This window comes from Cohaesibacter celericrescens, assembly GCF_002866925.1.
GTDB lineage: Bacteria > Pseudomonadota > Alphaproteobacteria > Rhizobiales > Cohaesibacteraceae > Cohaesibacter > Cohaesibacter celericrescens.
On sequence record NZ_PKUQ01000031.1, the window covers coordinates 401,570 to 457,834 of the forward strand.

At 50.5% G+C, this 56,265-nt stretch carries 47 protein-coding genes, 1 tRNA gene and 2 pseudogenes; 30 read left to right on the forward strand and 20 right to left on the reverse strand.

The window, feature by feature from the left end:
• Positions 1 to 127 precede the first annotated feature (127 nt).
• Together rpmA and C0081_RS16210 are read right to left on the reverse strand one after the other, a co-directional pair.
• A complete protein-coding gene (rpmA, locus tag C0081_RS16205) occupies positions 128 to 397 on the reverse strand; it encodes a 50S ribosomal protein L27 (protein WP_101534856.1) in 270 nt (89 codons plus the stop codon).
• A 114-nt stretch (positions 398 to 511) separates the two neighbouring features.
• Positions 512 to 1,156, reverse strand: a complete 645-nt coding sequence (locus C0081_RS16210) for a 50S ribosomal protein L21 (protein WP_101534857.1) — start codon at positions 1,154 to 1,156, stop codon at positions 512 to 514.
• 424 nt (positions 1,157 to 1,580) lie between these two features.
• Here C0081_RS16210 and C0081_RS16215 point away from each other — a divergent pair.
• Positions 1,581 to 1,670, forward strand: a tRNA-Ser gene (locus tag C0081_RS16215).
• A gap of 496 nt (positions 1,671 to 2,166) precedes the next feature.
• On the opposite strand, the pseudogene C0081_RS23785 reads toward C0081_RS16215, so the two are convergent.
• Both C0081_RS23785 and C0081_RS16225 read right to left on the reverse strand, forming a co-directional pair.
• Positions 2,167 to 3,222, reverse strand: a pseudogene (locus C0081_RS23785) (recombinase family protein); the annotation flags it as partial.
• Positions 3,194 to 3,472 carry a hypothetical protein gene (locus C0081_RS16225; protein ID WP_101534858.1) on the reverse strand — a complete coding sequence of 93 codons (279 nt, stop codon included), beginning with the start codon at positions 3,470 to 3,472 and terminating at the stop codon, positions 3,194 to 3,196. The pseudogene C0081_RS23785 and the gene C0081_RS16225, both read right to left, overlap by 29 nt.
• A 199-nt stretch (positions 3,473 to 3,671) precedes the next feature.
• Between C0081_RS16225 and C0081_RS16230 the strand changes: the two genes are divergently transcribed.
• The 9 genes from C0081_RS16230 (at position 3,672) to C0081_RS16270 (ending at position 18,446) form a co-directional block, all read left to right on the forward strand.
• A complete protein-coding gene (locus C0081_RS16230) occupies positions 3,672 to 4,604 on the forward strand; it encodes a hypothetical protein (RefSeq protein ID WP_101534859.1) in 933 nt (310 codons plus the stop codon).
• Between the two features lie 471 nt (positions 4,605 to 5,075).
• Positions 5,076 to 5,264: a hypothetical protein gene (locus C0081_RS16235; protein ID WP_101534860.1), complete on the forward strand. Its 189-nt coding sequence runs from the start codon at positions 5,076 to 5,078 to the stop codon at positions 5,262 to 5,264.
• The gene (locus C0081_RS16240) at positions 5,261 to 7,273 is read left to right on the forward strand and encodes a type I restriction-modification system subunit M (RefSeq protein WP_101534861.1); all 2,013 of its coding nucleotides are present in this window, start codon (positions 5,261 to 5,263) and stop codon (positions 7,271 to 7,273) included. The genes C0081_RS16235 and C0081_RS16240 overlap by 4 nt, the downstream gene beginning before the upstream one ends.
• Positions 7,270 to 8,640 carry a restriction endonuclease subunit S gene (locus C0081_RS16245; RefSeq protein WP_101534862.1) on the forward strand — a complete coding sequence of 457 codons (1,371 nt, stop codon included), beginning with the start codon at positions 7,270 to 7,272 and terminating at the stop codon, positions 8,638 to 8,640. The genes C0081_RS16240 and C0081_RS16245 overlap by 4 nt, the downstream gene beginning before the upstream one ends.
• Entirely contained in the window at positions 8,637 to 10,484 is a 1,848-nt protein-coding gene (locus C0081_RS16250; RefSeq protein ID WP_101534863.1) for a DUF262 domain-containing protein, read from the forward strand. Before C0081_RS16245 ends, C0081_RS16250 begins: the two co-directional genes overlap by 4 nt.
• The gene (locus C0081_RS16255) at positions 10,481 to 13,492 is read left to right on the forward strand and encodes a type I restriction endonuclease subunit R (protein WP_101534864.1); all 3,012 of its coding nucleotides are present in this window, start codon (positions 10,481 to 10,483) and stop codon (positions 13,490 to 13,492) included. Before C0081_RS16250 ends, C0081_RS16255 begins: the two co-directional genes overlap by 4 nt.
• A complete protein-coding gene (locus tag C0081_RS16260) occupies positions 13,492 to 14,379 on the forward strand; it encodes a hypothetical protein (protein ID WP_210200530.1) in 888 nt (295 codons plus the stop codon). Before C0081_RS16255 ends, C0081_RS16260 begins: the two co-directional genes overlap by 1 nt.
• Positions 14,372 to 17,611: a DEAD/DEAH box helicase gene (locus C0081_RS16265; RefSeq protein WP_101534865.1), complete on the forward strand. Its 3,240-nt coding sequence runs from the start codon at positions 14,372 to 14,374 to the stop codon at positions 17,609 to 17,611. Before C0081_RS16260 ends, C0081_RS16265 begins: the two co-directional genes overlap by 8 nt.
• Before the next feature lie 328 nt (positions 17,612 to 17,939).
• Positions 17,940 to 18,446 (forward strand): antirestriction protein ArdA, encoded by a 507-nt coding sequence (locus tag C0081_RS16270; protein ID WP_101534866.1) that lies wholly within the window; start codon positions 17,940 to 17,942, stop codon positions 18,444 to 18,446.
• Positions 18,447 to 18,449: 3 nt separating this feature from the next.
• On the opposite strand, the gene C0081_RS16275 is transcribed toward C0081_RS16270, so the two are convergent.
• The gene (locus C0081_RS16275) at positions 18,450 to 18,998 is read right to left on the reverse strand and encodes a recombinase family protein (RefSeq protein WP_101534867.1); all 549 of its coding nucleotides are present in this window, start codon (positions 18,996 to 18,998) and stop codon (positions 18,450 to 18,452) included.
• A 588-nt stretch (positions 18,999 to 19,586) separates the two neighbouring features.
• On the opposite strand from C0081_RS16275, the gene C0081_RS16285 reads away from it, so the two are divergent.
• A complete protein-coding gene (locus C0081_RS16285) occupies positions 19,587 to 20,264 on the forward strand; it encodes a zincin-like metallopeptidase domain-containing protein (RefSeq protein ID WP_101534869.1) in 678 nt (225 codons plus the stop codon).
• 39 nt (positions 20,265 to 20,303) lie between these two features.
• Entirely contained in the window at positions 20,304 to 20,627 is a 324-nt protein-coding gene (locus C0081_RS16290) for a hypothetical protein (RefSeq protein WP_101534870.1), read from the forward strand.
• Positions 20,628 to 20,665: 38 nt separating this feature from the next.
• Here C0081_RS16290 and C0081_RS16295 read toward each other — a convergent pair whose 3' ends face one another.
• The 11 genes from C0081_RS16295 to C0081_RS16345 all read right to left on the reverse strand — a co-directional run bounded on the left by C0081_RS16295 (position 20,666) and on the right by C0081_RS16345 (position 34,693).
• Entirely contained in the window at positions 20,666 to 22,834 is a 2,169-nt protein-coding gene (locus C0081_RS16295) for a type IV secretory system conjugative DNA transfer family protein (protein WP_180966928.1), read from the reverse strand.
• A gap of 16 nt (positions 22,835 to 22,850) precedes the next feature.
• On the reverse strand, positions 22,851 to 24,134 hold the full coding sequence (locus tag C0081_RS16300) for a relaxase/mobilization nuclease domain-containing protein (protein WP_101534872.1): 1,284 nt from the start codon (positions 24,132 to 24,134) through the stop codon (positions 22,851 to 22,853).
• A 3-nt stretch (positions 24,135 to 24,137) separates the two neighbouring features.
• A complete protein-coding gene (locus C0081_RS16305; protein WP_101534873.1) occupies positions 24,138 to 24,518 on the reverse strand; it encodes a hypothetical protein in 381 nt (126 codons plus the stop codon).
• Positions 24,519 to 24,844: 326 nt separating this feature from the next.
• On the reverse strand, positions 24,845 to 25,666 hold the full coding sequence (locus C0081_RS16310) for a sugar phosphate isomerase/epimerase family protein (protein ID WP_101534874.1): 822 nt from the start codon (positions 25,664 to 25,666) through the stop codon (positions 24,845 to 24,847).
• A 66-nt stretch (positions 25,667 to 25,732) separates the two neighbouring features.
• A complete protein-coding gene (locus C0081_RS16315) occupies positions 25,733 to 26,566 on the reverse strand; it encodes a carbohydrate ABC transporter permease (RefSeq protein ID WP_101534875.1) in 834 nt (277 codons plus the stop codon).
• Positions 26,563 to 27,432, reverse strand: coding sequence for a carbohydrate ABC transporter permease (locus tag C0081_RS16320; RefSeq protein ID WP_101534876.1), 870 nt, complete (start codon positions 27,430 to 27,432; stop codon positions 26,563 to 26,565). The genes C0081_RS16315 and C0081_RS16320 overlap by 4 nt, the downstream gene beginning before the upstream one ends.
• Before the next feature lie 112 nt (positions 27,433 to 27,544).
• A complete protein-coding gene (locus tag C0081_RS16325) occupies positions 27,545 to 28,825 on the reverse strand; it encodes an ABC transporter substrate-binding protein (RefSeq protein WP_101534877.1) in 1,281 nt (426 codons plus the stop codon).
• 53 nt (positions 28,826 to 28,878) lie between these two features.
• Positions 28,879 to 29,964: an ABC transporter ATP-binding protein gene (locus C0081_RS16330; RefSeq protein ID WP_101534878.1), complete on the reverse strand. Its 1,086-nt coding sequence runs from the start codon at positions 29,962 to 29,964 to the stop codon at positions 28,879 to 28,881.
• Entirely contained in the window at positions 29,961 to 30,752 is a 792-nt protein-coding gene (locus tag C0081_RS16335) for a DeoR/GlpR family DNA-binding transcription regulator (protein ID WP_101534879.1), read from the reverse strand. The genes C0081_RS16330 and C0081_RS16335 overlap by 4 nt, the downstream gene beginning before the upstream one ends.
• A 420-nt stretch (positions 30,753 to 31,172) precedes the next feature.
• Complete coding sequence (locus C0081_RS16340; protein ID WP_101534880.1) at positions 31,173 to 32,174, reverse strand: class 1 fructose-bisphosphatase; 1,002 nt, start codon at positions 32,172 to 32,174, stop codon at positions 31,173 to 31,175.
• Between the two features lie 413 nt (positions 32,175 to 32,587).
• Positions 32,588 to 34,693 (reverse strand): methyl-accepting chemotaxis protein, encoded by a 2,106-nt coding sequence (locus C0081_RS16345; RefSeq protein WP_101534946.1) that lies wholly within the window; start codon positions 34,691 to 34,693, stop codon positions 32,588 to 32,590.
• 1,170 nt (positions 34,694 to 35,863) lie between these two features.
• Between C0081_RS16345 and C0081_RS16355 the strand changes: the two genes are divergently transcribed.
• From C0081_RS16355 to C0081_RS16410, 12 genes and pseudogenes are all read left to right on the forward strand, one after another.
• On the forward strand, positions 35,864 to 36,520 hold the full coding sequence (locus tag C0081_RS16355) for an RNA polymerase sigma factor (RefSeq protein WP_210200531.1): 657 nt from the start codon (positions 35,864 to 35,866) through the stop codon (positions 36,518 to 36,520).
• A 132-nt stretch (positions 36,521 to 36,652) separates the two neighbouring features.
• Positions 36,653 to 37,396, forward strand: a pseudogene (locus C0081_RS23895) (flagellin); the annotation flags it as partial.
• Positions 37,373 to 37,816 carry a flagellin gene (locus C0081_RS23900; RefSeq protein ID WP_373236954.1) on the forward strand — a complete coding sequence of 148 codons (444 nt, stop codon included), beginning with the start codon at positions 37,373 to 37,375 and terminating at the stop codon, positions 37,814 to 37,816. The pseudogene C0081_RS23895 and the gene C0081_RS23900, both read left to right, overlap by 24 nt.
• A 130-nt stretch (positions 37,817 to 37,946) precedes the next feature.
• Positions 37,947 to 39,650, forward strand: a complete 1,704-nt coding sequence (gene fliD / locus C0081_RS16370) for a flagellar filament capping protein FliD (protein WP_101534882.1) — start codon at positions 37,947 to 37,949, stop codon at positions 39,648 to 39,650.
• Complete coding sequence (locus tag C0081_RS16375; RefSeq protein ID WP_101534883.1) at positions 39,650 to 40,099, forward strand: flagellar protein FliS; 450 nt, start codon at positions 39,650 to 39,652, stop codon at positions 40,097 to 40,099. The genes fliD and C0081_RS16375 overlap by 1 nt, the downstream gene beginning before the upstream one ends.
• A 57-nt stretch (positions 40,100 to 40,156) precedes the next feature.
• Positions 40,157 to 40,408 carry a hypothetical protein gene (locus C0081_RS16380; protein WP_101534884.1) on the forward strand — a complete coding sequence of 84 codons (252 nt, stop codon included), beginning with the start codon at positions 40,157 to 40,159 and terminating at the stop codon, positions 40,406 to 40,408.
• Positions 40,409 to 40,711: 303 nt separating this feature from the next.
• On the forward strand, positions 40,712 to 41,377 hold the full coding sequence (locus C0081_RS16385) for a flagellar hook assembly protein FlgD (protein WP_101534885.1): 666 nt from the start codon (positions 40,712 to 40,714) through the stop codon (positions 41,375 to 41,377).
• A 12-nt stretch (positions 41,378 to 41,389) separates the two neighbouring features.
• On the forward strand, positions 41,390 to 42,634 hold the full coding sequence (flgE, locus tag C0081_RS16390) for a flagellar hook protein FlgE (protein WP_101534886.1): 1,245 nt from the start codon (positions 41,390 to 41,392) through the stop codon (positions 42,632 to 42,634).
• 5 nt (positions 42,635 to 42,639) lie between these two features.
• A complete protein-coding gene (locus C0081_RS16395; RefSeq protein WP_101534887.1) occupies positions 42,640 to 42,894 on the forward strand; it encodes a hypothetical protein in 255 nt (84 codons plus the stop codon).
• Between the two features lie 31 nt (positions 42,895 to 42,925).
• The gene (locus C0081_RS16400) at positions 42,926 to 43,384 is read left to right on the forward strand and encodes a flagellar export chaperone FlgN (RefSeq protein ID WP_180966929.1); all 459 of its coding nucleotides are present in this window, start codon (positions 42,926 to 42,928) and stop codon (positions 43,382 to 43,384) included.
• Positions 43,385 to 43,411: 27 nt separating this feature from the next.
• A complete protein-coding gene (gene flgK, locus C0081_RS16405) occupies positions 43,412 to 44,755 on the forward strand; it encodes a flagellar hook-associated protein FlgK (protein ID WP_101534889.1) in 1,344 nt (447 codons plus the stop codon).
• A gap of 8 nt (positions 44,756 to 44,763) precedes the next feature.
• Positions 44,764 to 45,663: a flagellin gene (locus C0081_RS16410; protein WP_101534890.1), complete on the forward strand. Its 900-nt coding sequence runs from the start codon at positions 44,764 to 44,766 to the stop codon at positions 45,661 to 45,663.
• Positions 45,664 to 45,785: 122 nt separating this feature from the next.
• On the opposite strand, the gene C0081_RS16415 is transcribed toward C0081_RS16410, so the two are convergent.
• The 4 genes from C0081_RS16415 to C0081_RS16430 all read right to left on the reverse strand — a co-directional run bounded on the left by C0081_RS16415 (position 45,786) and on the right by C0081_RS16430 (position 49,713).
• A complete protein-coding gene (locus C0081_RS16415) occupies positions 45,786 to 47,579 on the reverse strand; it encodes an FAD-dependent oxidoreductase (protein ID WP_101534891.1) in 1,794 nt (597 codons plus the stop codon).
• Positions 47,576 to 48,304 carry a ferric reductase-like transmembrane domain-containing protein gene (locus C0081_RS16420; RefSeq protein ID WP_101534892.1) on the reverse strand — a complete coding sequence of 243 codons (729 nt, stop codon included), beginning with the start codon at positions 48,302 to 48,304 and terminating at the stop codon, positions 47,576 to 47,578. The genes C0081_RS16415 and C0081_RS16420 overlap by 4 nt, the downstream gene beginning before the upstream one ends.
• Before the next feature lie 2 nt (positions 48,305 to 48,306).
• Complete coding sequence (locus C0081_RS16425; RefSeq protein WP_101534893.1) at positions 48,307 to 48,522, reverse strand: 4Fe-4S dicluster domain-containing protein; 216 nt, start codon at positions 48,520 to 48,522, stop codon at positions 48,307 to 48,309.
• A 474-nt stretch (positions 48,523 to 48,996) separates the two neighbouring features.
• Positions 48,997 to 49,713, reverse strand: a complete 717-nt coding sequence (locus C0081_RS16430; RefSeq protein ID WP_101534894.1) for a GntR family transcriptional regulator — start codon at positions 49,711 to 49,713, stop codon at positions 48,997 to 48,999.
• Between the two features lie 307 nt (positions 49,714 to 50,020).
• Here C0081_RS16430 and C0081_RS16435 point away from each other — a divergent pair, with 307 nt between their 5' ends.
• The 6 genes from C0081_RS16435 (at position 50,021) to C0081_RS16460 (ending at position 56,100) form a co-directional block, all read left to right on the forward strand.
• Positions 50,021 to 51,109 carry an ABC transporter ATP-binding protein gene (locus tag C0081_RS16435; RefSeq protein ID WP_101534895.1) on the forward strand — a complete coding sequence of 363 codons (1,089 nt, stop codon included), beginning with the start codon at positions 50,021 to 50,023 and terminating at the stop codon, positions 51,107 to 51,109.
• A gap of 35 nt (positions 51,110 to 51,144) precedes the next feature.
• Positions 51,145 to 52,434: an ABC transporter substrate-binding protein gene (locus C0081_RS16440; RefSeq protein WP_101534896.1), complete on the forward strand. Its 1,290-nt coding sequence runs from the start codon at positions 51,145 to 51,147 to the stop codon at positions 52,432 to 52,434.
• 153 nt (positions 52,435 to 52,587) lie between these two features.
• Positions 52,588 to 53,436 carry an ABC transporter permease gene (locus tag C0081_RS16445; protein ID WP_373236952.1) on the forward strand — a complete coding sequence of 283 codons (849 nt, stop codon included), beginning with the start codon at positions 52,588 to 52,590 and terminating at the stop codon, positions 53,434 to 53,436.
• A 2-nt stretch (positions 53,437 to 53,438) separates the two neighbouring features.
• A complete protein-coding gene (locus C0081_RS16450; RefSeq protein ID WP_101534949.1) occupies positions 53,439 to 54,257 on the forward strand; it encodes an ABC transporter permease in 819 nt (272 codons plus the stop codon).
• A 6-nt stretch (positions 54,258 to 54,263) separates the two neighbouring features.
• A complete protein-coding gene (locus tag C0081_RS16455) occupies positions 54,264 to 55,004 on the forward strand; it encodes an aspartate/glutamate racemase family protein (RefSeq protein ID WP_101534950.1) in 741 nt (246 codons plus the stop codon).
• Positions 55,005 to 55,335: 331 nt separating this feature from the next.
• Positions 55,336 to 56,100 carry a DeoR/GlpR family DNA-binding transcription regulator gene (locus tag C0081_RS16460; protein ID WP_101534898.1) on the forward strand — a complete coding sequence of 255 codons (765 nt, stop codon included), beginning with the start codon at positions 55,336 to 55,338 and terminating at the stop codon, positions 56,098 to 56,100.
• Positions 56,101 to 56,265 lie beyond the last annotated feature (165 nt).

Here is a 56,265-nt window from a genome sequence, read left to right on the forward strand (position 1 = left end):
AGGTCAAAAGAAAAGGGGAGATGGTGTCCCATCTCCCCTTTCAATCTTTTGGCCCCTATCAGGAGGGGTGCCTTATCGATTTTCCGGGGTCTGGGACACCGGCAAATCGTATAAAATCATGCCAGTGTTATTCTGCCGCTTCTGCCATCGGGGCCACGGACACGTAAGTTCGGCCGTTGGCTTTCTTGCGGAATTCGACATTGCCGTTGGAGGTCGCAAAGATGGTGTGATCTTTACCCATGCCAACATTGTCGCCCGGATGCCACTTTGTGCCGCGTTGACGAATAATGATGTTGCCTGAAACCACAGTCTCACCACCGAATTTTTTCACGCCTAGACGACGACCCGCTGTATCGCGACCGTTACGGGATGAACCGCCTGCTTTTTTATGTGCCATTTTGGTATCTCCTCGTCTAAAACATGGCGCTTATAAAGCGTGCGCATGTTTCAGTCTAAAAGTTGCGATCAACATATTTACCAAAGAAGTACCCTTGGTAGGTTGATCCAAAAACTATTTTTCAGCAGCGAAAGCAGCAGCCTGCTCGAGCCAGTTATCACGTTCGATGCGGCCTTTGAAGCTCAGCGCGTCATCAAGCTTGGCGATGTCATCAGCAGAGAAAGCTGCGACCTGAGCGAATTGGGTCACACCCAGAGCGTTCAGTTTACCTTCAAGAACCGGTCCGACACCAGAGATTTTTTTCAAATCATCTGCGTCACCTGCCGGTGCTGTGAAAAGCGCTGCACCTTCGGCCGGAGCTTTTTTGGCTGGAGCCTTCTCTTCGGCAGGGGCTGCTTCTTTTTTAGCTGGTGTTGCTTTTTTCGCAGCTTTGGAAGGAGCTTTGCCACCCGTCAGGATCTCGGTGATCTTGACTGAAGTGAAGTGTTGACGATGACCGTTGCGGCGGCGTGAGTTTTGACGACGGCGTTTTTTGAAAATGATGATCTTGCGGCCGCGGCCTTGATCAACAATTTCTGCAGCAACCGTTGCGCCGTCCACGAGAGGAGCGCCTACTTGTGCGTCGCCTTCGCCGCCAACCAGCAGAACGCTGTCAAACACAACAGTGTCGCCAGCTTCGCCGTCAAGCTTTTCGATTTTCAGAATGTCATCGGGGGAAACAGTATACTGCTTACCACCGGTTTTGATGACTGCGAACATTTTTATCTCCGTTCCGTCCGGGCTCCTAGACATAATGTCAATGGGTCCGTCTTTTATCAGTCAGTGAATGGGATGCCAGATTTCGCTTTTCAATCAAATGGTTGTCGATTTCAAAGCGAACAAGCAAATAGGCGCGGGTTGCTTCCCCACGCCATGACTTGAGCCGCACTATAATGAGACGTGATGCAGAGTCAAGAAAAAGCTGGGGCAAAAGGGCTATTTTCAGCCGTTCTCAACCGCAACTGGATGAGTGGATCTGGTTGCTTGCTTGGCGTTTGAAGTCGTCTACTCTGAATTTGAGCGTGCTATGTGCATTGGGCGGGGGATTTCTCTTCCTTGTGGCTTGAGCTTGCTGATGGGGCTGTGTATGGTCCGACCACCTTTTTGGGCCTATGGATCACCACGGTTCCGCCCAAAAATATGCGGAGAGGTGCCGGAGTGGTCGATCGGGGCGGTCTCGAAAACCGTTGAGCGTGCAAGCGTTCCGAGGGTTCGAATCCCTCTCTCTCCGCCATTTCTTTTTCAGATAGTGAAACACCCCCTAACACCTTGAATGGCAAGGTGGTTTTTGGGGTTCGAAAACCTTCGTTCCTGCAGAACTCTAATTTGTCCGCAAATGTGAGTCTCAAGACCAATTTTCTCACTCCCAATTGACCCGAAGCCCATAGTATTGCTGGGTTTTTTAGGAATTGCAGTGAGAGTTCGAAAATCTCCTCGAATGTACCCTGCGGCTTGCCTGCTTTTTGCGCCTTTTCTTCCAATACCAGTTTTTGATTATGGAGTGCGGTGACGCGGTCTTCATATTTAGCAATGAGCGGCTTTGAATCCGTTTCGACGATACGATCCATGAAGTTCTCAATCTGGACATCAAGGCGCTTCACCTGCGTGACAAGCTGCTTCTTGATCTCATGGGCTTGCGCTAGCCGTTGATCCCAAATGCTCTTGAGCATGGCTCTGGTGAGCTTCACGAGCGAAGGTCCGGGCGAAAGCTCGGCGAGCAATTCTTCAAATTGTCCCTCGATGACATCGCGTCGAATGGATTTGCGATACTCAGGGCACCCTTTTGAGAAACAAAAATAATAGGCGTGTTTCTTACCTGTCTTGCTGGTAGACCAGCAAGAGGTCATAAGCTTCCCGCAACAGCCACAGGAAACCGTCCCGCGAAGCGCAAAGTCGGCGCGGATATCAGGGCGTGCGGCGGTCTTTGCGCCGCCCAACAAGCGATCTTGAATGCGTTGGAAGGTCTGAAAATCAATCAGCCCTTCATGCTGCCCCTTGTGCAGAGGAATATCCCACTCAGCTTTTCCAACATATCCCGCATATATGGGCTTGGTCAGAATGTCGTTGACCCGCTGATTGCGAACCTCGCCCTTTTTGTTTTTTGGGAAATCAGGCTGGCTTTCAAAAAACCGTTTCACTTCTGCTTGGGTCTGGAAGCGTCCTGAAGCGTACCCTTCTAGAGCTTCCTGAATGATCGAAGCATAGGGTTCATCGCGTTTCAGCATTTTACCCCGACCGGGCACTAACTCAAACCTATAGCCAATGCAGTTGATAAATGGCCAATAGCCGTTGCTCAGCCTTGCCCGCATACGGCGCTCGGTTTGTTCACCGTTCTGCTCACGCTGATGCTGCATGATGGAAGCCATAAGGTTTTCGATAAGTTTGGCATTTGGGTCTTCTCCAAACTCCATCGTCGGACTTTCAAGCCGCCCTCCGGCCTTGCGGATAGCTTCATGTAGTTCGATATGTGTTTTTAGTTCACGCGCCAGTCGGGAGATGTGATCAATGATAATCACAACCTCACCGCCACGACTGTGTTTCTTGACAAAACGCAGCATATTTCTCACTTCGTGACGGTCTAGCAATTTGCCCGAAGTTGCCTTGTCTTCAAATGTGGCAATGACTTCATACCCATATAGGCGTGCATAGTCGTGGCAGGTTGTCTTTTGAGACTCAATGCCGTGCCCTTTTTTCATCTGGGCTGGGGTAGATACACGGGCGTAAATGACGGCTTTTTGCGGCTTTGGCGCTTTTTGTTCATTCATTGCTAGCTCCGTCCTCCTCATGTGCTTCAGCCATAGACAGCAATAGAATATCAAGAACTGAGGCTTTGTCGCCAGATGCTAATTGAAATGGATGTGTTCCGAAGCCAAAATCAGCGATTTGAACGAGGAGATTCCAGTAACATTCAAGAAATTCTGCTACTTCGTGATCGGATAACTGGAACTCATCCAGATAATGCGCAAAAGCTTCGGCGTTGAATGTGATGGGTTGGGCGGTCGGGGTCGTGATGGTTGGGTCTGGCGTCTGGTCCACTTGTTTTCTCCTCTATTTTTCGTTTCGGCTCCTTTTCTTAAAATGGAACATATAGAGAACAAGCTAACGGATTACCGCACCAAAATGCAAAGTATTTCTGTGAAATTATTCGCTATGTACCGAACAAAGGAGTCAGATAAACAGTAACTAAGGGCTGTAGAGCAGACGAAGGTAAAATAGGTAATCTGGGTAATTCGATATGACTGATTTTGAGAACTTAACGCCTGCGGAAAGGACTTTGTTGCACCAAGTCATCAAGCGCTTTCTCAGAACAGACAAGCGACTTATTCGGGGCAATCGCCATTGGCAGACACTGTTTGAAGCAGCCTATAACGGAAGAGTCGTCGGCCAGGATGACTTCAAGAACCTTGGCAAGGGCACGCTTAGCAAAGAAAAGGCCTGCCTCGTTTACGAGTGGTTGTTGGAGCACCGCCCCAAGGTAATTGGTGATTTCAACGCGGAGTTGATGAAGTTAGCCGACGAAAAGGACGATCAGGAAAGGCGCGCCTCTCGGCTTCATTCACTCACCAACAATCGGTCCAATGGGTTGCCTCCCATCACTTGGGATGGCCTTGTGCTGGACAAGGGCATTTTTGGCTCGGTTGATATCCGCTTGGTTCAACCGCAGGATATGGAACCAGAACAACTCGAAGAGGTTTTTCCGCTTCCTCTCAGAATGCCTGACCTATTGAGACCAGCGGAGTCAGCGGTTCCTTCCAAACTGGTAGATCACGACCCACTCTCTAAAACCGTGGTGCCTTTGAAGGAAGAGTTCTATTTCGAAATCAATTCTCCCGAGCCCTGTCATGTCATAGGCTTTCAGCGCATTACCCCACAATGGGAACCCTTGATACTGAATACCAACAACACCTTCATGTCGTTGTCACAAGGTTCCAATCTCGCTCCTGTAGATGATCAAGGATCGCTTGCGCCACTCATTGAGCGCGAACAAGCACGCCGCCATAAATTCGTGTTCGTCGTTTCAGCTGATGAGCTATTGTTCCGGTTTGGGCGGCAAGTTTCAGGAAAATGGCAGATTGACGACATGCTGATGGATGAGTTTGCGGTAGCATTGAACGAACTGCAATCGACATGGCAGATATTGCGGATCGACGTAATGTTTAAGGAATAGCCCCCGCCAACAATGTTGTCGGCCCTTTCACCCACCCGTGACGCTATTGCGTCAGGCAGGCCGGTGTAAAATTGAAGCATCAATCTGAATCGATGCTCGGCCTGCTAAAGGAATATGTGGAAAGTCCCGTTGCCGTGACTTGAATTTGGTATGTGCGGACAGGTTCATGAACCGTGGCTTGAACCGTGTCATAAAAGATCATTCTCAGCTTTTGATCAGCTTCGTGTGTTCTGCAAGATGTGTGTGGTAGTACCACACCTCTTGGCAAGGGGAACCCGCTGGCGCGTTCCCCGTTGCATCCCCTCCGGCCTCTTTGGTGTGACTATCGGCATTTAGCCTCACCCAGCCACACAATCGCATCGCCGATTGATTACTCACCAAGTGCGCATCCGTGGATATGAAAGCGTATTATGTACCGCTGGTGAAGGCTTTGGCCTTTCACTTTGTGGTCACATTGGATACACTGCCCTAATGACGGGAAAAGATGCTGGGTTTCGCATCCGAGTGGAGCGCGACCTTCGAGACAAGTTCATTGAAATGTGTCGGGCGAAAGACCGTCCTGCCGCTCAGGTTATTCGTGACTTCATGCGGCAATACATTGAAGAAAACACCGCTGCGAACGACACGGAGGCGGTCAATAAACAAAAGGGGCATTCGTGAGCGACATTAAGAATCTGAGCGGCTTTGTTTGGTCGATTGCCGAAATTCTACGCGGTGATCTCAAGCAGTCTGAATACGGTAAGGTCATCCTGCCGTTCGTCGTGCTTCGTCGCCTTGATTGCCTCCTAGAGAACAGTAAGCAGGCCGTTCTTGAGGCCGAAAAAACGCTTCCTGAGAATGCCGACGAAGCAACCCGCGATATGATCCTTTTTGGTGCGGTCGGAGGCAACGTGAAAGTCTATAACCTCTCGCGCTTCACCTTTGAAAGCCTGAAGGGGCAGGACCCCGGACAGCTCCACCAGAACCTTATCGACTACATCATCAAGTTCTCTCCGAATGTACGCGATATCTTTTTGGACAAGTTCCGATTCACCGATCAGCTCAAGCGCCTGAAAGACGGCGGCATACTCTGGAACGTATTCGAGCGTTTTTGCGAAGTAGATCTGCACCCTGAGATAATCTCGAATATTGAGATGGGGTATCTCTTCGAGGAGTTGATCCGTCGTTTTTCGGAAATCTCGAATGAGACAGCGGGGGAGCACTTCACCCCTCGCGAAGTCATTCGCCTGATTGTTGACCTGCTCATTGCCAACGACGACGCGAAGCTCACAGGGCGCGGCATCATTCGTCAGGTTTATGATCCTGCATGTGGAACAGGCGGCATGCTGGCACTTACTGAGGAGGCGCTGAAGGAATTCAACACCTCAATCCGCGTGGAACTGTTTGGTCAAGAGCTGAACGATGAATCCTTCGGCATCTGCAAATCTGACATGCTGGTGACAGGTCACGACCCCGAACAGATAGCCTTCGGCAATACGCTTACGCAGGATGCGCATGCGGGCAAGAAGTTTCACTACATGCTTTCCAATCCGCCCTACGGTGTGGATTGGAAGAAATATCAAGACCCGATCAAGGCGGAAGCCGAGAACATGGGAATGGAGGGGCGCTTCGGCGCGGGTACGCCGCGTATCTCGGACGGCCAGCTTCTGTTCCTTCAGCACATGATTTCCAAGATGCGCGACGACGAATACGGTTCGCGTATCGGCATCGTCATGAATGGCTCCCCACTCTTCACAGGCGGAGCACAATCAGGCGAGAGTGAAATCCGCCGCTGGATGCTGGAGAATGATTGGGTCGAGGCAATCGTCGCGCTGCCGACTGACCTTTTCTACAATACGGGAATACAAACCTATGTCTGGTTGTTGACCAATCTAAAGCCCAAGAACCGCCAAGGCAAAGTCCAGCTCATCGACGCATCTGGCGAGCGCTTCTGGAGGAGCATGCGCAAGTCCCTAGGCTCCAAACGTCGCGAAATTACTGACGAGGCGCGAGCGGAAATCGTCCGTCTCTACGCCGACTTCCTCAATGGTGAGAGCGGTCAGAATGATGTTTCAAAGATTTTTGAGACCACCGACTTCGGCTACCGAGAAATTCGCGTCGAGCGTCCATTGACGCTAAATTTTCAGGTGTCGAACGAACGGCTGGCACGCCTGAGTGACTTCAAGCCCTACACAAAGTTGAACGAGGTCGACCAGAACACCATTCAGGCTGCACTTAAAGCGATGGGCGACGAGCTATTCACCAATCGGAATGTCTTCGAGAAAGCTTTGACCAAAGCGTTAAAAACGACGGGAATGAAGATCGGCGCACCGATCAAGAAAGCGATCCTATCCGCGCTTTCGGAGCGTGACGAAGATGCCGACATTTGTACTGATAAGAAGGGTAATCCCGAACCTGACACCGATCTGCGGGATCACGAACTGGTACCTCTCGCGGAAGACTGGCGAGAGTACATGGAACGAGAGGTGAAGCCTTTCGTGCCGGATGCCTGGGTCGATGAAAGCTACAAGGATGCCCGCGACGGCGAGATTGGGCGCGTCGGCTATGGAATCAACTTCAACCGGTATTTCTACCAGTACATCCCGCCACGCCCGCTCGAACAAATCGACGCCGAACTGAAAGCGCTCGAAGCGGAGATCGCTGGGCTTTTGAAGGAGGTGGCAGCGTGATCACCCTTCAGGAACGTGTCCACTCGTCACCACCGCCCGCTGAATGGAGCCTGAACAAGCTGCACCGCGTTCTTCGGGTGCGGAAGGGTTTCAAGAACATTGGAATGCAGGAAGACAATCTGCTTTCGCTGAGCTACGGCAGGATTATCCCGAAAAGCATTGATGCGGCTGAAGGGCTCTTGCCTGAGAGTTTCGAGACCTACCAAATCGTTGAGCCGGGCAACATCGTCATGCGACTCACCGACCTTCAGAACGACAAGCGCAGCCTTCGACAAGGTTTGGTGAAAGAACGCGGGATCATTACGTCAGCATATGATGCTTTGGAGCTTGAGAAGGGACATGATCCTCGCTTCTGGGCCTACGCGTTTCTCGCTCTCGATCTGGCAAAATACTATTATTCTCTGGGCGGGGGCGTTCGGCAGTCGATCAAGTTTTCAGACTTTCCGAATGATTGGATTTCAACGCCAGAATCAGGCACCCAGAAAGCCATCGCGGATTTTCTCGACCGCGAAACTGCTCGCACCGACCAACTGATCAAGAAGAAGCAGAAATTGGTGGGGCTTTTAGCGGAGCAAAAGTCAGGAGTAATCTCCAAGGCTGTCACTGTTGGGTTGCCTGAACGATTCGACCTTGATCAGACCTCATCGCGCTTCCTGCCGCGCGTTCCTGTCGGCTGGAAAGTAACGCGGCTCAAGCATCTAGGAAGAATTAGAGGTGGGCTCACTCTAGGTCGGACTATACCCGAGGATACGCCAACGCAGGCGACACCTTATCTGCGCGTCGCAAACGTACAGGCAGGCTGGGTCGATCTTTCCGATGTAGCAGAGATTGAAGCAACGCAAAGTGAAGTTTCGCGCTATTCACTGTGCGCAGGTGATATTCTTATGAATGAGGGAGGTGACAACGACAAGCTTGGGCGGGGGGCTGTATGGCATGCACCTTTCAAACCCTGCCTTAATCAAAATCATGTCTTTGCGGTAGCGCCATTTGTCGCGAAACAGGCGGAATGGATTTCTTTGGCAACAAACGCAAAATACGCGAGAGACTTCTTTTATTTCTACAGCAATCAGAGCACGAACCTTGCGTCGATTTCAAAAACGAACCTTTCTGAGTTTCCGGTGGCAATGCCACCAGAAAGCGAAATGAATAAGATTCTTAAATGTACAAAAGAACGCCTTTCGAAACTTGAGCTGCTTACGGACACAACCACAAAGTCAATCAACGGTCTCCGTGAGTTCCGCACAGCCCTGGTCACCGCCGCCGTCACGGGCCAAATCGATATGGCGACCTGGGGTAAGCAAGGGCAGACCGACCGTCGCCTTGATCAGATCGAAGAAGAAATGTCTCTTCGGGAGGCGCGCGCATGAGAAAAATTCTCGGAAACGCGAAGACTGTTCGTGAGCTCTTGAAGGGCGTTAAATATTCGATTGATTATTATCAGCGAGAGTACAAATGGGGCGAGAAGCAAGCTGCTGAGCTTGTGAATGACGTCGTCACGAAATTCCTTGAAGAGTACGACGAGTCGCACGAACGAAAGAAAGTGGCCGACTATCCCCACTACTTCCTTGGTTCGATCATCATTAGCAAGAAAGAAAGCGCAAATTACATTGTTGATGGCCAGCAACGGCTAACGAGCCTTTCCCTGTTTCTAATCTTACTGCACAACCTCCAGCGTGGTCGTGAAGACAAAGTTCAGATCGACGAACTCATTTTTTCAGAACGCTTTGGCGAAAAGTCTTTCAATCTCGATGTTGCTGAGCGGTCGCCATGTATGGAGGCATTATTTGAAGGAGAGGCGTTCGACACCACCGACGCGCTGGAGTCTGTCCAGAATCTCTATGACCGGTATCAGGACATTGATGCGGCGTTCCCCGAAGAATTGCGCGACAAGGCGTTGCCTTATTTTATCGATTGGATGCTAGAGAACGTCCACTTGGTCGAGATCACCGCTTACTCCGATGACGATGCCTATACGATATTCGAGACAATGAATGATCGAGGGCTTTCTCTTAGCCCGACCGACATGCTGAAAGGTTACCTTCTGGCGAATATCGATGAAGATGCTCGTGTCGATGTGAATAGCCGCTGGAAGGCTCGCATTCGCGACCTTGTGGATTGGGACAAGGAGGGAGATGCCGATTTCTTTAAGGCATGGCTTCGCAGTCAATACGCAACGAAAATTCGCGAGCGCAAGAAGGGCGCAAGGCAGGAGGATTTCGACCGTATTGGTACAGAATATCACCGCTGGCTGAGGGATTCACGCCGTCAGGTAGGTTTAGAAAAGCCGTCTGACTTTCTGAAATTCGTGAATACTGATTTCGATTTCTACTCGAAACAGTATCTCCGCTTGTTGAATGCATCGGCCAAGATTACGTCAGGGCTTGAGCACGTTTGCTACAATGCTAGGAACGGCTTCACTCAGCAGTATCAGATTCTGCTGGCACCACTAAGACCGACCGATACGACAGCAGAGATTGATCGCAAAATCCGCATCACCGCGAAATTTCTCGATATTCTGCTCACTTGGCGACAGTGGAATTTCCGGAGCATTGCCTACTCGACAATGCAGTATGCAATGTTCCTCGTCATGCGCGATATTCGAGGGCTGAATTCAGCAGAGCTTGCTGAACTTCTTTACCAGAAGCTGCAAACCGAAGAAGAGAATTTTGACGTAAGTAGCGAATACCATCGCCAAGGGATTGGCCTCTATTTGCATCAACAGAACCGGAAGGTTCTCCACCGCATGCTTGCCAGAATGACCGACTACATCGAAGTGGAATCTGGCATGGCGTCACGTTTTGAAGAATATATCGGAGGTGGTGGGGTTACTTATGAAGTCGAGCATATCTGGGCCGACCATTTTGCGCGCCATACGGATGAGTTTGAACACCCCGCTGATTTTGCCGAACATCGGAACCGGATTGGCGGCCTGTTACTCCTGCCAAAGTCTTTTAATGCCAGCTACGGCGACAAAGCCTATGTAGACAAGCTGGGGCACTATTTTTCGCAGAACCTTTTGGCGAAATCACTTAATCCCAATTGCTATAAGCATAATCCCGGCTTTATGCGTTTTGTCGGCGAACGCGAACTACCGTTTGAACCAATAACTGAATTTAAGAAGACGAGCATTGATGCACGGGGGGAACTTTACCGCCAGATTGCAAAGTGTGTTTGGAACCCGGCCAGTTTGCTGGAGGAGGTGTCCCAATGATCCAACATACTGCATCGAACGTTCATAAAGAAGACGTACTTCAGGAGCATTTAATCGAATGCCTTGTTTCAACCCAAGGCTATCTTCGTCGCATCGGTTCCGAGAAAAGCCGTGGCTATGCAGGTGAAATCCACTTCGACAAGCCGCTGGCGATGGACCGTGAACTTGTCGTTCGATTTCTTAAAGAGACGCAGGCGGAATCATGGGAAAAGCTTGAGCAGCACTATTCGGGTTCAGCCGAAGATGTTCTGTTTAAACAGCTCGACAAGGCGCTCAAGGATCGGGGGCTGCTGGATGTACTACGTCAGGGCTTAAAGATTGTTCCAGGGATTCCCTTCGTGTTTTGCTATTTTCGTCCAGCGAGCGGATTGGAGCCCAAACGCATAGATGAGTATGAAGCGAATATTCTCAGTGTGATGGATGAGGTCGTCTATAGCCAGAGGCACGGCAACCGAATTGATGTCGTACTTTGCCTAAACGGGCTGCCCGTTGCAACGATTGAAGCCAAAAACCTTCTGACAGGCACGACGTTCAGGCATGCAGAAAAGCAATATCGCACTGATCGCTCGCCTGCGAATGAGCCGTTGCTGACGTTCAAGCGGGGCGCACTCGTTCACTTCGCTATCGATGAAGACAATGTGTCGATGACCACGCGTCTGCAAAACGGCAAAACTCGTTTTCTTCCGTTCAATCGGGGCCGTAACGGTGGCGCAGGCAATCCCGATGTCGAGGGAGAACACCGCATCGCCTATCTCTATACCGATGGCGATTGGGGGTCGGCCATCTACTCCCGCTCGGTCCTGATCGACATCATCGGCCAGTTCATAACGTTGGAGGTGAGCGGCAAGAACGAAGTGATGATCTTCCCGCGTTTTCAGCAGCTCGACGCGGTCAGGAAAATCATGGTTCGTGCCCGTGCGAACGGCGCAGGGCAGAACTATCTTGTTCAGCACTCGGCGGGTTCCGGTAAGTCCAACACGATTGGTTGGCTTGCTCACCATGCGATCAATCTGCACGATGTAGATGACGCTCAAGTGTTCCACACTGCGATCATCGTCACGGATCGCATCGTTCTCGACCGCCAGCTTCAAAGCACGGTTTCGCAGTTCGAACAGACGCAAGGCGTCGTGAAGAAGATCGACGGTACATCCCGTCAGCTTAAGGACGCTATCGCCAAAGGTGCGCGGATCATCGTCACGACCATCCAGAAGTTTTCGACCGATCACCTCAAGGCTCTCTCGGGTCAGAGCAAGCGAAACTTTGCTGTCATCATCGACGAAGCCCATTCAAGCCAGTCCGGCAAGGCTGCGCAGTCAATGACAGATGCGCTTACGCGCGAAGCTTCATCGAGCGACGATATCGAGGACTTGATTGCAGAATATCAGCAGTCTCGCGGGCCACAGTCCAATATCAGCTTCTTCGCTTTCACGGCTACGCCCCGCAACGTCACGCTTGAACGGTTCGGTGTGAAAGGCCCTGACGGACTGCCTCACCCGTTCCATCTGTATTCGATGCGGCAGGCTATCGAAGAGGACTTCATTCTGGACGTGCTCCAGAACTACATGACCTACAAAGCCTACTTTCAGCTTGAAAAGACCATCGAAGATGATCCCGAGCTGAGCGGGCGGCACGGCCAACGGAAAGTTGCGCGATACGCAAACCTTCACGCGACGGCCATTGGCCAGAAGGTCGAGATTATTGTTGAGCACTTCCGTCGCCATGTCTTGGGTATGCTTGGCGGTCAGGCCAAAGCCATGATTGTCACCCAAAGCCGCGAGCACGCATTACGCTATTATTTTGGGGTGAAGAAGTATATCCGCGAGCAGGGCTACGGAGAGCTGAAAGCACTCGTTGCATTCTCTGGCGATCTTGAACTCGACGGAGAGACTTACACGGAAGCTGATCTGAACGACTTCTCTGAAACTGAGCTTCCTGGACGCTTCAACGGGTTTAAGCCAGACGGCACGCCTTACCCCGAGACTTATCAAATCCTGATTGTCGCCGAGAAATATCAGACGGGATTCGATCAACCCAAGCTTTGCGCCATGTATGTAGATCGCAAGCTCGCGGGCCTACAGGCCGTGCAGACACTATCTCGGCTGAACCGCACCCGAGCAGACAAGGATCAGACATTCGTTCTCGATTTTCAGAATACGATTGAAGACATTCAGGCCGCATTCAAACCATTCTTCGAAGCGACAACCGTCGAGGCCATGTCCGATCCGAACATGGTATACGATCTCGAAGGGCGGCTCTATCGCTTTGGTTACCTTGATAAGGAAGAGATCGAGCGTTTCGCGCAGACCTACTTCAAAGGGCCGCTTAGTGGCATTGACCGCGCTCAACTCGAAGGCCTCGTCAAGCATGCTGTCGCGCGCTTCGAAGCAGATGACGATGAGGGGCGGCAAGAAGAGTTCCGCCAGCTCCTTAAGAGCTTTGGACGCTTCTACAGCTTCATCGCTCAGATCATGCGTTTGCAAGACACAAGTCTTGAGAAGCTTGCCAACTATGGCAATTGGCTGGCTCGACTTCTGCCCAACCGCGAGGTGCCGCCCGAGATCGAGATTACAGATGAGATGCTCCGACTTCAGGCTTTCAAAGTTGTAGAGAAAGAAGCAGGCAGTGCATCGCTCAGCGCGGGCGACACCGAGGCTTTGAAAGCCATCAGCGAGTTCGGAGCTAAGCCGTATACAGAAGACGAGAAGAAGGAACTGTCTGAAATCGTTCGGGCCTTCAACGACCGCCACGGCACAGATTTTTCAGAAGCTGACATGATCCGTTTCGAGCAGGTCAATCGCGATATCATGGACGAGGATATGACGGAAATGCTGCGAAACAATCCGCCTGATGTAGTTTATGCGGCGTTTCGAGACGCATTCTTTCAAGGCGCGATCCGCATGTTCCAGCGCGACAACGAGATGAAGAACATCGTGCTCACTGACGCTGAGGCGCGGGATAAGGCAACGCGGCACTTCTTTAATCGAGCCTTAAGAGAAGCGCGGTCCTGATGAAAATGGAAGTTGATGGAAGCGAAGTTGAACAGCCCCATCATGCATCAGTGCTTCCGCTCGCCACAGGGGCGTGCCCGATCAATAAAGATTGTACCGGCGAACGTTGGCGGGTTCTTGATGATGAACAACTCGCGCGATTGATCGCTATCATCGCAATGGGGCAAGCCGCACAAGCAAGCCACATTCTCTCCGAACTACTCCCAGCGACGCCAGCTTTCACCATTCCCGAACTAAGGGCTGAAGGCAAAATTAGGCTGACGGTCCAAGAAAAGAAGCAAGAGCCGCGAATTGGCTATCCCCGTTGGCAGCGGGATGGGTTCATGTTCGAAGCGATCTCGTGGGTTGCTGCGCGTCAGGTCTACGGAAAAGCGGCGTACATGAAAGATCCCCACGTGAGCGCCACCTCTCAGGGACTCGATGGACTAATGCTCGAATTGTCGATCGATAAGACTCAGATCGACAGAACCACAGTCTTCGAAGACAAGTGTAGCGATGATCCCGTTTCGACTTTCAAGAACAAGGTGATCCCCGCTTTTCGTGATCGTCATGAAAACAAAAGAAGCGCCGAGATCGTCGCCGCAGCGACCGTTTTGCTCGGCAAGGCAGGTATTGATGAGGGCGCGGCAGCCAAGCTTGCCGCAGCTGTCACAGATCGAACCAAGAGGCGTTACCGTGCCGCTTTTGCGATCACGAACGAACTTGATAGTGTCGATGGCCGAAACAAGTTGTTCGCTGGGTACGATGAAATTAGCGATATTGAGCAGGCCCAACGATTGGGCGCATGTCTAGTCGTTTCCCCTAAACTCAGAGGCTGGTTCGACCAGTTAGCGGAAAAGGCCGTCGCCTATCTCGAAGCTCTCAACGACGGAGACGCTAATGTTTGATGCAGCTACAGCCAATTTTCTGAGATCAGCACCAGAGCTGCCGGGCCTAAACCCCAATGAGCTGCCTGCCATTCTTACTAGGCACTATGCTGAACTGGCGTCGATGCGTCTCAGGGGTGCCGGAGTGGAAACCGGTCACGAAGAGGACGATTGGAGTCTCGAACGAATTGCTGATACCTATGAACTTGTCGCTTCGCTGCAGCCGGAAGATTCGGCACGCGCGGCGGCAGCGTTTGTTGCAGCTACGGCGCAACAAATCCTCGCCAGACGCCAATTGGTAACGAACGCCGAAGAGGAGTTGCCGTCCAATATTGATCGGGATCGGCTTGACCCTAGTCTGGCCGCAGCAATTTTGTTTCTCGCATCAGAGCAATATGCCGATGCCAATGAGGCCGCCGCCAATATCCAGACAGGTCGAGTAGGACAAATCTATGAGGCCACTATACTTTCGGAGCATATCGTAGACCTCGCAAAAGGACGTTTGACTCAAATCTTGGAACGTGCCGCACGATGGCGTCGGCCTATCACTTATGTCGATTTGGACTTCCGGGCACTTGCAGCGCTCCTTGAAGCACTCTCCACTGGAATTGAAATGCTGGCGGCGCAGATGCTTCGCGTGGCCACTCCCGAACAAACAGGTCTCCGGTTTGATACACCCCAGAACGCCTTCGAGCGTGTACTCGCGATTTCATCATCCGCCGACGGTATCGTCAGCGATGCCCCTGACGGGCTGATTATTTCATATGCGGGACCATATCATCTCGCCTCTCTGCTGCTAGCAGTGGCGAGGTCGGTACCTGAGGCAAGCCTACTCAACACGCCAGTCCCGTCCGGCTCTAATTCTGAGGTCTGGGAACAGTGGCTCCGGTTCCGAGCCGCGGAGTTCCCATACCTTTGGTCAAATCATCGCCAGGCTATCGACCAAGAATTCCATCAGACCGGAGTTTCTTCCGTTGTGATCCTCCCCACGGGCGCTGGTAAGACGACCGTCTCATCACTAAAAATTGCCGGTGTCCTGGCCAGAGGCAAGAAGGTTGCTTTCCTCGCTCCCACACATGCTCTCGTTGATCAACTAACCGAAGATTTGCAGGAAATGTTCCCCAGCGAACTACTCGGATCAGTAGTTTCAAGCGATTTCGATCTGCTGATGCAAGAGGACGCAGTATTTCGGGACATCGAGGTTATGACGCCCGAACGGTGTTTGGCCATGCTCTCGTTTGCCGCTGATGCGTTCAAGGATGTAGGCCTACTTGTATTTGACGAGTGCCATCTTCTCAGCCCCGAGACGGGAAAAATACGCCGCGCTCTCGATGCGATGCTGTGCGTTTTGGGATTTAGTCACGTCGCGCCGGACGCTGATATTCTCTTCCTGTCTGCCATGCTCAAGAATGGCGAAGAGTTAGCTCAATGGCTTGGAGAACTCACCGGACGCAAGGCAGTAGCCGTCGATCTGCTGTGGAAGCCGAGTCGCCAGGCACGCGGCGTTATTATATATGACGACAGTCAGCTTACTGAATCCCGCAATCGCGCACTTGAAGTTCAGGCTGCGGAAAACAAGAAAAAGAAGAAGGAGGCAAAAGATTTACGAGCACCCGCCAAAAGGCAGCTCACAGCAAACCCCTATGCCATTTGGGGACTTCAACATAATTGGTTGTCTCTGGAAGAATCGATAGCTCATTGCATAACGACACAGCTTCTTGAACGCCGAGTTACGCTCAGTGGTCATATTAAATATGGCTCACTCCAACTCACGCCTAACGCCAATCAGGTAGCTATCGATCTCGCGGCTGCTGCAGCCCAGCACAGTCTTAAGACAATCGTCTTCGTCAACACCAAGCGAGATGCGGTTTCTGTCGCAAATGAAGTGTCAGACCTGCTTTCCCAGAAAGTCGATATTAGCCTAGACGAGCAGGCCCGGTGGGATGCGCTTGAAGCCGAGCTTGGCAATCTGAAACATTCTCTTCTATCTGGACCAACGTCGGCAGTACCTCACAATTCGGCTATGCTCAGACTTGAGCGCGATATTGCAGAGCGTATGTTTAAGCGCCCTAACGGCGCGCAGGTAATTGTCGCAACACCAACTTTGGCGCAGGGGCTCAACTTGCCAGCACAACTCGCAATCTTGGCTGGCGATAAGCGTGCTGACACAGTCAAAGGTGGCCGCGAAGACCTCGAAGCCCATGAAATTCTGAATGCGGCGGCTAGGGCTGGCCGAGCAGGCCATCTCGCTAATGGACTGGTATTACTGATTCCCGAACCAATCATCTCCTTTAAGCAGGGAGAGCCCCTGGACGGTAACGTGGTCCAAAAGCTTCAAGCCGTTTTGCCTGAAAATGATCATTGTGTGACGGTTGCTGATCCTCTCGAAATCGTTCTAGACCGCCTAATGGAAGGTCAAGCGATTGATCCCGATGTCAGTTACACAATCAATCGAATGGCGATCCTTCGGAGCATGGATGAGGTCAGCGACGCGACGCATCTTTTTGATTTGCGGAAGTCGTTGGGCGCGTTTGCCGCCAAGCGCAGAAAGGACGCACAAGCGTTTGATGCTAAAGTTGAGACTTTAAGGCAAGCTATCACAGGTGAAGAAGTCGAAGATGTCGATCAGAATGTCGCGCTTCTATCCTCACAGAGCGGATTATCCGCCAAATTGCTGATTGATCTGAAGCTTCGAATTACAAACGACATCGGCTCTCTTCCTACGAATGTCACCGACTGGCTCGAATGGATGATCAGATGGCTGCAAGAGGACGAAAACGCGCGGGCAGCAATCCTCGGCGACATTAAAGCAAGAATTTTGTCTTCCTGCGGTAAATCTAAGACTGCCGAACTTCAGAAAGAAGACTTGGCAGTCCTAAAGGAGGCCTTGATTGCATGGGTCAGCGGAAAGCCGCTCCGGGAGATAGAGGCAATTCTCGGAGGTGAACCAGAGGCGGATCCAGCTACGAAAAAAGCGTGCCCGCGCGCGCGCGAAATTGTTGGTACGATTATCCCGCGTGGCATTTCGTTCGCTGTCGGACTAATTGCGCATATGGTTGAGGATGTAGACCCGTTCGAGCAGCAATCGAATCTGGATCGCCAGTTAGTGGAATGCCTCGGCACGGCAGTACGAAGGGGCTTCAATGATGTGCAGATGCTATTTTTTTCCTCGGAGAGAAGAGAGCTACTTAGTCGCGTCCAAATACATGAAGCTTGGAAGCACCGGCTAGATGGCGTCTTTGACGAAATATGATGCTAGCTCTGCCTTGGTTCAATCCCGAAGAAGCCCGCGAAGCACGAACTATGCTGTCCACAGTTCAGTAAGGCCTGATAACTCGGCGCATCCTTCGGTCCGGGCTCTCGTGAACCGAACCTGTAGTTTCGGCCATTCGGCTTCGATCCCTTGCGTGCAGGCTTAGGGCTTTGCCCTCAGCGCACTTCGACAAAAATAGATGGTCTCCCGAGGCTCAGGGTTAACCCTTGCGCCCGCCATCGATTTTTGCCTCCGTTTGCACACCCACCCTCGCCGGAAGGCAGGGGTTGCATGAGCAACCCTTATCTTCACGGAAGGAACAACGGAGATGAACAGTTTTTACGCCCAACCTTATGATATTTCAGCAAACGGCTTCTATTTTGAAACGGAAGAGGAATTCCGCACAAAGAGCGCAGCACTTCGTAATGACTACGGCGATCCGGTCGAGGAATTTGAAATCCAATTTATCGACGGAGAAATGATCGATGCGGAAGTGTGTAAAGCCATCGGCATCAATCAGGCCAATATCTTCACAGTCATCGAAAAGCTGGATGAATGGGATGAAGACGACAAGCGGACAATCATCATTGCCGTGGGTGAAGGTGGATATAGTTTTGATCTGAATGCCAGCGATCCATCGATTTTTGACATTGAGATTTATAAACTAGATTCCATGCGTGAATTGGCCGAACAATTTGTTGATGAAGGGCTGTTCGGGGAAATCCCTGATCGTTTGGCCTATTATCTGGACTATGATGCTATCGCCCGTGATCTGGCCATAGATTATTGCGAAACGACAATCGATGGTCAGAACCTCATCTACCGGATGGACTGATCGTTATTTCGATAATGCTCTACTTAATGTAGCTGTCGCCACGCCGAAAAGCTTGGCCATCGACGAGATGGTTTCGCCGCTCTCAATTGAATCTCGCGAATGTTCGACCTGCGCTCTGGTCAGTTTAAGCGGACGGCCAATATGCACGCCGCGCCGCCGTGCGGCTTCCATTCCCGCCTTTGTGCGCTCACGGATTTGCTCGCGCTCAAATTCGGCAAACACCGCCAACTGACCATAGACCATGCGGCCAATGGCCGTTGTTGTGTCGATCCCTTGTGTGAGGGCAATGAAGTCCACATTGCGTTTGCGTAGCTCGTCAAGTAGCAGGAGCAAATGCACTGTGGATCGCCCAAGGCGATCAATCTTCCAAACCACCAGAGTATCGCCGCTGTTTAGGGAAGCCAGGAGCTCATCTAGCCCTTTGCGTTTTATCACACGACCAGAAACGCCATGATCGCCATAGATGACAGTGCAACCGACTGCTTTCAGAGCATCAATTTGTAAATCCTCAGTCTGATCAAAATCCGAAACTCGCACATATCCAACCTTCATGCGTAAAGTCTGGGCTGCGCGTCGAAGAATGACCTAGAGTTTTCGCCTTGATCAACTAAGCTAATTGTGGACGAAATATCGTGAATTTTTCTCATGCAAAAGGGTTCCCTTTTGCATGGGCTGATTTCCTTGAGCTAGAGACGGATATGCCTGATCTACAGCGTTGTGTTATGGTAAATTCAAGCGTAATTCGAAATTACAGCAGTAGCAACAAAAGGGAACCCTTTCGTTTCTTTGCCGAACCCGCACGATTCATGATTCTCTAAAAACCTTTAGCACGCTGTTCTTATTCACAGCGCTTTCAGGCTGTTCAGGCAGCGGCCCTACGGAAACTGAGATTGCCGAATTGGCCGCTACAGCGAACGCGCGATATGCCAAGGTCATGTCAAATGCCACTGGCCGTGAACAAAAGCCAGATAAGGTGCAGGTCAAAAAACATGATTGCACGCCAGTCGAGGGGAACCGATTCCGTTGTAGGTTTCAGGTGACACTGGTTAATGCCGATACAAATGAGGTCAAATCGCAAAGCGATCAATCATTGTTATTCGAAAAAACTGGATCGAAGTGGCAGGCCGTTGAGCAATAGGTTTGTCAAAAATTGATCTGAATGCTCTTTGCCTGCATAGCCTCACTGCCGTGACCTATTTGTTGAACGGTGAGCGTGGCGTTTCTCAGGCTGTTATTCCTATTCGATTTAGGCAAATTATCGAAAAACTGCTCACCCAACCTGTTCCGCATTATGACCCAGATTTTTGGGGCATCGGTCGGACTAGAATGCGTCTGATTGATAATCCGCCTCGCTGGGAGGTGTTAAGCCGTGCTGTTGATTTTGGTCCTATTCGACGGAATGAAGACGCAGATCAGTTCGTTGCAAAGACTGGTGCGGTGATCCGACATGACGGTGAACAGCCTGAATATGATGCGAACCAAGACATCATAGTTATGCCACCAGATGGGCTGTTCTTCGATACGCCAAATATGACCCGTGAACAGGCCTATTACAGAACACTGTTCCATGAACTCATTCATTGGACAGGGGCAGCACACAGACTGGATAGATTGAGTGAATGCTTTTCCGATCCAATTACGCAACGAATTGAAGAAGTTATCGCAGAGCTCGGTGCTGCATTTTTAATGCACGAGTTCTGGCAAAGTCATGAGCCAATACCCGCACATGCAGTCTATATTCAGCGCGAAATGTCATTGCTACGTTCTCACACCATTTTACCCATAATTACCCGAGAACTACCATTGCCCTCCAGATAGAATAATCCTCTCTGTTTCAAGCACAGGAGGCCATAGAAGATGGCTGAGGGGAATGGATCAAACGGACCGGGCAAGGCTGATCTGTCATTTTTGCGCGTTGCGTTTCAACGCGGCAAGACATCTCAAACGCCGCTGGATCGACAACCACAAAAAGTTGAATCTCCGCATATCTTGCGCAATATCAGGCGGCATAAGCACGTACCTATTCTCGCGCCGAAAGGCGCGATGCGCCAAGGGCCGGATCGGCAAGCTTTCTTACATTATGAGGGACTGGATCGTGTCGAGGCCATTAAACGCCGCAAGGCGATGGATCGCTCTGCTCAGTTCAATAAAACCAAGTCTGACAAGGATCACGAACTGTAAAACCCGACTGAGTTTCAGTCGGGTTTTATGTGACGGACTTATTGGTCGAAGACGCGCTTTTCAATGCGAGATTTGAGAGTGGCACGGTGCTTCCATGTCTGACCTATTCCGATGAACAGCATGACGACAGACCCAATCCAGATAAGCGCAGGCATCCCCGTCACCAAATGACCCCACATTGCCCGTAAATCCGTGACAGGTAATTGTAGCAATGCCTGCACAGGGTTGAGATGCTTTGGCGCTGTTTGCAAAAACCCAATGGCCGATCCAAGCAGTAAGACCCCAAACCCTGATCCCCATGCGGCAGTGGTCAGGATTGCGACCTTGATCCTATGCTTAATTTTGTTGATGCGTTCTTTATTCCACTTTTCCCATTCAAGCCGCTTCGCGCGCCTGTCTGCTGCGCTTATATCGTTGATGAGTTTTTGTGTTTCACGCGCCAAAGCCTCATTACGTTCCACTTGCTGCACATAAAGGGTTTTGGGCTTCTTGTGATCCGGATGCGGATCAAATTTACCAGCAAAAACTGGGTCAGAATAATACGCACAGCGTTTGAGCAGCAAGGGCTGCTCTCCAGATAAGAGTGCAACCGCCCTTGGGTTTTCTCGGGTTCCAAATGCCCGCCCGATCTCGTCCGGTGTCAGCAAGGGTCGTTTATGGATATTTTCAGTTTCGCCCTGACTGGTGGTTCTGGTTGTCGAGTCATTTCTGGAGGTGGTCGTGGTCATCGTTCTTGTAGTGGTCGAACTGGTGCTGTGACCACGTTGTGAACTTCCCTGCATTCCCGGCCCCCATGTGGAACTGGAGTTTTCGCCATATCCCTTGCTGGTACTGAACCCTTCCGAGAATGAGCTGCCTGTTCCGTATGTATATCCGTTGGAGCGGCTATTGTTTTTTGCGGTACGGATCACTTCATGCTCCCCAATCAGTTTTGACACATAATCGCGGGTGAAGTGGTCATCATTGCCGAAGAATAATCGCACACCAGAATTGGCCAGAAATGTCTCCCAATTATCCTTATAGACGGATTTGAGCTGCACGAGCGTTTGCGTCACAAACATCATCTTCACGCCAAACCCTGCAATCTGGGCCGCTGCATTCTCAATCGTTGGCATACGATCCAGCCCTGCAAATTCATCCAGCACCATCAACACAGCATGCCCGCAGGCGGGTTGCTGTTTAATCCGTTCCATCTCAGTAATGACCATGCTGGTCATCATTCGCAACCAACGATGATGCGTGGTCATAAAGCGTTGCGGGAGACTGAGGTAAAGGGTCACGCCGTTGGGGTTGAGCTTAAGTTCCGACAGATCAAAATCAGATCGGGTCAGAACTTCCTGCATGGCTGGGCTATCCAAAAACTCCGTATTGGTGGATGCGACCTGCATAAGCGAAGCCAAGGTTTTAGGGGATTGATCGGAAAGATTGGCGAGTTGCTCCCCACTACTGGCAACAATACCGCCAAAGGCCGGATTACGGCGCATGCCTTCGAACAGAAGTTCAAATCCACTCGGAATATGATCGGCGGCATCATTCTCCAACATGCGGCGCATATCCGCTTCGCCAGCGAGCAAAAGCCTGCGCAGTGTGATGAGGTTGCGTTGATGAGGTTCATAGTCTTGTGCACTGACCACATGCAAGATCACAGCCTTAATGAGGGTGCGTGCTGCATCTTCCCAAAACGGATCACCGCTACTCGCCTTGATGATCATGGCATCTGCAATACGTGCCGCATCATCGATGGATTCCGGAATATCTGGATGCAGCATATCCAGCGGATTAAACGCAGCCTTCAAGTCCCCAAACTGATCACCGTCGCGGTGCACTGTGTGAAACGGATCAAGTATAAGTATTTTTTGCCCAAGTCCGGTGCAATAGGCTGACCCATCGCCGCGCCGTCTGGCAGTTACGATGGCATTTTCCCCCTTTGGATCGATCACCACCGCCGATCCCTGCCAAACAGATAAATTGGGAATAATAACGGACGCCCCTTTGCCGCCACGAGCGCCACCATTGACGAAGATGTGACGACCATCCCTGATCCCGATGGGACGATCCTGATCATCCCGCATCAGCCAGAAATCGCCGTCACTAAAACGCGGACAGGCATTGGCTGGAAAGCGGTGCCATGCAGCAGTTCCAAGCGGGCGCTCTCGCAATTCCTCAAGACCAGTCATCAATTCAGCCATCCAGTTTGTATCAGGCATAGCTTTTCCTCCTTGTTTATCGACCGATGTTCGGTGATTGGGATTGATCACGGGCGCGTTGCCGTTGTTCATGGCGAACAGAGATCATCTCATTGCGTTGCAATATGCCGATGATCCGACTGCGCAGATCAGCGCGTTCGCTCCGATGGACAGAGCGTTTCTGCTCGAACTGCCGTTGTAGGTCTCGGCGCTCTCTCAATTGTTGTTTGAACAGGTTCTCGCGCTGTGCCTTGTCGCGAGTGAAACAGCGGTAAGCTTCACTCTCATTCTGCTTGCGTATATCCGCCGCACGGCCTGTCAGCTTGTCCCAGACCCCCATCAAACCTGTACGCAGTCGATCAACGCGCTCTTTATGTTCGCGCTTTTGCCGCTGTTCTTGTCTTGATTGCAACAGCGCACGCTCTTTGCGGTGCGCTTTCACCATTTCTCGTTTGTGCGCGATGAGAGGTTCAAGCTCTGTGTGTTGTTGATCGCGTATGCCGTTCGCATAACCCTGCATCTTGTCAGAGATACGGGCGCGCATTTGCGCCCTCACTTCATCGAGTGAAGGAATATCTTCGGGCGATCTAAGCTTGGCTTTGATTTCCTTGGTTTTGACACCAGACCAGCGAGCGACGGAATAAATTTCACCTTGCAGATCAATGGCGACAAAGCCTCGCCGATCACCCCGTGCAAGGAAATAGCCATGCTCGGCCAAGGCAGAGGCATAGGCTTTTAATCCATCTGATCGTTCCCAGCATGAGTGAAAGACTTGTTTAATTTCTCTCGGATCGAGATCAATGCGTTTGGCTTGTTGCCATTCTGCGAGCGTAAAGTTGAGCGGATCACGCCAACCATTGGTTTTATGGCCATCCGGCAATTCCCAGCCATGGTCGAGATAGAGCTCCTTTGAAAGCCCAGCCAGCTTGGTTTTGAAATGCGGCAGATTGATTGCCTTCATCTCGCTCACATCAATGCGCGACCACACCGCATGAGCATGGCGGCGACCTTCTTTTTCATGAATGACGATGGCGCGGGGCTGATCATCTAGCCCCAATGCCTGTTCTGCCCGATCCGCAGCATCGACCAGATCGTCAATACTGGCGTAGGCATTTTTTGGAGGGTTGAGGCTCAGGGAAAATAAAAACTGTTTGCAGCGTGTGCCTTTGGACACGGCATGGGCTTCATCCAGTGCGCCATGCAGATCATCGGCCATGAAACCGCGTAACTCGTATGTGGTGACATGGTCGTTGTCATAGGCATTCATCAGATGTGCAGATAGCTGCGCTGCGCCGGAGCGTTGCGAACCTTTCAGGATCATTGATCAACCCCTCTTGCCAAGAGCATGGAGAAGTTGGTTCCGCATTTCATGAATATCGGCACATGCGTTTAACAGACGGGATTTTGTCTCATCATCGAAATAGAGATTGCCTATTTGCGCAGCCGCCGACAGCTCGGCCAAGTTGCGCGCAATTCCAGTCCGACCCATGACACCCAAAACACCAGCAATCGCCTTGCGATCAAAGGTGATGGTTTTGGGCGTGGCTCTATACTGTACGGCATTGTCGGAAAACAACACCGACTTCACATAGGTGGATAATGGCAACCCGCCCGAACGCTGCGTGAGACTATCCCGCTCTTGATCGGTCAAACGGATGGAGAGCGGTGAGAGACGTTTTGAAGGAATTGGATTGGAATTGGTCATTTGCCCAACTCCTCAAAATCAATATCAGCGTGCTTTAATTGATGTTCCCAATCGGCCAAAACCTCGAAAATAGCGTTCGAACTATCCCCCGAGCTCTCCGCCATTTGTCAATGCTTGCGTGATCTAGATTAAATCTCAAAGCTGGCCAAAGGCTCGGGCGGGTTACCTGATGATATCCGTGATATAGATGGCGTCAGTGTCCAGTGGCTGAATATACTTTAGAGATAACAACAGCATTGGCTGCGAGCAAACCTCGCTATCGAAACAACAACATAGAAGGACGGCACACGACCCTGCACCGCCCATCTCAAATGGAACGATAAAGCTTATTGCGCCAACCCCAGTGCCTCTAGGCGGGCGACCGTTTCGGGCAGTTTATCCTGACGGTCACGCACTTCGAGAATAAGACGCGGATCGGCTTCAATCTCGGCCAAGGCCTTGAATACGCCCCCCCAAGGAATGGTGCCTTCACCCGGGTGCCAGTGTCGGTCTGCGTAGCCATCTGCATCCTGCAAATGGACATGGCCCAACTGGGTACCTGCCATATAAACAAAGTCGGCTACGGGTGGGGCTTTGAATTGCCCATGGGCAAAATGGGCGTGACCGGTATCAATAGAAACCTTGAAACTAGAGCTGTTGATCGCCGAGACCAGTGCACTGCGCAAAGTGGGGTCTACATCGCCAACATTCTCCAGCATCAAACAACAGCCAATTTCCTCGGCCCGCTTAACAGCAGGGACGAGAATGGCCTCCGCAGCTTCAAATATCGCTGCACGCATATAGGCGAAATTCACAAAGTTCAGGCTATGGAACATGTTGAACGGGCTATGCACAACCATATGGGTGGCGCCCAGTTTCTCGCATTTGCCCAAGGCATCAAGCAGCCGCTTGGTCACCACTGGCTGGATTAGCGGATCATCAGAGGCAACATCGAGCCCGAAAAACGGGCCATGAATGCCAAAAGTCCCGTCGTATCCATCAAGCAATGCTTTGTAAGCAGCAATCAGCTCGGTTTGATCCTCGTCCTGAACGGTGACGGGAACAAAATCTTGCAGTTCTAATGTGCGGTCTTTCTCAAAGATCCAGTCTTTGAGGGCAACGACGTCATCGTACTTCAGGGCGGCGCCCAGAATTGGCAAAGAGGACATGAAAGGTTCCTTTGAATGTGGCTATGGGAGCGTTGCCCCGAGATGAGCCTGAGGCGAGATATCTTGCTATTTAATACCGGCGCGCATGAAGCTTTGAACAAACTGGCGCTGGAAAAGCAAAAATCCGATCAGTAATGGCGCAGATGTTAGCAAGGTTGCTGCGTTGATCACTGACCACTGAATGCCGGAGTCGGTCGATGAAAACACTGACAACCCAACGGTTAGAGGCCGAGTTTCAACCGAATTGGTAATGATCAGCGGCCAGACGAAATTGTTCCAGTGAGCCGAGACTGAAACCAGCCCGAACGCCAGATAGGTCGGTTTGGCCAGCGGAACATAAACCCGCCATAGCGTGCCAAAGACTCCCTCTCCTTCGATACGCGCAGCGTCATCCAGTTCCTTGGGGATGGTCATGAAGGTTTGACGCAGCAGAAATATACAAAAGCCGGACGCCATATAGGGCAGGCCGATAGCGACAATGGTATCCACCAGTCCCAACATGCGCATGGTCTGATAATTCTCTACTAGCAAAATGTCCGGCATCACCATCAATTGCACCAACACCAGCGCAAACAGAAAATTTCGACCGGGGAATTTGAGCCGAGCAAATGCATAGGCGGCACATGTGCCAAGGATCAGTTGGCCTATTAAAATCATCGTCACCAGAAGAATGGTATTGAGGAAATAGCGTGCGAAGGGTGCCTGCACCCAAGCTTTGGGGAAATTCTCCAGCGTCAAGGGCGCCAACAGATCAAAATTGACCTCATATTCCGCCGGATGAAAAGCCGTCCAAATGGCATAGGCCAAAGGCAATATCCAAATGAGCGCCAGCGCCCACGCGGCTGTTGTGATCAGGACACGGTCAATACGTGCTGACAAGGTTGCGTTTGTGCCGGTCATTTGTAATGCACCCTGCGGTCAAGGAAGAAGAACTGGCCGACTGCCAGCAAGGATAACAGTCCCAAAATTACTACGGTCAATGTGCTGGCGTAAGCGGTGTCCCAGTATCTGAAGGCCACCTCATAGATATAATAGAGCAGCAGTTTGGACGCGTTGTTCGGGCCACCTTCGGTCATGACGAAAATATGGTCTACAAGGCGCACCGAATTGATCACCGCATTGACCGATATGAACAAGGTCGTCGGCATGATCAGAGGAAGGGTGACCCGGTGAAAAAAGGTCCAACGGCCGGCTCCTTCCAGCTTGGCCGCTTCGCGCAATTGTTTCGGGATTGTTTGCAGTGCAGCCAAATAGAAGATCATGAAAAAACCTGCCTCTTTCCAGACCGCAACCGCAATCATGGTGTAGAGCGCTGTGTTGGTCTGCCCGATCCAGTTTTGTGGTGGCAGATCAAACAGCGAGCGGATCTGGTCAATCAGACCAAACCCCGGCGTATAGAAAAACATCCAGATATTGGCGACCGCGATCAATGGCAGTACCGTGGGGGTGAAATAAGCCATGCGCAGAAAGGAAATGCCCGACAGCTTGCCATGCACAAATATCGCCATGCCGAGGGAAATAAGTATGGAGGCGGGAATGGTCACAGCTGCATAAATCAGGTTGTTTGTGAAGGCGCGGATAAACACCTCATCTTCGAACAGCCGCTTGTAATTGTCCCATTCTATAAAGGCCGAGGGGCGGCGACCACGTGGTGTCGAGAAAAAGCTGTCAATCAGCGTTTCTATCGCCGGAATATGGGTAAATCCCAGCAATAGAACCATGGCTGGCAAAAGCAGAAGCAGAGCATATATCCAGTCGCGTCGCATGGTCTCGCCTTAATAGGGAAGAGTGCGAGGGACACTTGTCCCTCGCACAGGGTGTGGAGATACAAGATCTGGACTGACTGAACGAATGTCAGCCAGCCCGTTCCTGCTGTTGTTAGCGGTAGTTTTTGAGAACGGCTTCTGCTTTTTCCTGCGCTTCTTTGAGGGCAGGTGCAGCTTCTTTATCTCCAGCCAGCGTTGCGGCAATGGCATCATTAAGGAAGGAAGTGACGCGCTGGTTTTCATAAGTGGAAAGCTCGGCAACCGCATATTCTAGCTGGTCGCGAGCAACCAGAGCCTGTGGTACCGTTTTGACATAATCCTTCATGGCATCGGTTTCCCAGGCATCAGCGCGAGGGGCAACATAACCGGTGGCCATGGACCATTTAGCTGCCTGTTCTGGCTCTGTAATCCATTTTACGAAATCAACGGCAGCCTTTTTCTGTTCGTCAGAGGCATCCTTGAACAGATAGAAGTTACCGCCGCCTGTTGGTGCTCCGAAGCGTTCTTTTTTAGGAAGGAAGCCAACACCAAATTCAAACGGTGCGTTGGCGACCATGTTGGTCAGATTGCCCGTGGTGGTCCAGACGATCGCGGCTTCATGTTCGAAGAAGGCTTTCGGAGTTGCGCCCCAATCTATGGAGCCACCCTGCATAACGCCATGTTTGTTAGACAGGTCATACATATATTGAAGGGCTTCAACGACTTTGGGGTCGTCGAACTGTGTCTTGTTGCCATCCGCGTTGGCAAGGATCGCACCGGCAGGTGTGGACAGGCCCTGGAAAAGCCAGTATGGGAAACCGGCCGAAGGAATACGCACGCCCCATTGGGTTACATTGCCGCTGGCATCTTTTTTGACCAGCTTTTTGGACATCTCAACCAGTTCTTCCCAATTTTCCGGCGCATGCTCTGGGTCGAGGCCCGCTTCTTTGAAGGCTTCCTTGTTCCAGTACATCACTGGTGTGGAGCGCTGGAATGGAATGCCCCAGGTCTTGCCGCCGGTCTGGCTGTTTTGCATGAAAGCTGGATAGAAAGCACCGATCCAGCTCTTTTTTTCGTCTTCCGAAACGTAACCATCGAACGGTTCAATCAAGTCTTCATCGATCAAAGTGAACATGTCGGTGGAGAGAAGCACTGAGATCTGGGGGGCGTTGCCACCACGTGCTGCGGTGATTGCTTTGGTCAGTGTGTCAGTGTAGGAACCGGCATAAATCGCATCGATTTTTACATCCGGATGGGCTTTGACATAATCAGCGGTCAAAGTCGAAATGGTGTCAGCTGCTTTGCCGCCAACGGCCACTGGAAAATAGAACTCCAGATCAACAGCCAGTGCAGGCAACGATACAGCCGAGAGCAGAGCAGCAACAATGCTGGATTTCAGAAAATTGGAAGCCATGAGAATGGACCTTTTAAATCTGTCTGAATGGAACAAAATTGAGAGATGAAGGGTTAAGGCTGAAGCGCCTCGACCGGGTTTTGTGGCTTTTTGATGCGTGCACCTGTCACCTTATCGAACAAGGCCAGATCCTCAGATGCGAAGGAGAGGGTGATCGGCGTGCCGGGTGTGAAATCACTGCGCCCCGAGGCCCGCACGGTGATGGTTTCATCGGCGATCAGACAGTCGAGCATGGTGTCAGCGCCTAGAAATTCGACAGAAGAAATCGTGGCCTTCAGAGCCCCGTCTTCAGCCAGGTTGATAGCCTCGGGCCGCAGTCCGACAAGCAGAGTGCTGCTCGAACGTGATTGCAGATTTTGGCCCAGCGCGCCAAGAGCCGACGCGTCAAACAGGCTCATCGGTGGCGTGCCAATGAAACGCGCAGCAAATAGGGTACTTGGTTTGTCATAAAGCGCGCGCGGACTATCGACCTGTTCAACTTTTCCTTCGTTGAGTAGCACCACCTGATCGGCCATCGTAATGGCTTCGGCCTGATCGTGCGTCACATAAACCATGGTAAAACCGAGCTTTTGCTGCAAGGCGCGCAACTCAAGGCGCATTTCATGACGCAGCTTGGCATCCAGATTGGAGAGAGGTTCGTCCATTAAGCAGATTGAGCGCTCGGCGATCACCGCTCGCGCCAATGCGACGCGTTGTTGCTGGCCGCCGGACAATTCAGCAGGCTTGCGGCCCAGCAGCTTTTCCAGCCCCATCAGTTCGGCCACCGCCAGTAGTTTTTCTCCACGAGTGCGTTTGGGCTCTTTGCGGGTACGCAGCCCAAAAATGATATTTTCGGCCACATCTAGATGCGGAAACAATGCATAGGATTGGAAGACCATCGACAAGTAGCGCTTGTCTGGTGAGCGGTGGGTGACATCCTCGTCACCGATATGCACCTTGCCTTCGGTTGCTTGCTCAAGCCCAGCGATGATGCGGAGTAAGGTGGACTTGCCACAACCAGAAGGCCCGAGCAAAGCGGTGAAAGAACCCGCCGGAATGGTGATGTCGACATTATCCAGAGCGCGGGTCTGTTCCCAGACCTTACTGATGCCATGCAACGCGATGGAGCGCCCATGATGGACCGGATGGATGATGCTCATAACGCCTGCTCCTCTACCACCTTGCTTGGCACGGCAACGCTAACGCTGGCCAAGCCAAGCTTGTCTAAAAATTGTTGGGGAATGGCTTGGTCACAAAAAATATGGTCGACATCGGACAGGTGCCCGCCGCGTACGTCGGCCGTGCGGCCAAATTTGCTGTGGTCCATGACCAAATAGGACGTACGGCAATTTTTCAGAATGGCCCGCCGACTGCCGACTTCAGCTTCGGAAAAATCAAGTAAGCCGCCGTCCTGACTGACCCCCGCCACACCAAAAATACCAAAATCCACCTCGAAACGTTCAAAGAAAGCCTCCACCTCGGCCCCCAGAATGTCGCGGTCGCCAGAGCGAACCGAACCACCCGCTATGGTCACAGACCAGTCGTGGCGTCCACTTGCCTGCATGGCGATATTGAGATTGTTGGTGAAAATCTTGAGATTGGTCTTTTCCTGAAGCGCAGCAATGGCCATTTCCGGTGTCGTACCAATCGACAGGGCAATCGAGCTGCCGTCAGGGATATGCGCAGCCACTTGCAGCGCGATTTTGCGCTTGGCTGCCACATTCATAATTCGGCGCTTGGCATAAAGCAGGTTGCCGCTGATTGGAGGGGCCTCTACACCACCCCAAACCCGGCGCAATTCCCCTTGCTCACACAGCGCATTCACATCGCGGCGAATGGTCTGGGTGGAGACACTGAAATGCTCCGACAGAGCGTCGATGGCACAAAAACCTGTCTCGGACACCGTCTTGATGATCTGCAACTGCCTGTCGCTATAGGTATCAATCATCCCGCCACCAACTCACCTGCATTCGAACCATTCGCTGCAAGGTTTGCGCTTTGTCGAAGGCGGAAAATCTCAATCGCCTTCAGTGTTTGGCGGGAGACTAGGCGTGGATTGTTTCAGTCATTTGAATGTTTTGTGACATTCAAATGAAATCGGTTTTTAGGCGAGGGAGCAACGGGGGCGAATAATATTTGGCTGAAACCTGCGGTTCATACCGATCCCTGATATAAGGATAGGAGCGAAGTTGCTTGCTGATGTTGAAATGAACATTAATAAATGAACGCAAAATAGTCGGCTTGAAAATCTGGAGACCTCTGATGCCGATGGTGTCTGGCTATGAAGTTGCAACGCACTCAAATCCGCGCTTTTATCCGGCGGTTTGAGTGCGTTTGAACAGTTCGAACAGGGGCAGGGCTTTGTTGACTATTTGAAGTAGCTTTCGGCCATTTCTACTTCAGTTTTGCTGCCCAGGATGACGGGGGATCTTTGATGCAGCGTCTTGGGTTCAATATCAAGAATACGCTCAGTACCCGTTGAGGCTTTGCCTCCGGCTTGTTCGATGATGAATGCCATTGGGCTGACCTCATAGAGAAGGCGCAAGCGTCCGCCCAGTTCTCTATTGTTTGAGTCCACCGGATAAAGGAAAACACCACCTCGAACGAGAATGCGGTGTATTTCCGCCACCATCGAGGCAATCCAACGCATATTGAAGGGCCGCCCCCTTGGGCCATCTTTGCCTGCTATCAAGTCTTCAAAATAAAGCCGCACCGGATCGTCCCAAAGTTTGTAGCGGGATGCGTTGATCGCAAACTCACTGGTGTCCTCAGGGATGCGCAAGTCGGGATAGGTGAGGCGGAACTCGCCAGTTCCGGTCTGATGGGTGAAGCCATTCACACCTTGACCGAAGGTGAAGACAAAAGAGATGGACGGGCCATAAAGCGAGTAACCGGCGCAGATTTGTTCCGAGCCCTTGCGTAGCACCTGGGTTTCGTTGGTCTGATCGATGTCTTCTTTCAGTTCTATGATCGAAAAAATTGATCCGACCGATAAATTGACATCCAGATTTGATGAGCCGTCCAAGGGATCAAAATAAATCAGATAGTCGCCTTTTCTGGGATTTTCCTTGATCCAAATGACTTCGTCAACTTCTTCGGAAATGAGTGCGGCGACGCGAGAGCAATTGGTGCAATGATTGATAAAGGCATCATTGGCGATCACATCAAGTTTCTTTTGGGTTTCCCCTTGGATGTTTGTACTGCTCATTGCTCCAAGGTTTTGAAACAACGCGCCTCTTCTAACTTGATGAGACACGATGCGGCAGGTTGTTGCTAAATCTTCCAGCAACAACACCAAGTCCAGATCCAATCCATGAAGCTTGGCTTCATTGAGGAGAAACTGTCGCAAAGTGATGTGTGAAACGTTCATTTTAATCTTCTTTCTGGATATCCAATTGTTGGGTTCTGATTGGCTCGCAGATTTCAAGATTCAGCGCGTCAAGGTTCCTTTTACATAGCCTATGTTAGAACAACAAAGGATCGAAATGTAAGCAGGAACAGGCGAAATAACGCGAAGCGGAAACTAAAGTTGAATTTTTTTCTTTGTTTCAGGCACTTTAGAGGCGGTTGGAAGCCAGGGGTTGATTTTATTGGTTGCTGTTTACTAAGCGCATCAACTGTTGCGGATGATGATGGCAAAAGCGCTTGGTGACAGGCACACCTGAGATCTGTCTGAGCAATCATGCGCTGCAATAAGCACGGAAAAATAAGGCTGATGGGGCCTCAAATCAGGTATATTGGACATTGCCACTGAATGCGGCAATGTCCATTTGAAGAGATATCTTAGCCAACGGCCTTAACATTACTCAAGAATGCCTGTACGCCAGCCTTGAGGTTTTGGGCTTCTTGTTGCAGTTCCTGCGCCGATTTGTTGACCTGTCGTGCGGCTCCCCCTGTCTCACGTGCTGACGTTGACACGCCGGTAATATTGTCCGTCACTTCTTGTGTTCCGGAAGAGGCTTCTTGGATGTTATGAGCGATTTCTTTTGTCGCTTGACCCTGCTGTTGCACGGCGTCAGAGATCGCATTGGATATCTGGTTCATTTTATCAATGGTCGCCGCGATTGTCCGAATTGCTGCTACGGCACCGTTGGTTTCCGTTTGCACAGCTTGAATTTGCTGCGAGATTTCATCGGTTGCTTTTGAGGTTTGCGTCGCCAGTTCTTTAACCTCTGCTGCAACAACGGCAAATCCCCGGCCCGCCTCGCCAGCACGTGCCGCCTCGATGGTGGCGTTCAGCGCCAACAAGTTGGTTTGTTCTGCGATATCAGTAATCAATCGCACTACTTCGCCGATGCGACCGGCTGCAGCTGTCAAACCTTCAATCTTATCATTTGTCTCGCGGGCCTGCTCAACTGCATCAACGGCAATTTTGTTGGAGTCCGAGACTTGTCGGTCAATCTCATTGACGGATGTGAACAATTCTTCGGCAGCTGCAGCAACGGTTCGCACATTGGCCGAAGCTTGTTCAGAAGCAGCCGCAACCGCATTGCTTCGTTCGGAGGTGTTATCGGCACCCAGAGAAAGCGTCTCTGCCGTTTGATTGAGATCGGTGACCAGTTTGGATACCGAGTCGAGCAATCCTGATACCGTGTGATCAAAGTCACTGGTAAAGATTTGCATTTGATCGGCTCGTTTGATGCGGTCATTTTGTTCTTGTTCTTGAATGCGTGAAAGATTTTCAGCTTGCTGTGATTTTTCTCTGAACACTTCAAGGGCTTTGTTTATTTCACCGACCTCATCATTGCGGTCAAGGTAACTTAAGGGTTCGTCATATTTGCGAGCAATCAAGGCCTTGATGCTTTCGATGGTGGTGGCCATCGGTTTGCGAATGACGGAACGACCAACAAGGTAGAGCGCTGCAGCAACTGCAAGCAGCAAGCAAAGCCCAACCAGAGCGACCGTAAGAATCATATCATTGCTGGCTGCAGATAGAGTGGAAACTGGCACATTAACAACAATTGCTAACGCCGAGCCGCTGTCGCCAAAATGAACCGGTTGAATGATGCGCAGCACGTCAGTTTGTAAGCTGTTTGAGTAGCCATAATATTCGTAATTGGTGCCTGCCTTAACTGCGGCCAAAAGATCGGATTTGTGGGCAAGGTCAATCTCTGAGCGGGCTGTGTCCCAGTCTTTCCCCAACAGCTTGGCATCGCTATGGGCCAGCCATTTGCCCCCTTGGGAGATCAAGTGAATGGATCCTGTCTCCAGTGGTTTAATAGCAGCCAAATCATTGGAAAGAGAGTTCAGGATAAGATCACTCCCGGCAACCCCAATTGTTTTGCCACTCGCATCTTTGATTGGGATAGACATTGAAATACCAAGAACGGTTTTGTCACCCATCGCCCAGCTATATGGTTCACCTATAAAATCTCTACCCGTTTCATAGGCAGTCTGAAACCATGCTTCAGGTTTGTCTTTGATGTCGACTTTGGTTGTGGCCTGAGCTCCAATGCTGCCGTCTGGATTTCGGAAGTAATAAGGGCGCCATTGCCCTGTTTCGTCATGTGTCTCGGTGTTGACGTATTCTGCATCTTTGCCATCAACCTGATCATTGAGAACGACCCCCCAGGTTCCTGATAATTTTGTGTCTTCAACAAGGGTGTTGTGCAGGATCCTTGACCAGACTTTGCGATCCGCCACGCCTGAGGCCTTTAAGCTATCAAGGGTTTTCGTAAGCTGTCGTGCGGCGCTCAATCCGTGTTCTAGTGTCAATTTGACATTTGCGGCCTGCGTATTTGCGACCGCCTTTGCCTGTTCAACGGAAAGCGTTTTTGTAACATTCGCACTTTGCCAACCAATAACTGTGATCCCCAATATTAGCACCAATGTCAGGGAGCTAATGCTCGCGATCAACATTTTGGTTGTGATTTTCAGTTGCTTGAACATGACAGATCTCTCCTGCGGATCATTGCTGGTCAAACTGCATTCAAATTTGCGGGTTTGGAATGACATGCAGTTGCAATTTAAAATATTCAAAATTGATTAATAATATTTTACAGATACATATCTGGATTAAGGTGTTGGGGAAAATACGTAGTAATCGGTACATTTTTATATTTGTTTGTTTAATTTGTAAGTATTAACTCGAATTTTTGATCTATTTATAAATGATGATCCGTGTGTTTTATAATTAAAATGGCGGGAACATGGTATGTAATTCCGAGTTTCCTCAAGTTATTATGATTTATTTTTGTTGATTGCTTGTGCGAATCTTAAGAGTATCGTGTTCGGGATTTTTTATAGATCTTGACCCGTTTTCAACTAAATAAATCAGGAATGGAGGAAGCGCGCGGCGTGCAAAAGCTTGAAGGAACTATTGTTAGTAGGCACCTGGATATTTTAAATTGCCAATGGACCACCGGTGTGGCTGTGGACAAGGCGCGAGGAGCGGGCTTTTTGCCGCCGCGGATGGCAATAAATACGCTCTCGAAATCTTTCTGATGATGTCTATTGTTGCCGAGCGATTAGGCGTCATCAGCGTCGTCGGGAATTGCCAAAGTAAGCTTTCAAAAGAGATGATTCATGCTTAATATCATTTCCGTTGTTGCAATATTGTATATTTCAGTCTAATTCTGGATTTATTAAGCATTAATAATTGGATGGGTGCGTGTTGATCTTGGTGGTTGGTTTAAAGTATATTTTTGTTGAATAATTATTTTTGATTTAAATAGATTGTAAACACTAATTAATATTACTCATTATTATTTAGTATAAAAAATTTATATTTTACTTGTTAAAAATTTTTAGTATTAAAATATATTGTTTAAATCACGATATATTTTTAATGAGCTATTTTTAATTGTAATTTTGTTTTATTGAATTTTTAAAATACATGATATTGAAACTATATAATAAAGCATTGCTATCATTTTCATTTGGTTGAATGCAGCTAGGCATATATTTCCCAGTTGTGGGAAATATATGCCTAGAAAAATGCAGAAATAGACAGAAAAAAAACTCATAGTTACACGCCAGAAACCGTTCGCTACAACGTTAAAGATATAGAGCACCTTTCTATAGGTCGACATGTGGCCCCGGAACATAATGGATTGAACGATGAGCAATGCAACGATGGTATGTATCTCACAATCGGACATATCAACCCCGGAAAGCACGCAGGCAAAATCGCTGCAGGCACAAGATTTGAGCGCGTTGTCGGATGATGAATTGCTCGGTTTGATCGCTATGGGACAGGAAGTGGCTTTTCAAGCGCTGGTTGCGCGGCATATAGATCGCGGATATGCCGTCGCCTATCGAATATTGCATAACGGGTCTGATGCCGAAGATGTTTTGCAGGATGCGTTTTTGCAGGTCTGGACGCGGCGTGACAATTGGAAGTCCGGACAAGCCAAATTTTCTACTTGGCTGTTTCGCGTTGTCACCAATCGCTGCATTGATCATTTGCGCAAGAACAAAGCAACCGCGCTGGATGAAATTCCGGAACCGAAAGATGGAAAATTAAGTCAGTCCAAAATTTTGGAGATGCGCGAGGGACTTGAATTGTTGGAAGATGCCGTCGCCAAACTGCCAGACCAGCAACGCATCGCGCTTGTTTTTTCTTATTATGAAAATATGAGCAATCGTGAAATTGCAAAAATCATGGATACCAGCGTTTCTGCGGTTGAATCTCTGTTAAAGAGAGGAAAACAGAAGCTTCGTATCATCCTGAAAAACGATAGCCGCGATATATTATCTTTGTTTACTCAAGGTTAATGCGCACGTTAAAATGTATAAATAAATCTCGCCTGATTTGGGCGCGTCGCTCCGTTTGAGAATTAAGGCGTGAAGGAACACGCCACCGCACCTGTAAGTGGGGCGGAGTTCGTTTAGTTCAGGAGTTCGACTATGCCCGTCATTTCCACCAATACTGCCGCAAACACTGCGGTCCGTTTCTTGAATATCAACGCAACCGAGCAATCCAGCTCACTTGCCAAACTGGCCAGTGGATCCAGCATCAACAAGGCGTCCGATGATGCTGCTGGCCTCGCGATTGCGACCCGTATTTCTTCCGATGTTGCCGCATTGGAACAGGCTTCCACCAACGCTTCCCACGGTATTTCGGTTCTTCAGACCGCAGATGGCGGTGCTTCAAACGTCAGTGACATTCTTGAGCGCATGAAAGTTCTGGCGTCTCAATCAGCATCCGGTACCGTGACCGACACTGAACGTACCTACATTCAGGCTGAGTTTGACGAACTGCAGGAAGAGATCGATGGCATCTCTCAGAGCACGCGCTACAATGGACAAAGCTTGCTCGATGGTACCAGTGATTTTGCCGAAGATATCACAGAAACAGCAGCAGTGGCGACCGGTGCTACAGCTGATCTCACAACCACTGCCGGCGATACGGGTACGATTTCCATCAATGGTGTTGATGTTACACTCTTGAACGCTGATACAACCTACACCGTCGATGAAATGGTTGCTGACATCAACGCCGAGAGTGCTACTACGGGCGTCACAGCCTCTAACGAGAGCGGTACATTGACGCTCACAAGCACGGTAGAGGGCAGTGACGCAGAAATTACACTGGCCGATGGTTCCGGCACTCTGGATTTGTCTTCTTTGGGTCTGACTGCGGGCACGACCAATGGCACAACGGTCGAAGAAGCTGGATCTGGCGCTGATATCATCGTTGGTTCGGATGCGACAGATACAATCAATCTGTCCGTTGTTTCCTTAACGACCTCCTCCTTGGGGGTCGATACTCTTGATATTTCAACGCAGGCAGGTGCGACCACTGCTCTGACTGCTCTGGATGACGCGATCGACCAGGTCTCATCAGCCCGTGCTGAAATGGGTGCGATTATGTCTCGTTTTGAGTTCCGTTCAGCTCAGATTGATACCAGTGTTGAAAATCTGGATTCAGCCAAATCGGCGATCGAAGACGTTGATATCGCCAAAGAGCAGGCAGCTTTGTCCGCTTCCAGCGTTAAGGTTCAGGCCGCGGTTGCAGCCGCCACTCAGGCAAACGAAATGCCTGAAAATCTTCTGAGCCTCATACGATAACCAGCGCAGCCATGGGCCGCAATGATCATGAAATACCCGTCACAATCGTGGGATGATCTTGCGGTCCTGGCGAGCCGTCTGGCTGGGCAGATCAAACCCTTTTACATCATCACCGAACGGGAGTTGTTGAGTGACAACTGTTGATACAACATCGACATCAACCACCTCAACTTTGACCTCATCATCGATATCAACATCCACCTCTTCGGATGACACTGATTGGGATGCCTTGGTTGAAGTCGCGGTTGCGCAAAAGCAGCTTCCTGCTGATACCATCGAAGTGAAGATCGCGGAAAACGAAACCGAAATCGAAGCTTATGAAACCATGCAGGGCTTGCTTCAGGATATTACATCATCTCTGGATATTATCCGCGGTACGGACGATTCCCTAACTGAAAATGATGATATATTCTCTGTCCGCGAAGCATATACGACTGCCAATGGTGACGTTGATGCATCATCGGCTGTTGTGATCACTGCTGATGATGGTGCCGATATCCAAACCTATGATCTCAAGATTTTGCAGCTTGCCAAAGCCCAGAAAGTGGCCTCGGAAAGCCAGAGTAGCGAAACCGACGCGATTGGGATGGCTGGTACATTTTCTCTGCAATTGGATGGTGGAGACGAACTTGCCGCTGACGCGGTGGAGATCGAGGTTGACAGCGGTATGTCCCTGGCAGATATCGCCGAAGCGATCAATGCTGAATCCAGTCTCACCGGAATTTCTGCTTCGATTATTGAAGTATCCAGTACCGAATTTAAGCTTGTGCTGAACGCTGATGACACCGGACAAGACATCACAATGGCCAGTGTTGACGGGGATGATATTGGACAGAGTTTGGGCATTGTCGATGCCGCGGGAGCTTTTACCAACGAGCTTCAAGCCAGCCAAGATTCGATCTTCAGCATTGACGGTATCGAAATCACGCGCGACACAAACACCGTAGATGATGTGGTCGATGGAGTCACTTTTTCGCTTTACCAAACCACTGGAGAAGACGACAGCATCTCGGTCGAAATTTCTCAATCCCTCTCCGAAATCAAAACGTCCGTACAATCCATCGTGGATAGTTATAATGCCTATCGCGAATGGGCTTTGACTCAACAAGAGACAGCTTCCGGCGGCGGGGCATCAGATGATGCTGTCTTGTTTGGAGATGGAACGCTGCGCAACGTGAATAATGCGATTGCCGACGCCCTTTCTAGTATGGTTGATGAAGACAGCATGGCGCTGTTGGGGTTGTCCTATGACAACAGCAACTATCTTGAGCTTGATGAAAGCGTGTTGAATGACGCCTTGCTGAACGATTTGGATGGGATTGAAAGCCTGCTCAATTTCCAGATGACATCCAGTTCCAGCGATCTCGTCCTGCTTAATCGCAACGGCACTATGCCCAGCTCCCTTTCGTTGGATGTTACCGTTGATGAAGATGGAGTGCTAGCAGGGGTGTCTGTTGATGGTGATGACAGTCTGTTCGAGGTTAAAGGGTCCCGTATCGTAGGGGCCGAGGGATCGGACTATGAGGGCATCACCTTTGTCTTCACCGGCTCTGAAGACATGACAATCGACATCACGACATCAACGGGGATCGTTGAAAATTTGTATCAAGCTGTCTCTGGATATTCCGATGAAGATGATGGTCTCATCACCGATATTATAACCAGTCTGGAAGATGAAAACAGCAATTATGAAGATAGCTACGAAGCTATCATGTCGACCGTGGAGGATTACCGCGACCGGTTAATCACTCTATATGCCAGCTATCAAGAAAAAATATCCGAGGCAGAAAGTTCTCTTGACTACCTCGAAGCGCTTTTCAATACCGGAGATTAATGATGAACTATGCCCTCAATCATGCCATTGGTGCTTATCGTACCGCCAACAAAACAGTCGCGCCTACCAAAGCCGTGACGCTCTTGCTTGATGAGATATTGAATGCTCTCATTCTTGCGTCCTATTATTTGCGTAAAAATGAATATGAGAAAGCGTTCGGAGGCGTGGTTACGGCCTCAAAAGTCATGAGCGGCCTGCGCCAGAATGTCAGCCTTGATGCGGACCCTGAATTGGGGCAACAATTCATCGATATGTATACCAAAAATATCATGGCATTGCACAGCTCCTATGGACGTCCAGATGCGATTGAACGCTATGCAAAACAAGCCGTCGGTATTTTGGAGTTTCGAAATGCTTGGGCCGAAATCTCTCATCTGCCCAAACGAAGCATTGACACTGTTATGGGAGAGATTCTAGACAATTCAGTTAAGAAGGCGTCTGCGGCATAGACCAGACGCCAGAAGATCGTGTTTTGGTAGCCCGGTTTTCAAGTCTCTAAGGTGATTATGGTCAAGCCCGAAGACGATATGACAATAGAGCATTTCGAGACGTTGTTAGATCTTTACGGGTCAGACCTTTCCGTCTGGCCTGTTCTTGAAGGTGGCGTGGCCAAACGGCTTCTGGAGAATTCCCAGACTGCCCGTAATAGCCTTCAGATGAGTATCAATATTGCTAAATTGATCGAGGCACAGCCCCCCCTTAAGGCTCCGGCCTCCCTGATCCAGCGCATTATGGATAAAGCCAAAAAACCTTCCTGACGCACTGATATCCCCCAAATGACATTTGTAAAAGCAGGTAAAATTTCGCGATCCTCGTCGCGCATTATCGCTTTGTATAGCGCCATCGCGCCCTTTTTTTCAAGTAAGATCTTGTGAATAGCCTCACTAGGCAATTTTTACCTTGCGGCAATGAGTATTCGGTAAAATATTCCCAAATTTTTATTTGTATTTATTGCGCCTGATTTCGTGATTTCTCCCGTTTGATAAATATGAGAGGCGAAATTGCAAAGTATAAACATGCATTCGCTTTGTAACGTTTAATTTTGCGTGATCGGAAGCGGCATGACGGTATCAGCACTAAGTACATTGACAAGTAGCAGTTCGACAACAACCAGCACCACCAGCAGTAGTTTGGATCTGGATAGTGCTGATTTTCTTCAGCTCATGATCGAACAGTTGCAAAATCAGGATCCGACAGATCCGACTGATACAAGTGAATTCTTGAGCCAGATGGTTCAGCTTTCCAACTATGAATCGCAGGTCTCAAACACCGAGAGTCTCCAAAATATTGCGACCTCGCTCGACACGCTCATTTCTTCCAATGGATTGGGCTATCTTGGCCAGACCATCAGCGCCAACGGCGAGACCACCTCCTTACAAGATGGGGCCGCACAATGGTCCTATACGCTGGAGAGCAACGCCGACGACGTCACGGTTAGTATTCTTGATCAAGACGGCGACACTGTCTACTCGGAGGCGGGCAATACAGATGCGGGCACCTATGATTTTTCATGGGATGGCGTCACCAGCGACGGTGACCAAATGGCGGATGGTGGAATCTACACACTGGAAATTTCTGCCACTGATTCCTCGGGCAACGCAGTGACAACCAGCAGCACAATCACGGGTCAGGTCACCGGCGTCGACTCGTCGGGAGACGCAACCTATCTCACCATCGGCAGTGTTGGTGTGACCATGGACAATATCACAGCGATTGTTTCAAACTAAAGGGAGGCCGATATGAGCTTAGCAGGTGCAATGAATTCGGCCATTTCTGGCCTTTCTGCTCAAACCTCTGCTCTGGCAACAGTGTCAAGCAACCTCGCCAACTCTTCCACCACCGCCTATAAAACATCCACCACCAGCTTTGCCAGTTTGGTGGCGGGTAGTGGTTCGACCAAATCGGGTGGTGTCACAGCGTCAAATATTTCCAACGTTACGTCTCAAGGCCTTTTGGTTGCTTCTACCACAACAACCAATTTGGCCATTGAGGGCGATGGCTTTTTTATTGTTTCGACTGAAGGCGATAGCTCTTCACGCTATTATACGCGTAACGGTGAATTCAGTGTCGATGAAGAAGGCTATCTGACCAACGGTGAGAGCTATCTTCTGGGCTGGGAAACGGACGATGACGGCAATGTTTCCGGTGGAGCCAGTAGCGTCAATCTCACCAAGATTGATGTAAGCTCGGTTCAGAGTTCGGCCGCAGCAACTACGGAAGTTGATACAAATGCCACTTTGCCGGCTGATGCGGCGGTAGGCGATGCCTTTGAATCCAGCTTTGAGGTTTATGATTCTCTTGGTACTGCCAGCACGGTTACGGCCACTTACACCAAAACGGGTACCAACGCCTGGACCGTATCTTATGCCAGTCCCCTGTCGGCAGATACGTCTTCCACGATCGGCACCGTAACATCAGCGTCAGATGTTGATCTGACATTTGATACCGATGGCAATTTACTGAGCACCACACCTGCCAGCGCGACGTTGGCGATCACGGGATGGACCACAGGCGCAGCCGACAGCTCAATCTCGTTGGGTTTCGACGACTTAACGCAGAATTCCTCCAACGATAGTGCGTCAGCGGAAATTGTGGTTGATACGATTTCTGCGGATGGGCGGGCCTATGGCACCTTGAGTGGTGTTGAAATTGACACAGACGGTTCGGTTATTGCGTCTTTTTCCAACGGCGAGTCGCGTGCAATTTATAAAATCCCTGTGGCTACCTTCACCAATGCAGACGGTCTGATAGAAGGCAACAGCGGGCTCTATTCTGTCTCGACCAACTCGGGCAATGCGACCTTGCATATTGCTGGGACGGGTGGGGCTGGCGTGCTTCAAAGCAGCCAGCTGGAATCAAGCAACGTCGATACCAGTACTGAATTTTCCTCCATGTTGGCCGCTCAACAAGCCTATTCCTCTGCTTCGCAAATCATTTCAACCAGCAAAGAGATGTTTGACAGCCTGATTAGTGCGGTTCGGTAATCTTCATGCCAGATGACCTCACACAATGCAGTGCCAAACTGGGACAATTAAAGCGGGATATTCTTGTTTTGAAGGATAACCCAAATGCGCCCTCTAGCCGGTTGCTGATGCTTGTCGCCAAAAAATCTCTCCAAGAATTGAAATGGCATATGCGCGAGCAGCAAGGGCAAATCCGTAAAAAACTGTCGCGTTCTACCCAAGCGAGCCACGCTGCCGGTGCATATTCCAAAGTGACAGATCTCCGCAAGAAAAAAAGTTAGGCCCACCATGGACACCAGTCAGACAAACGTCATGCAATTTCCGAGCGATAAAGCAAAAATAGAGCTCGCAATCGATCAGGCTATTGCTGTCGCGGACGAAATCATACTGCTGGCAGAAGAAGAAAACAGACGGCTTGAAAGCGGCAGACCCGTGCAAATGCAGGATTTGTTAGAAAGAAAATCCAAATTGGTTGCTGAATTTTCTGCCTTTTTTAAAAGCTTCAATCAAAATCGCGAGGCCTTTCTTTTTGCTTCGGACGAGAAGTTCAATATTTTGCAAGACCGCGTTCAAAGCTTGGCACAAATCATCTTTCAAAATGCGAGCAGTTTGACAAAAGCTGCCAATGCAAACGAACGGCGCATTAAAACCATCATGCGAGCCGTTCGAGAGAACCAGCAGCATGCAGCCCTGACCTCTTATGGAGATAGGGGGCAACAGGCCTATGGTTCGGTACAGCCTGTCTCAATCAAAAGAAGCCATGAGGTTTAACCGGTTCGAACCAGGGATAAGAGAGCAATGACCACACTTGCTACCTCGTTACATATCGCAACCAGTTCGCTGGGTGCCACGCAAGTCCAGCTCTCTGTCGCCGCCAACAACATCGCCAATGCGGACACCGATGGCTATACCACCAAGCGCGCCACCCAAATCTCTCTTACGTCTGGGGGCAGCGGCTCTGGCGTGTCTATCGCCGAGATTGCCTCCAATGTCAGCAAAATTCTAATGACTGACCTTATCGATGCCACCTCTGAGACTGCCGCAGCAACCATCACTCAAAGTTACATAAGCAATTTGCAAAGTGCATTGGGTAGTTTATCCAGCGAAACTGGTGAGGGGTCTGCGCTTTCCAACACCATTGCGGCCTTCGAAGACGCCATGACGGGGCTTGCGACCACACCGGAATCAGCCAGTCTGGCAAATGCTGCCGTGGCAGCCTTGGAAGATGTCACCAACCAGATTAACGATACAGCAAGCGACATTACAGACCAGATCGAGACTGCTGATAGTCAGATCGCAACAGGAGTGGCGGAGGCCAATGAAGCCCTTGAAACAATCGACGGTCTGAACGCACAAATCAGAACCGCCACCGCCAGAGGTGACAGTACATCAGATTTGCAAGACCAGTTAAACACCGCCTTGGTTGCGCTTTCAGAACAAATGGAAATAAAAACTTTCACCGGGACCGACGGCAGTACAAAGGTTTATTCGGCTTCTGGTCAGGTTTTGGTTGATAGTACCTCCCACTTGCTGACAACTGACACAGATGCGTCTGGCCATGTCACGATCTCTGTCAATGGGTCCGACATCACAGACAAGCTTGATACCGGGTCTCTGGGGGCTTTACTAACCTTGCGTGATGAGACTTTGCCCGCTTTTAGTGAGGCCTTGGACGAATTGGCAAATCAGCTGGTCACCACGCTCAATACTGTGCAACCCGGCCTCTTGACCGGCACGAGTGCGTCGGACATCGCTGTTAGCGATAGTCTGTTGAGCGATCCGACCACTCTTTTGGGGACGGCCAATGCATCGGAAACCGCCAACGCGATACTGGATGCCTTGCAGGGCGACACCTCCTTTAACGCGGCCGGTGTTCTGTCCGCGGGTGATCGTAGCTTTACGGATTATGTCGGCGAAATCATCTCGGCAGCGGTGAGTGCCTCAACCAGTGCGTCGAACAGTCTGGACTTGTCGCAAACGGAACTAAGCTCAATTGAAGACACTATTGCTTCAATCTATGGCGTGAATGTGGACGAAGAGACCGAGCGGCTGGCCGAGTTGCAACAGCTCTATGCGCTGGCTTCAACCATTCTCAGCACCATCCAGTCCATGTTTGATGATCTTCGGTCTGCGGTCTCATAGGTGATGTCATGGTAATGCGCGTTTCAACTTTCAATCAGACTTCATCTGTCTTGCAAATGGCCATGACCACGCAGGCAAAATTGGCTCAGGTGCAGCAGCAACAAGCCAGCGGATTGATATCGACAGAGTATGGCGATCTGGGTAGCGATGCTGGCACCGTGCTTGATCTCAGTGTCTCGATCGCACGCTCTGATGCGCTGATATCAAGCGCCGAGCGCATTGCGACGCGCAGTGAAATGTCGGCTTCCATCTTGGGCCAAATCAGTGACCTGTTGACCAACACACGTACATTGGTCAATGCCACGAGCACCGACATTGATATCGCCAGCCTGCAATCAAACGCACAAAACAATCTTGAAGATTTGGCATCGTTGGTGAATACCCAATATGAAGGGCGCTATTTGTTTGCCGGCAGCCTGACCGAAACATCCCCTGTCGATTTGACCGCCTATGCCGCAACATCCCTCACAACCGTCAACACAGACTATTATCAGGGTGACGATTACATTCAAACTGCGCGCGTAGGGGAAGAACGCAGTATTGATTATGGCATAACGGGGAATGATGATGCGATCGAACAGGCGATGCGCGCCTTGTCCTATCTTGCCAATGCGTCCCCTTTGGAGACGAGTGAGCTTGCCGATGTCTCAGAGCTTTTGATCTCGGCCCAAGACGCGATTATCGCCGCCCAGAGTGCCTCGGGCACCGCAACAAATCGCCTTGAAACATTTATTGAAAATGAGACTAGTTTTAAAACCGAAGCCGAAAGCCTTGCTACTGACCTGACGTCGGTCGACGTGGCCGTTGCGACCGTTGAGGCGACAACCTATAAGACCCAACTTGAAGCCAGTTATTCAGCTCTCAACGTCATGATCAATTTAAGCTTAGTTGATTATCTCAATCTATAGGTCTCTGCCTGCGGCTTTTGTGGTGACGCAATAAGGCGCGGTGCTATGAATGACAATGGAGCAACCCGTTTGGGCGCTCCATTGTCTATCTGACTGGCCGGATTTTTCGGGCCGGAAGGGTCTTAACTCTGCGCCGGCCAGTGATCGAAGGCTTGTTTTTCAAGCTGCATTGAGCCGTCCTCTCCCTTGAATATATTGATCCACGCCCGCCAGTTTTCGTCATCCACTTCCGGATAATCAAGGCGGTAGTGGCTGCATCTGCTCTCGGTGCGCATCAGAGATGCGCGCAGTTTCATCTCGGCACTCAAGATCATGTTGCGTGTTTCAAAAGCCAGACGTAATTCGTGCATATTGGCAGCACGCAACAGCGGCGCATGATGGTCACGCAATTCCTCGACATATGCCAGAGCCGCTTGCATCATCGCTCCTTTTTTCACATAGAGCACAAAATTGGGGATCATCACGCCTTGCAGGGTTTGGGTTACCCACGCAGGCCCGTAACCGGTTTCGCGCTTGAGCGGGGCAAGAATTTCATCAAGGACTGAGGTGAGATTGGCTTTGGCAATGTCCGGCATGTTGGCTCCGGATGCATAGTCTGCTGCGGCTTCCCCCGCAATTGCCCCTTGCACGGCAGACCCGGTCAAAGATGAACCGCCTTGGGTATAAATGCCTCCGGACATATAGCTGCCCAAAGCATCGCCAGCCGCATAAAGGCCCGGGATGTTGGATGCGCAACGATCATCAATGGGTACCAAACCTTCTGCTTTGTGGATCGCCATCCCTGCAGAGGCTCCGCCCATCGCAGCGCCTGAGGCCATGGGTGGGCCGTCCTTGCCACCGCCGGGGGCTCCGCCTCTGCCGTTTCCTTTTGGTGGCCGCCCTTCCGGACCTTCTTGAGGGCCTTTGGCTCCGTGTGGTGGCTTGCCGCCGGGAGGGCCCTTATGTTGGAATTCCTCGGGTACGTAGGGGCCTCCGGATACTTCCACCTGTTTTAAATCAGGCGGGCTACCCGGGCCGCCAAAAATGGGATTGCCAACGACATAGGCCCGATGATTGATATCAACACCAAGGTCGTGATGCACTTCAACACCAATGGTATCTGGGATCCGGTCGAACATATCGCCCCAATTGTCGTAGCAAGCTGCCGGGTTTTTGACTCGGGTCGAGTGGCCGTCATTCCACTCTTTGCCCGTCACTTTTGCTCCGATTTCATAGGCCATGATGGAGCCGTCATGCGTAAGATCGCAGACTGGGAAGCCGCTTGGTTTGAAGCCACCCGCTCCGGTACACAGAATGATCGATTTGGCCTTGATGGTGATTGTCTCCGCTGCATCCAACCGGAAGCCTGCTGCGCCTGCTATTCTGCCGTCTTCCTTGATTAAATGCGTAATGACAATGCGCTCAAGCAAAGGGATGTTGCGTTCGCTGATCGGTTTCATGAAAGGGCGATTGGCGAGAGTCTGGTCAAAAAATCCCCAGTCTTTCAGTTCTTTGGCTCTTGCAAGAGAGTGCTCTGTCATTTGGCGGGTATAGACGGGGTTGTTTGTGCCAAGTGCCGAACGAGAGACCGTTTCGACAAATGCGTCGATCGAGGTTTTTTCAACGTTCGGGTTGTAGATGAAATAGCCCTTGGCAAACGGGGTTAAGCCTGATGATCCAAGCCGCCCCTTTGCGACAATCATTGTATTGGCCCCGGCGTCATGGGCTTTAACGGCTGCGAACAGTCCAGCCATCCCGCCACCAATCACCAGACAATCTGTTTCGTGAGTGACGTTTGAAATTGTCTGCGGATCAATCTCAGACTTGTTTTCTGCCCAAGCCGCATTCTGACCAAGCGCTGCCACGCCAACTGCGGCACCAGAGAGCATCAGAAATTGACGGCGCGTTGAAGCGGTCAGGTTTTCAGACTGGCTCATAAATGTGTTCCTTTGCTTGGTGTTGGCAGAATTGGTTCCTGATGAGTTGCGCTTTGATGCAATTGGCGGCCGCGGTGTTTGGCGCGGTCTTGCGGTACGGTCTTTGCGTAAAACACCGCCAACATCGCAATGCCAACTGTCGCGAAAAAGATCATCGCAGCAGCCATCCCCAAATCGACATGACGCCCTAATTCAATGGCATGCCACAAACCAAGTGGTAGAAAAATGATCGATAGACTGCCGTGAATATAGCGCCACTTGCGATATGTCAGTCCAAAAAGCTTCATGATGCGCATGCGGAAAACGGACATGAAACCGAGCACTAGTAATAACAACCAGGCAGTCAGTCCGAGCAGAATACCCAGATTTTCAAACGTCGTCAGCATGGTGACCAGGGCATCCAATGGTTTCACGCCTGCTTCAAAAAAACGGGGAAAAACAATGAGCAAGGGATGCAGTAAGAGCCAGCCTACTGCGCCATAGGCAATGAACTTATGCGTGGTTTGAACTTGTCGACCATCGAAAAGCATCCTAAGTCCTTCATTGCTGCGGGTCAGGAAGAGTTGCCCCAAAATCAAAAATACGGCCAGTATGGTCAGGATCGATATGATCTCTTTCAGGAATGAGCGGGTAGGTGCTGCGCTCAGACCATAGAGCAACAGGGGCAAACCAATAAAAAGTGCCAGTGCGCTGCCGATGACATAAAATTTTCTATCAATTTTCATTGCTACCCCCAGGGTGTGACAACGGGAATTGTCTTCTCAGGGGCCATTTCAATGGCGTCAACGGGGCAATACATCCGGCACAAATGACAAATCTGGCAGTCTGCCGGATAGGCGATTATGGCCTTGCCGTTTTTCTCGTCCATGCGAATGACATCGCAGGGGCAGGATTGGACGCATTCCATGCAACCGATACAGCCGCTAATGCTCTTAATCGTCATGGTGGTTATCCTTGGTCAGAATTCGCTGATAAGCATTCCGATTTGATTGGGCAGACGCAGGTTGAGTGATGAGAGTGGGCGCTGTGAGTTTTAACGCTGATCAACTCATTCATCACGCAAGAATAGGCATCTGCAGTGCACACAATGCGGTTCGGGCTCATGTCTGACTTGAATAAAGACGCCGCCACTTCATCGACTGTGCCGGAAAATAACAGCAAATCGGTGCGCAGGAAAAAAGAATGAAGTGTGGCACAATTCCAGATTATTGTATTTTTTTGTCGCAAAAGGCGGTTCCGAAACATACAGAAATATTTTGGAAATCTAGGACTGTAAATTTGATTTTTGGAGTGCTGTTTGTGACACGCCAATTCTGGCTCGCCCGAAGGTGAGGAATTTGGCTTTGTCCGATCTCTCAGAGCTTCTTTTGATGCTCCAGATGTCCAGAATGCCGTGAATGTATAGGACGTCCGTTGGTTATCCCAAACGCAAAGCTTCTTTCAGTGTCAACTCGTCGCCCGCTTTAAGGTCCAAATCGGCTTCAATGCAATCAATATGCTTGAGCATAAGCTCAGTAGCCCCGTTTTCATCCCCTGCTTCGATTAGATTGAGGATGTTGTCATGATCGTCATGTCCACAGCTTGAGGTCCCGGTGCGGCCATACAGGGCAATGACGAGAGAAGAGCGCGCTACAAGTTCAGCCATGAATTTCTCTAAAATTGCATTGCCCCCAAAGCGGGCAATCAACAGGTGGAAATCTCCTGAAGCTTTGATTTCTGAGCGCCGGGCATCTGCGCCGAGTTTTTGGTGGAGTGTGGCCTCGGTTTTTAAATGCTCTCTTAGCTTTTTAATATCAGCAGGCGTGATGCGTTTTGTTACTTCGGCAATGATCCCCGGTTCGATCAGGCGACGGCTGGAAAAAATCTGTCTCGCTTCATCAGGTGTGGGGTTTGCGACAAAAGCGCCGCGATTGCGCTCGCTATTCACCAGGCCTTCGAATGTTAGCATCTGAAGTGCTTGTCGCACGACGGTGCGGCTCACCTTGAAAAGGGTTCCGACTTCTGCCTCTGATAGCTTGGTTCCGGGGGCAAGCCTGCGGTCGACGATCGCGTCACGAATGGCATCGCGAATGGCCGCCGCCCGATCTTCAGGGTTGGATGCTGTTGACCGCATATGTGCGAAGTTTAATTCCATTATTAAATTCCTGTTTGTTCCCTTATTGCCTCCTACAGTTACAGATTCAATAGAAGTCCTGTAAAAATCATATGATTGAAAACAATCAGTGCGAATTTAATAGCATTAAATTGTATACAATTTGCGCATTTATCGAATTCAATATTGCCTAACTTTTATTATTCCATGCCCTAATTTTGTGCGCAAATATCTATCTCGATGTGTTCATTCATTGAGTGATTGTCAAAAAATGTATGTATATCATACGTTTAGATCATTTGGCACGGCCTTTGCTTTGTAAGCCCTTACAAGCGCTAAAGGAGTTTCAATGTCAAAAGCCGCAGAAATCGAGCTCGCCGCTGTATCAAAAGTCTATGGGACAACAACGGCCGTTCACGCAATCAGCCTGAAAGTTCCTGCAGGACGTTATTGTTGCCTGTTGGGGCCATCCGGTTGCGGTAAGTCGACAACGCTCCGAATGATAGCTGGCCACGAAGACATAACCGATGGTGACATAATGCTCGCCAACAAAGTCGTCAACGGACTGCCGCCAGCCCGTCGTGGCACTGCGATGATGTTCCAATCCTATGCTCTTTTCCCCCATCTTGATCTGGTCGACAACGTTGCATTCAGCCTGAAAATGCAAGGGGTGGATAAAGAGAAAAGACGAGCAGAGGCCACGGAAATGCTCGAACTCATGCAGCTTGAGCCCTATGCTGATCGCCGACCTGCACAACTTTCTGGTGGTCAGCAACAAAGGGTTGCGCTGGCACGAGCGTTGATCACCAAGCCGCAAGCGTTGCTGCTGGATGAGCCGCTGTCCGCCCTTGATCCTTTCCTGAAAATTAAAATGCGCGCGGAGCTTAAGAAACTACAGACATCGCTTGGCATGACCTTTGTGCATGTCACCCACAGTCAAGAAGAAGCTATGGCTCTGGCTGATTTGATCGTCATCATGAATGATGGTCGTATTGAGCAGGCCGCTTCTCCCCGCGATATTTTCCAAAAACCGGCGACGCCTTTTGTTGCTCGCTTCATGGGAAGCCACAACGTTATATCCGGGAGGATCGTTGAACAGGCTGACAAGCAGACAACCATTGAAGTGGCCGGCGGTCATCGCTTCAGTGCGCTGGGCGCTGCTGAAGTGGGTGCTGAGACTGCCGATATCGCTGTGCGTACAGATCACGCGCGCTTGAAAGATGCAGATGAGCCCGGGTTCGGTTTCACGGGCGTTGTTGCCAATGTCGAGGACCTCGGAGCAACCGTCAAATTATCCATTACAGGTGCCGGAATTGAGGATTTCACCATCCTGCTTTCGGACGCTGATTATTTCGCAAAGCCGGTTAAATCCGGCGATGCGGTCCCCCTTTCGTGGGCGCCGGCTGATGCCATCGTCTTGGGGCACGTCAAGTCTTAATTATTTCAATGTCTATTAAACAGGAGACACCCTTTATGACTGGTAAGACAACCAAATCCAGCGGCCTTAGCCGACGTTCATTGCTCAAAACCGGTGCCGCCGTCGCTGGTGTTGCCGCCGGGTCCGGAGCCATCACAGGCTTCCCGACTATCTGGGCACAAAATCCAATCACTCTGCGCCAGTTTGGTACCGGTGTTTCCAACATCAACGCCATTGCGCAGAAATGTAAGGAAGATCTTGGCATCACGCTGGAAATGACAGCAACTGATTCAGACGCAGCTGCCCAGCGCTCCGTCACTCAGCCTGACTCTTATGACATTGCAGATATCGAATATTGGATTCTCAAAAAAGTATTCCCAACGGGCGTTATCCAGCCGATGGATACCAACCGGTTGAAATATTATGACAAGGTGGTGCCGCTCTTTAAGTCCGGTAAATTGCTGCCAGATAGTGTGATTGCGCAAGGCACAGCTCCCCATACGGTTGGATTTGTTGAAGGCCCGGATGCCAAGACTTTCGCAGCAGGTGAGACCGAATGGTTCACCATGATGCCAACGATTTATAACGCCGACACCTTGGGTATCCGCCCCGACCTTGTGGGGCGTGAAATCACTACGTGGGCCGACATTATGGATCCAGCCTTCAAGGGTAAGACCTCAATCCTCAATATTCCATCCATCGGCATCATGGATGCAGCCATGATCATGGAAGCAATGGGCAATATTACCTATGCTGACAAAGGCAATATGACCAAGGAAGAGATTGATAAGACGATCGAATTTCTGATTGCTGCCAAACAGTCAGGCCAGTTCCGTGCTTTCTGGAAGTCTTTCGATGAATCTGTGAACCTGATGGCGTCTGGCGAAGTTGTTATCCAGTCGATGTGGTCACCGGCTGTTGCTGCTGTGCGCGCCAAGGGTGTTGCTTGTAAGTATCAGCCTCTCAAGGAAGGCTATCGTTCATGGGGCGGCGGCTTGGGTCTTGCTTCCCACCTTAAGGGCGCCCAGCTCGATGCCGCCTATGAATATATCAACTGGTATACCTCCGGTTGGGTTGGTGGATATCTCAACCGTCAGGGTTACTATTCAGCCTGTATGGACACCGCCAAGGAATATATGTCTGAAGACGAGTGGGGCTTCTGGATTGAAGGCAAGGCAGCGCAGGGCGAAATCCTTTCACCTGAAGGCAAGGTTATGGAAAAACCGGGCGCAGTCCGTGATGGCGGATCCTTCGATGAACGCATGGGTAAGGTTGCTTGCTGGAACTCCGTGATGGATGAAGATCGCTATATGCTTCGTCGTTGGAACGAATTCATCGCTTCCTGATCCCATTGATTGATCTCCCCGATGCGGTTTTTGGGGAGATGAAGAGGCAAACAAAGAGGTGGCGGACTGTCTTCGCCACCTCAAAATAGCAATAGGAAAGCAGGCATCATGACGACAGCGCAATTGTCCCCGAAGCCAAAAGAGGCGGTTCACATGCCCAAATGGTTGGCTGCGTATCTTCAGGCCGCGCCGCTGGCCATCATCCTCGGGGCATTTCTGTTGCTCCCTCTGGCAATGATCGCGATTGTCAGTTTCTGGGACTATGATTTTGCGCGAATGTATCCAGACCTTATCACTCTGAACTATGTTGAGACTTTGGGGTCGTGGGTGACTTGGAAGACTTATCTAAACACCATAAAATATGCGGTGATTGTTTGGGCAATTACCCTGTTTGTCGGCTTTTGGGTGGCCTACTTTCTTGCTTTCCATGTCAGATCGACGAGCATGCAGATGGTGCTTTTTCTTATTTGTACCGTGCCCTTTCTGACTTCCAACATCATCCGGATGATATCCTGGATACCGGTGCTAGGACGAAATGGGCTGGTCAACGGAGCGCTCGTCAGTTCCGGTGTGGTCTCGGAACCCGTTGAATGGTTGCTCTATTCCGATTTTGCGGTCGTCCTGGCTATGGTCCATCTCTATACGCTTTTCATGGTTGTCCCTATCTTTAACACCCTGATGCGCATTGATCATTCGCTGATTGAAGCCGCGCGCGATGCCGGTGCTTCGGGGCGCCAGATCCTGAGCAATGTCATCATTCCTCTTGCCAAACCGGGCATGGCGATCGGTACGATTTTTGTCGCCACCCTTGTGATGGCAGATTTCTCGACAGTGCAGGTGATGTCCGGCGGGCAAAGTGCTTCGGTCGCGCTGATGATGAAGAACCAGATGTCTTTGCTTCAGTATCCCGCTGCAGCGGCCAATGCTGTGGTGCTGCTGGCGCTGGTGCTTCTGTTGGTTGCCGCAATCCTGCGGGTCGTCGATATTCGCAAGGAGTTGTAATGATGCAGTCCGAAACACGATCCAGAGAATTCTACATTCTAGCAACTTTCTTTGCCCTGTTTGTCTTGTTCCTTTATGGTCCCTTGTCTGCCATCGTCATTCTGTCATTTCAGGGGCCGAATGGTGGTCTGACTTTTCCGCTGAACGGGGTATCTCTTCACTGGTTTTTCAACTTGTTTGAAACTCAGGCCGTCGGTGATTTTGGCGGCTCCTTCAAACGGTCCTTTACCCTAGGCATTATGGTGATGATTTCGACGGTGGTCGTGTCATTGCTCGCAGGGCTGGCTTTTCGCCGCAAGTTCATTGGCGCGACACCTCTGTTTTATCTTTCAGTCGCCAGTTTGGTGGTGCCATCCATTATCATTTCTCTGGGCATTGGCGTGGTGTTTCAGCAGGCGGGTTTGCGGCCTGCATGGTATTCTTCCGGCTTTGGCGCGCACCTGACTTGGACCCTGCCGTTCGGCGTGCTGATTATGCTGGCGATTTTCAATCGCTTCTCTCCCGCCTATGAAGAAGCGGCCCGAGATCTGGGTGCCACCCCATGGCAGACGTTTCGCCATGTGGTGCTGCCGATCATCTTGCCCAGCCTTATCGGTGTTGGCCTGTTCGGTTTCTCTTTGTCCTATGATGAATTTGCCCGCACGCTGCTGACATCGGGGACCTACAACACGCTGCCGCTGGAAATTTACGGCATGACCACCAATGTAACCACGCCGGTGCTCTATGCGTTGGGCACCGCGACCACGGTCTTTTCCTTCCTCGTCATCGGAGTGACGGTGGGTGTAATCATGTATTTGAATAAGCAGCGCGGAAAGGGATGAATGGCCATGAAGATCGCCGTCATTAATCCCAATACCACTGCGAGTATGACAGATAAAATTGCTCAGGCAGCCCGTGACGTTTCTTACTCCGAGACAGAAATTATGGCTGCGACGTCTTCTATGGGGCCTGCTTCTATTGAGGGATATTACGATGAGGCACTCGCCGTACCGGGTTTGCTGCTTGAGATATCCAAGGCAGAAAAGGCGGGCGCAGACGCGGCCATCATTGCCTGTTTTGATGACACAGGGCTAGATGCCGCACGCAGCCTTGCCCGCATTCCCGTGCTGGGGATTTGTGAAGCGGCGTTGGCAACAGCGGCCTATATCGCGCAGCGCTATACCGTGATCACCACTGCCGAACAATCCAGATTGCCGGTTGAAGGATTGGTGCGACGATATGGGCATGGTCAGAAATGCAACGTGCGTGCTGCCAACATATCTGTGTTGTCACTAGAAGACCCCAAATCCAACGCTCGAGATCTACTGCGCAATGAAATCACCAGTGCACTTAATGAAGATAAGACTGAGGCCATTGTACTGGGGTGTGCCGGTATGGCCGATCTGGTGATGAATTTGCGGTCTGAATTTGGCTTGCCTGTCATTGATGGTGTTGCTGCTGCTGTCAAACACGCCGAGGGTCTTGTTGCTCTTGGTCTGATAACATCCAAACGTGGCCCTTACGTTCATCCTGCGACTAAACCCTATTACGGCCAATTGCGTGAGTTTTCTCCCCAAGTGCTGTCGTGAAACTAAGCAAACCCTACGATAGGCGCGTTTGAGTAAAAGACCTGCGCATAACCTCTTGTCTTTACGGTCAATGGTTGTGAGTGTTGCGGAATGCAGCGGTTGTCTTGCTTTATGAGTCGGGGTAGGAGGCTGCGTGTGCTGATGTTTTGTCTCTATGCTGATGCATGATTAAAACACTATCAGAAATTTGCCTCGTGACGTTATGATGAGTGGGATAGTCGATTAATTGTCACGTAATTTTATCACAAAATAACAAAATTTTACTGATTTTGGTGTTTTGTTGTGTTACGAAATGTGTGCCTGCTGGAATGTAAGGGCATGGAGGTGTTGCGTGAGAGGCGAAGATCGAAGACAGATGATAATGGATCTCCTGGTAGAAAACAGAGCCGTCGATATCGACGACCTGTCAGAGAGGTTTGCTGTATCGAAAATGACAATTCATCGTGATCTGGATGAGTTGGAGCAGCTCGGTGTCTTGCGCAAAGTTAGGGGTGGTGCGACGGCGGATGCTGGTACGCAATTTGAAAGCGATTTTCGTATCCGTGCCCGACAAGATGCTGAAGCGAAAGAGCGGATGGCACGTGAAGCCTTGAAGCTGATTGAGCCAGGCATGACTGTCATGATCAACGACGGATCTATGTCAGCGGTTCTGGGATCTTTGCTGACTGAAAAGCGACCTCTTACTGTTATCACCAACAATGAATCGATTATCGATGCGCTGCGCGGAGAAGCTGGTATTACTTTGCTGGCTCTCGGTGGTATTTATTCTGCCAAATACAATGGCTATTTTGGTGTCGTAACCGAAGAAACCCTGTGTCGATTGCGTGCCGATATCGCCTTTATTTCTGCGCCGGCTGTTTCTGGGCTACAGGCATTCCATATGGACGACAATGTTGTGCGGGCAAAAGTGGCGATGATGGCTGCTGCTTCGCGGAAATGCTTGTTGGTCAATCATTCCCGTTTCGATCGAACAGCGCTTCATGTTTTGTCAGAGCTGGAAAATTTTGATTGCATCATCACGGATGATGAGCCGGACAGCAAGGATGTAGAGGCGCTTGCAAAAGCGGGGTTGGCCCTCACAGTTGCAAGGCCGTAAACAGGTGGAGTCGGCCACAATCTGGACTGGTGCTTGTTAAAGATTAAGTCAGCGATTACGCACCATGCTTTGCCCCTCGGTGATGAAGATCATCATCGAGAGGCAGTCTTGGGAGGTGTGTTTTAGTCCTCGAATTTCAGTCAGGCCACTGTGTGATTTGCGAGC

Coding starts and splice junctions, on each gene's coding strand:
- rpmA (WP_101534856.1), bottom strand. CDS start 397: ATGGCACATAAAAAAGCAGGCGGTTCATCCCGTAACGGTCGCGATACA.
- C0081_RS16210 (WP_101534857.1), bottom strand. CDS start 1,156: ATGTTCGCAGTCATCAAAACCGGTGGTAAGCAGTATACTGTTTCCCCC.
- C0081_RS16230 (WP_101534859.1), top strand. CDS start 3,672: ATGACTGATTTTGAGAACTTAACGCCTGCGGAAAGGACTTTGTTGCAC.
- C0081_RS16235 (WP_101534860.1), top strand. CDS start 5,076: ATGACGGGAAAAGATGCTGGGTTTCGCATCCGAGTGGAGCGCGACCTT.
- C0081_RS16250 (WP_101534863.1), top strand. CDS start 8,637: ATGAGAAAAATTCTCGGAAACGCGAAGACTGTTCGTGAGCTCTTGAAG.
- C0081_RS16255 (WP_101534864.1), top strand. CDS start 10,481: ATGATCCAACATACTGCATCGAACGTTCATAAAGAAGACGTACTTCAG.
- C0081_RS16260 (WP_210200530.1), top strand. CDS start 13,492: ATGAAAATGGAAGTTGATGGAAGCGAAGTTGAACAGCCCCATCATGCA.
- C0081_RS16265 (WP_101534865.1), top strand. CDS start 14,372: ATGTTTGATGCAGCTACAGCCAATTTTCTGAGATCAGCACCAGAGCTG.
- C0081_RS16270 (WP_101534866.1), top strand. CDS start 17,940: ATGAACAGTTTTTACGCCCAACCTTATGATATTTCAGCAAACGGCTTC.
- C0081_RS16275 (WP_101534867.1), bottom strand. CDS start 18,998: ATGAAGGTTGGATATGTGCGAGTTTCGGATTTTGATCAGACTGAGGAT.
- C0081_RS16290 (WP_101534870.1), top strand. CDS start 20,304: ATGGCTGAGGGGAATGGATCAAACGGACCGGGCAAGGCTGATCTGTCA.
- C0081_RS16295 (WP_180966928.1), bottom strand. CDS start 22,834: ATGCCTGATACAAACTGGATGGCTGAATTGATGACTGGTCTTGAGGAA.
- C0081_RS16300 (WP_101534872.1), bottom strand. CDS start 24,134: ATGATCCTGAAAGGTTCGCAACGCTCCGGCGCAGCGCAGCTATCTGCA.
- C0081_RS16305 (WP_101534873.1), bottom strand. CDS start 24,518: ATGACCAATTCCAATCCAATTCCTTCAAAACGTCTCTCACCGCTCTCC.
- C0081_RS16310 (WP_101534874.1), bottom strand. CDS start 25,666: ATGTCCTCTTTGCCAATTCTGGGCGCCGCCCTGAAGTACGATGACGTC.
- C0081_RS16315 (WP_101534875.1), bottom strand. CDS start 26,566: ATGACCGGCACAAACGCAACCTTGTCAGCACGTATTGACCGTGTCCTG.
- C0081_RS16320 (WP_101534876.1), bottom strand. CDS start 27,432: ATGCGACGCGACTGGATATATGCTCTGCTTCTGCTTTTGCCAGCCATG.
- C0081_RS16325 (WP_101534877.1), bottom strand. CDS start 28,825: ATGGCTTCCAATTTTCTGAAATCCAGCATTGTTGCTGCTCTGCTCTCG.
- C0081_RS16330 (WP_101534878.1), bottom strand. CDS start 29,964: ATGAGCATCATCCATCCGGTCCATCATGGGCGCTCCATCGCGTTGCAT.
- C0081_RS16335 (WP_101534879.1), bottom strand. CDS start 30,752: ATGATTGATACCTATAGCGACAGGCAGTTGCAGATCATCAAGACGGTG.
- C0081_RS16340 (WP_101534880.1), bottom strand. CDS start 32,174: ATGAACGTTTCACACATCACTTTGCGACAGTTTCTCCTCAATGAAGCC.
- C0081_RS16345 (WP_101534946.1), bottom strand. CDS start 34,693: ATGTTCAAGCAACTGAAAATCACAACCAAAATGTTGATCGCGAGCATT.
- C0081_RS16355 (WP_210200531.1), top strand. CDS start 35,864: ATGAGCAATGCAACGATGGTATGTATCTCACAATCGGACATATCAACC.
- C0081_RS16375 (WP_101534883.1), top strand. CDS start 39,650: ATGATGAACTATGCCCTCAATCATGCCATTGGTGCTTATCGTACCGCC.
- C0081_RS16380 (WP_101534884.1), top strand. CDS start 40,157: ATGGTCAAGCCCGAAGACGATATGACAATAGAGCATTTCGAGACGTTG.
- C0081_RS16385 (WP_101534885.1), top strand. CDS start 40,712: ATGACGGTATCAGCACTAAGTACATTGACAAGTAGCAGTTCGACAACA.
- flgE (WP_101534886.1), top strand. CDS start 41,390: ATGAGCTTAGCAGGTGCAATGAATTCGGCCATTTCTGGCCTTTCTGCT.
- C0081_RS16395 (WP_101534887.1), top strand. CDS start 42,640: ATGCCAGATGACCTCACACAATGCAGTGCCAAACTGGGACAATTAAAG.
- C0081_RS16400 (WP_180966929.1), top strand. CDS start 42,926: ATGCAATTTCCGAGCGATAAAGCAAAAATAGAGCTCGCAATCGATCAG.
- flgK (WP_101534889.1), top strand. CDS start 43,412: ATGACCACACTTGCTACCTCGTTACATATCGCAACCAGTTCGCTGGGT.
- C0081_RS16410 (WP_101534890.1), top strand. CDS start 44,764: ATGGTAATGCGCGTTTCAACTTTCAATCAGACTTCATCTGTCTTGCAA.
- C0081_RS16415 (WP_101534891.1), bottom strand. CDS start 47,579: ATGAGCCAGTCTGAAAACCTGACCGCTTCAACGCGCCGTCAATTTCTG.
- C0081_RS16420 (WP_101534892.1), bottom strand. CDS start 48,304: ATGAAAATTGATAGAAAATTTTATGTCATCGGCAGCGCACTGGCACTT.
- C0081_RS16425 (WP_101534893.1), bottom strand. CDS start 48,522: ATGACGATTAAGAGCATTAGCGGCTGTATCGGTTGCATGGAATGCGTC.
- C0081_RS16430 (WP_101534894.1), bottom strand. CDS start 49,713: ATGGAATTAAACTTCGCACATATGCGGTCAACAGCATCCAACCCTGAA.
- C0081_RS16435 (WP_101534895.1), top strand. CDS start 50,021: ATGTCAAAAGCCGCAGAAATCGAGCTCGCCGCTGTATCAAAAGTCTAT.
- C0081_RS16440 (WP_101534896.1), top strand. CDS start 51,145: ATGACTGGTAAGACAACCAAATCCAGCGGCCTTAGCCGACGTTCATTG.
- C0081_RS16445 (WP_373236952.1), top strand. CDS start 52,588: ATGCCCAAATGGTTGGCTGCGTATCTTCAGGCCGCGCCGCTGGCCATC.
- C0081_RS16450 (WP_101534949.1), top strand. CDS start 53,439: ATGCAGTCCGAAACACGATCCAGAGAATTCTACATTCTAGCAACTTTC.
- C0081_RS16455 (WP_101534950.1), top strand. CDS start 54,264: ATGAAGATCGCCGTCATTAATCCCAATACCACTGCGAGTATGACAGAT.